The sequence below is a fragment of the Psychrobacter sp. JCM 18900 genome (assembly GCF_904846625.1).
Lineage (GTDB): Bacteria > Pseudomonadota > Gammaproteobacteria > Pseudomonadales > Moraxellaceae > Psychrobacter.
In genome coordinates, this window is the sequence record NZ_CAJHBL010000006.1 from 1 (window position 1) to 57671 (window position 57671).

Below are 57671 nucleotides of genomic sequence, written 5' to 3' on the forward strand. Positions count from 1 at the left end.
GTTAACTGGGTTATTAATGTGTAATCTACACACTAGCTACTTCCAGCTCGTCTTGATGAGGTGCGTATTATAGACGGTTTAACTTTTGTGTCAACCCGTTTTATTAATGTTTTTAAAGTTATTTTAGTAGAATAATAAATCTGTATTTTTTTCAACGGGTTATGATTTAATTAATTTCAATAGGTTTAGAGACTGACTATAGATGTGCTTTTAACTATACTTTCTATCATCAAAAACGCTTAGCTTTGTTAGATAAATACCTTTTACTATCTTTGAGCTTTACCTTCGATTAGTGCAACCATTTCTCTATTTCCATTTTATAACTTACCCATCTTTTCAAAAAATGCTTTATACGCAGCGACTTTCTTATCCAACGATAGCGGATAAGCACGTGAAGTCGACGGTAACCTATATAGGGTTAGATTACTCACATCAGCTTTCTGGTTATCTGTACTCTGCCATTGATAAGGGTAGTCCATACTCTGATTGGTTTTTGGATGCTTTGATTTGGCAATTGGCTCGCTTAATAAATTGAGCAGTACTTCGGTCGCCTTGCCTCCTGTTGTGAACAAAGTCTCTACCTTTGGCACTTGCGGCAAGATAACATCTAGATCAACAGGTGTGACTACCGTTAAATTTTTATCTGAAGCATTACCCGTCTCACGGATGGCTTGCTTTACTGTCGGGCAAGAAGCGATGCCACGTTCAAACATAAAATCTCGAATGCGTTCAGGGTCAAAGCGTTTTTCATCGCCTACTCTAAAGTAGTCAGCATCATCAAAAAATACTCGACCATATATCCGCCACATATCATTATAAAAATTGGGATAATGAAAGCTCATGGCCCATTTATCAGCAGTCGGTGGAAAAGTACCCATCATCATGACCGTGGCATTGGGCGGTAAGACAGGCTCAAAAGGATGAGTTTCAAGCTCTGTGGCTTTGTCATTAGACAATTTCGATTCAGTATCAGTGGTTTTTTGAGTGGTTGGTGTTTTTATAGTCATGATATTCTTCATCAGAAAAGCGGTTTTTTTGGTATCATAGCAAGTCTAAACACTACCTCACTTATAATCACGCTATATAGTCAAACTTAGTTGATTCAATCAGTTGACTTAAATAGCGCGATATCATTTTACTTAGCCTGAATTGCTTAGGCTTTGATGGCAGCTGTGAACGCAAATATTGTCATTGCGTTAAATGAGCACTGTCGTAAAGTAGTTAATTAGCTTGATTGTAAAGGATTTAACTTTACTATTTATAAGCTAAGGATATGGTTAAAGTGCGGTAAGTGTTTGTATCTTTTATACTAATAGCAACCGCAGTAACTGCGCAAGCATCAGACAAGAAACCAAGAGAGTACTTATGAGTGACTTAAACAGCGATTTAAAAATTACGGTAATCGATCATCCACTAGTCCGTCATAAACTCAGCCTTATGCGCGAAAAAGACTGTAGTACTTATAAATTTCGTACATTGACCAAAGAGCTTGCGCGCTTGATGGCTTATGAAGCAAGCCGTGACTTTGAAATTGAAACTTTCCCAATGGAAGGCTGGTGTGGCGAAATCACTGGTGAGCAAATCATCGGTAAGACGGCGACGATCGTACCGATTTTACGCGCAGGTATTGGCATGCTTGATGGGGTGCTCGACTTGATCCCTACTGCTAAGATTTCTGTGGTCGGTCTACAACGTGACGAAGAAACGTTGCAGCCAGTCCCTTTCTTTGAAAAATTCGTGAGCCACATGGACAAACGTCCTGCGCTGATCATTGATCCAATGTTAGCCACAGGCGGCTCAATGGTTGCGACCATCGAGATGCTAAAGAAAAATGGCTGTACTAACATTAAAGCCTTGGTATTGGTGGCTGCACCTGAAGGCGTACGCTTAGTAAATGAAGCGCATCCTGACGTGACTATCTATACTGCTGCATTAGACAGCCATTTGGATGAGCACGGTTACATCATCCCAGGTCTAGGCGATGCTGGTGATAAGATTTTTGGTAAGCAGTTATCTAATAGATAAGTTGTATTAAAGTAAATAAAGCCGTCATCAAAACTATGGAAACAGCGGACAGCATCAACAATAAGGACAGATCATGAACGTATTGATTACAGGAGCGAGCGCGGGTTTTGGTAAAGCGTTGGCAGAGCGTTTGGTTGCTAACGGCCATCGTGTGATTGGTTGCGCCAGACGCCTTGATAAACTGAATGCTTTGGCAGAGACTTTAGGTGAGGCTTTTTTGCCCGTGGTTATGGATGTGAGTGATACGGCTTCTATTCCGCAAATTATTGCTGACTTGCCTGATGATTTTAAACAAATCGATGTCTTGGTCAATAATGCAGGATTGGCATTGGGTACAGAGCCTGCTCACAAGGCCAGTCTAGATGACTGGATGCGTATGACTGATACCAATATTAAAGGCTTGATGGCGTTGACCCATGCGGTCTTGCCAGCGATGGTTAAGCGTGACAGTGGCTATGTCATCAATGTCGGTTCGATTGCTGGTAGCTGGCCTTACTTCGGTGGCAATGTTTACGGCGCAACTAAAGCGTTTGTAAAACAGTTCAGCTTAAACTTGCGAGCAGATCTGATTGGTACCCAAGTGCGTGTGACCAATCTTGAACCTGGCAACGTTGCTGGCACTGAGTTTTCAAACGTGCGCTATCATGGTGACGATGACAAAGCTGCCAAGGTGTATGATGGCTTTAAAACCATGACAGGTGAAGATATCGGCGATATTTTGTTATGGCTAATCGAATCACCTGCTCATATTAATGTCAACCGTCTAGAAGTAATGCCAGTCGCCCAGACCTATAATGGGCTAACGATTGCCAAGCAAGATTAATATTAACTGCTCGGCTAGTTTTAGTATCAATGTTGATTATCAATATATCACTTATCAATACCGAACCTGTTAGCGTATCTCATACGATCGAAGCAATATAGAGTCACCTATATTGCTTTTTTTTATGTCTTCAATAGCTTGCTCATTGACCAAACGCAAATTCTGAAAGTCCAAAATCAGCACTTCGTTACGCAGACGTTCGCTAGTACGTTTATTGTGACGTATCGCAAATCCTAGTACCTGCTTACCAGTGATGGTTATCTGATTAATAATTAACCTTGAATTATTTATGTTCAGCTTCTGAACATTTATGATTGCCGTTGCAGGATTCACCGTCGTGGTTAACGTCTTCGTCTGTCGTACACTTTTGGGCATATCTCCTGCAAAAAACAATATCTGACCTAATGGTAAATATTGCGTATGCCGTACTAATTCTTGTCGGAACAATGCAGGCATATCTGTGTTAAAACTGTCTTCTGTCTGCTGATAAAACGCGGTGAAGTTACGATGTAAATAACGCCCGAACACCGTAGTATTAATCCATTCCTGATAAACATCGTCTGCTAATAACTGCTTGGTAAAAGCACTGGCATCAATTGTGATATCCCTACTCAAAGTAGCAAACAACATTGACAGTAAAAGCGCTTGCGGACTGGTAAATGTCTGCTGCTGCCATACTTGTGGATATAGGCTACTATCGAGTAATGGCAATGTTGATCTACTCATGCACTTGTATCCTCAACAATCATTTTCAGCCCCTATATAGCACTGGTATAGTATCACTGTTGACTTTTACCCTTAGCCAAATTCTATGCTATGGTCAGGCGACAGCTTTAATATAGCAGTCTTTTATTCGCGGTATAACTATTTTGTAGTGGTATATTCTACCGCTATACTTTCTTAACTAAATTGACCGAGACAGCTTGAAGAATCAAAGATATATCACTCTATGAAAAAAGACCTCATACCGTTTCCTACTCCCTACCAGCTAAAGACCATTACTGTCCAAACAGCTGATGGAACACTGCTGCCCGTCTCTGTCATTGGCAAAGGTAAACCTGTCCTATTAATGCACGCTTTCGGTATGGATGCGAGGCAATTTTTGCCATTTATTTTACCGCTCATTCAGCACTACTGCTTTTACTTGCCTCATTTTAGAGGGTTTGGGTTGGCCAGTAACCTAACGTTGCCAACGTTTGATTTTATTGAGCAATATGCACAAGACACCCAAGATGTATTTGAATACGTAAGCAAAGAAACTGGCATTGAGGCTTTCCATGTTGCCGCGATATCGATGGGGGCATTGGTCATGTGGGCGTATTTTCAGCGCTTTGGCACTCAGCACGTGAGTCACTATCTGAATATTGACCAAGCACCGATTATTCATAATCAGCCAGACTGGCAAGGTGGCGGTGTATTTGGTACACGACAAACCGAATTGTTTGCGCAATTTACACAGTTAATTACCGACACTGCCCCTTATCTACAAGCCGAGCAAATGGTTGACTTCCGTCACCTGCCCTATCGATTAAAAGTAAATTTATTAGACATGGAACGCTCTTTTTCTCTGCTCTCTGTCAGTAAAAAACCTTCGCAATTATTGGTAAAAGCACTCAGTTATCGGGCACCACACAAAATCTCATTAATGGAACACGCGACTTGGCAACATAAACTGCGTTGCCTATCTGCTTATGTTGCACTGCCCTACGATTACCGCGATGTTTTGCCCACTGTTAATATTCCGACTACCTTACTGATTGGTGCGCGCTCGCAGTTATATAATGCAGAATGGCAACAGCGTTTGACTACTCTGCTGCCCAATGCACACAGTATTATTTTGCCAACATCAGGGCATGCTGTACCGATGGATGCACCTGTGGCATTTTATAAAGTATTGAAAGAGTTTCTGAACGCTTAATGATGGGTTTTTAATAATGCACAAAAAAAACGACCTCAACGGGTCGTTTTTTATACGCTAAATTCAATCTAAATCAGTGGCTAAGTATTAATCATTTAAGCGCTGAATCAATTCAAATCGTGGAATTTCTTTACCATCAACCGTAACTGTTTCAGCGAACATCGCAAGCGGACGAACCCACACGCCATACTCACCATATAAGCAGCGATATACCACTAGCGACTCTTCGGTTTCTGAATGCTGCGCTGTATGCAATACTTGATACAAACTGCCTTTATAGTGGCGGTAAATGCCTTGGGGGATGGTTTTAGTCATAGCAAACTCCTACTATTAAAAATGGCTACTAATCATCGCTTCATAAAAAAGGTCGACAATGACTGCCGACCTCGCTCTTAATCATTTTTATAGATTATCTAACCAACAGTCACTTTTGCATAGGCCTTTTTACCTGCTTGAATCACGACCGTTTGACCTGAGGTTAGACTAAAGCCACCATCAACGACTTCGCCATCTACTTTGACCGCGCCACGTTTTACCATGTCTTTGGCAGCTGAGTTGTTTTTAGCGAGCTTAGCTTGGTTTAGGATCTGAGTGATAAATAACGCATCTTGCCCTTCTAGATCCAACATAATTTCTGGCAAATCGATTGGCAGCTCGCCATCGGCCAATACGTTACCGGCTGACTTATGCGCATTAGCAGCCGCATCGGCATCATGGAAACGCTCGATCAATTCTTCGGCTAAGATACGTTTGATTTCTTGTGGATTACGGCCACCTTCCATGTCTGCCATCAAGCTTTCGACTTCTTCCATTGGCTTAAAGCTTAAGAACTCAAAGTAACGATGGATCAGCGTGTCCGGCATCGACAGGATTTTTTGATACATGGTGCCTGGTGCGTCGTAGATAGCGACATAGTTGCCCAGTGATTTGGACATTTTATTGACACCATCTAGCCCTTCTAAGATTGGCACAGTGATACAAACTTGTGGTTCTTGGCCGTAGCGTCCTTGCAATGTGCGACCCATTAGCAAGTTAAAGGTCTGATCTGTACCGCCAAGCTCAACATCGGCTTTAAGTGCAATAGAATCGTAGCCTTGTACTAAAGGATAAAGAAACTCATGGATTGAAATGGGCGTTTGTGATGCATAGCGTTTAGAGAAGTCATCACGCTCAAGCATACGCGAGACGGTTTGCTGACTGGCAAGCTGAATCATGTCAGCAGCGCTCATGTCATTGAACCACTCAGAGTTAAAGACTACGCGAGTCTTTTCTTTGTCCAAGATTTTAAATACTTGCTCAGCATAAGTGGTTGCGTTGGCTTTGATTTGCTCATCGGTCAATGGTGGACGCGTGCTGTTTTTGCCAGAAGGGTCACCAATCTTGGCGGTATAATCACCGATTAGAAAATAAATCTCATGACCCAAATCTTGAAAATGCTTAAGCTTATTAATCAATACTGTGTGACCCAAATGCAGATCTGGTGCGGTAGGATCAAAGCCAGCCTTGATACGTAGTGGACGATTGAGCTTTAGCTTAGCCACTAAGTCATCTTCAGATAATATCTCTTGCGTACCGCGCTGAATAAGGGCCAGTTGTTCTTCTAGGGTGTAAGTTTGATTGGTCATGATGCTCTCTATATATCACTTTAATTGGGATTTTTATGAATGACGGTTACTGGCTCAACACCTTAGGAAGTTTAGAACCTCAAAAGGTTGGAAAAAATGCTAGAATTTGACGGATATACTAGCGTTTTTTAAGGTAAATTGCCATGACCAACCCCGCATCGATTGCTGATACTGACCATAATGCCCTCGCAGACTTGCTTATGAATAATGGTTTGGATAACCCTTCAGACGATATTGATGATTTGACCTCTGATAATTCGAACTATGCCACCCTAACTGATGCCCTTGAGCAAACGGTGTTTGAAAGCTTTGATGATGGCTTATATATCGGCATGATGTCTGGCACCAGTTTGGATGGTATGGATGCTGTCCTTTGTCAGTTTAATCCTGAGATGAACAACGAAGATGGCACCCAACCACCGATGCGACTGCTTGCGACCTATAGCCAAGACTTTCCGCCACGTCTGCGTGAAGTGCTACTGGCATTGTGTCAGCCGAATGGTGTGAATCAACTTGTACCAGAGGCTGATGAACCAAACAGTGAATTGGATTGGTTCGGCTGGGCAAGTCGCGAATATGCGGAATTTGCGAGCGAGGTGGTCAATACTTTATTGCAGCAATCAAATACCGATCCTGAGTCAGTGCTAGCGATTGGCTGTCATGGCCAGACCGTACGTCATCGCCCACAAATGGGATTCACGTTGCAATTAGTCGATGCCAATATCATCGCTGAGCGCACAAGCATCAGCGTGGTCAATGATTTCCGACGTCGTGATATGGCTGTTGGTGGTCAAGGCGCGCCTTTAGTACCTGCATTTCATCAGGCATTATTTGCCAATTCCGATAGCACCCGTGTGCTATTAAACTTAGGTGGTATTGCGAACATAACGGTCTTGCCAGCCAATGAAAAAGATCAAGTTGTTGGCTACGATACGGGTCCTGCCAACTTATTATTGGATGCGTGGATATCTTTGCATACTGACAATGCTTATGATGCAGGTGGCGCTTGGGCACAGTCTGGAACTCTCATTGAACCATTATTACAGCAACTTTTGGCACATCCATTTTTTGCTCAATCTCATCCAAAAAGCACAGGCCGTGAGGACTTTAATTTAACTTGGTTGCAAGATGAGCTACAGGCTTTTGAGCAAGCCAATGCTAACATCAGTTATTCAGCAGCCGATGTGCAAGCAACCTTGACTGAGCTAACGGCTACCAGTGCCAGTACGCAAATCAATACGTTTATCAGTCATGCAAAAAACAGCTCGGTTTATGTTTGCGGTGGCGGCGCATTGAATGGCTATTTAATGACGCGCCTGCAAGCTCATCTACCTCATTGCACAGTAAAAACCACTGAACATTTAGGGCTTGCGCCAACGTGGGTCGAGGCCGTTGCTTTTGCATGGTTGGCCAGACAAACATTGATGGGTGAAACTGGTAATTTACCAGCGGTAACCGGTGCAAATAAAGGCGTGGTATTGGGTCAAGTATGTTTTGCCTGACCAGTTAAATTTTAGTTTACATACGTGCACCTATGTGTTTTATAATGACTTTTGAAACGCCATCCTCTTAGGACCTGTAAGTATAGGATATATCGCATGAGCCAGAATAGTAGTTCACCTATCGACCAAGCCACCACTGATGACACAAATAATATGACTGCAGCACCTGTACATAAATCACGTCAAAAACCACCTCACTACGAGCGTTCTGATGATACGCGTGTGGTAGTCACAGGTATGGGCGCCATTACGCCGCTCGGTCTAGACGTCGATAGCTCATGGACCAAGTTGCTCAATGGCGAGAGTGGTATCTCACCGATTACGCATTTCGATGCCACAGGCTACCGTGCGCAAATCGCAGGCGTGATCAAAGATTTTGATGCCAAGCAATATATGAATGCTAAAGATGCGCGTCGCTATGATGAGTTCATGCATTATGGGGTTGCCGCTTCTGCCATGGCCCTAAAACACGCTGGTTTTATCGATGAAGTCAGTGCTGCTGATGCGCCTGTGCAAGGCGTCGACCAAGATCGCTTTGGTATTATTTTAGGTTCAGGTATTGGCGGTATTCAAACGATTGAAAACAGCCGTGATACCTTACACGAAAAAGGCGCAGGCAAAGTCTCACCTTTTATTATCCCAGGCTCTATCGTCAATATGGCCGCTGGACTAGTAGCGATTAAGCATAAGTTAAAAGGCCCAAACCTTGCGACATCGACGGCTTGTACCACGGCGACTCATGCTATGGGTCTTGCTGCTCGTTTGATTGCTTATGGTGATGCTGATGTCATGTTGGCCGGCGGTAGTGAAAAAGGTTCTAGCCCACTTGGTATAGCTGGCTTTAGTGCTATGCATGCACTCTCTACCCGCAATGACGAGCCAACCAAAGCTTCACGTCCATTTGATAAAGGTCGTGACGGGTTTGTCCTTGGTGATGGTGCTGGTGTGGTGGTATTAGAAAGCCTTGCCCATGCCAAAGCGCGCGGTGCAACGATATTGGCAGAGTTAGTCGGTTTCGGTATGAGTGATGATGCCAGTCATATTACTGCCCCACCAGAAGACGGTAGCGGTGCGGCAAGAGCGATGCAAAATGCACTAAACGATGCTGGTATCGAGTCATCAAGCGTCGGTTATGTCAACGCTCATGGTACCAGTACCCCTGCTGGTGATGTGGCTGAGTCTATTGCTATCGAAACTGTATTCTCTCCTGTAAAAGACAGCATCTTAGTTAGCTCAACCAAATCGATGACCGGTCACTTACTTGGTGCCGCTGGCGGAGTTGAAGCCATCTTTACAGTACTAGCGCTACAGCATCAGCATGTGCCACCTACGATCAATCTAGACGATGTCGAGGACGACTGTAATCTTGATTATGTGGCTAATCAATCACGCAAAGTTGATAACCTGCAGTATGCAGTATCCAACAGCTTTGGCTTTGGTGGTACCAATGGCTCATTGGTATTTGCTCGCTGGCCTGTCAATCAATAATAGCTACCCATCTACATCGCAGCGCATGGTAATGAGTGCGTTGTAACGTTGGTGTCAGATTTGCTACGTTTGTCCACTTGCAGCCCCTTATCGTACTTGCGTATGATAAGGGGTAATTTTTGGAACATTTATGGAAGATACTATGTCAAGCTACTCATTTTCCCATCAGTTTTATCAACGCTGGACGTGTGCACCTGAGCCAGTACGCGCAGCGATTACCCAAGAACTAAAAGACATCACTACCCTGCTGCAATCTGACACCTCATTTGAAGACTTCACTTTTAATACTCATGATTTAGATGCGCATGTAGACGAGCTATACGACAACTACAATGCAGAGCAAGCCATTGCGAAAGCGATCACAGACAAACAAGAGCAAGAAGACGCGGCCGCTGCAAAACAAAAGCTAGAAGAAGATCAGAAGAAAAAAGAAGCAGAAGAAGCCACGCGCAAGGCAGAATCGACTCAAAAAGAACAAGAGAAAAATGAGCAGTCAGCGTTAGAGGCAGACAATGACAAAGAACTGGCTGCTACCGACGTAGCTAAAGTAAACACAGATAAAGTCGTGACAGATAGCGCCGTTACTGACGATTTTGTTACTGATACTTCTAGTGCAAAGACTGAAAAAGCGGCATTAGAAGTCGTAAATACTGAAGGCAATACTAGCGATAGTAAAAATGCTGATCACAAAACCATTAGCGAACAGGCACATACGCTTAGCGATAACCACATTAAAGATATTAGTAATAAAGCCAGTGCAGCGATTAATTTGGCCTTAAAAGACGCGAAGCTTGATGCAACACATCAACAGCTAATCCGCGAGCTAGAAACACAGGTCGATGACTATCTCAGTGAGCAAATGATGCTGATGTCTGAAAATCTAAAGTCTTGGCTACGTGCTGAGGTCACTCAACACTTTAGCGAACAAAGTGACTTAACTACTAATAATGAAGCTGCTAAGAAAAGCATCCACTAACAGTGATTATTTCTCAGTGTTAAATTTACAGTTAGAACAGCCGCTCAGTAGCAAGTACTAAATCACGAACACTAAAAAGCCCCGTAAATTATTTACGGGGCTTTTTAGTGCTTTTAGTTAATGTTTTGAGCTTAGTATTAAATGGCTTTGGTACGTTCAGTCAACCACTCAAGCGCTGCACCTTCGACACGATCTTTTAGCTCTGCGAAGACTTGGCTATGATAGTCATTTAACCAATCAATCTCGGTTTGGTCCAACAACGATGGCTCAATCAGACGCGTATCGATTGGGCAGTAAGTGATGGTCTCAAAGTTCAAGAAACCACCAAAATCTGTCTCAGTAGGCTTAGCAACTGGCGTATTTACTACCAAGTTCTCGATACGAATACCCCATTTACCTTCGCGGTATAGACCTGGCTCATTACTAGAAATCATACCTTCTTTCATCGCGCGCTCTTTTGGTGTGCTTGCGCTATAGGCGATGACTTGTGGGCCTTCGTGTACATTCAAGAAATACCCAACACCGTGACCCGTACCATGACCATAGTCCATCTGTGCTTGCCACAATGGCGCACGGCAAATAGCATCGATCAACGGTGAGGCGATACCATCAGGGAAATGGGCACGAGCCAGCGCAATGTGGGCTTTTAGCACAATCGTAAAGTCGCGTTTATGCTCAGCAGTGACTTGTCCAATACCAACTACGCGGGTGATATCAGTCGTACCGTTTTGATATTGTGCGCCTGAGTCAATCAGTAGCAATCCGCCTTCGCCCTCGGTCACATCAAGGTAGCTGAATTTTTCTGGTGTCGCACGGTAATGTGGCAATGCGCCATTTTCATTAAAGCCTGCAATTGTTGGGAAGCTTGGCGAGACATAATGCGGCTGACGACTGCGCACGTCTATCAGCATGCTATCAACATCTAGTTCGCTTAGACGCTCGCCGTTTGCTAGACGCTGCTCAAATGTCGCAAAAAACTCAGCCAAAGCAGCGCCATCTTGACGCATCGCTTCACGCACATGATCGATATCTGCATCTGACTTTACAGATTTGAGTAATGTGCTAGGCGCCATTTGCTCAATAAAGCCAACATCATCTGCCATTTTTGAGAGTGTACCTACTGCGACTTTGCTCGGATCTAACAGTAGTAAATCGTCTGGTGTTAATGCATTCAATGCATCTTGCACAGCAGAATAGTCAGCCAATGTGATACCACTGTCTTTTAGACTCTGTGCAATATCTTTGCTTACTTTATCAGTATCAACAAACAGCGTTGCTTTGTCTGCGTCAATCAACATATGTGACAAGAATACCGGATTATAATCAACATCAGCACCGCGCAAGTTCGTCAACCAAGCGATATCGTCTAGACTTGAGAGTAAATGATGTGTCGCACCTGCTTCTACCATACCTGCACGCACATCAGCAAGTTTTGAGGTGGCAGACTGAGCAAGGAACTGCTCATCATGCGCATATAGTTTGGCCGCTGGTAGTGCTGGGCGATCTGTCCAAATCTCTGTCAACACATCACGCTCAGTAATCAAAGTAATGTCATTGGCATCAAAAGCATTTAACAAGCGATCTTGCTCGGCGATAGATAGTACGTTGCCGTCTACTGCTACGCTATCCCCTTCATGCAAATGCTCGGCTAGCCAATCGATATGATTTGGCTGACCTGGCGCAAGCTTTTCTAAAGTAATACCTGTGCCTTCTAACTGGTCGGCAGCATGTACCCAATAACGGCTATCCGTCCATAGACCTGCAAAATCAGCAGTCACGACCAGCGTACCGACAGAACCGGTAAATCCTGACAGCCATAAGCGTGCTTGCCAGTACTCTGGTAGATATTCAGATAAATGGGGATCAGCAGAGGGTACGATGATTGCGGTGAGATCTTGCGCGGCTAAGGTGCTACGTAAGTTAGCAATACGTTCGTGAATGGCTTGTTTATTCATTGAATGTGTCCTTATAGAAGTTATAAAAATATGATGATGGCGCGATTATTTACAATCGTCTTGTTCTAATAGTCGTCTTGTTTTAGTTCTTGATACCGCTTTAGTTTTAATAAGATATTTATCATTGATAGCAATTATTCAAGCAAGCAAACTGTCTACTTATTTAGCTATCTAATTATGTTTGTTTGGGTAATTACTTCTGCTTATTAATAATAAAAAATTGAGATTAATATTGCCTCACGGATATTTACGGTGAGCTATCATTAGATGTTTGGGCAGATAATAAGCTTTCAATGGCTTATGCCAAATATCTCACTAACTAAAACAGTAAAACGTGCTACCAGTAATGGTAACACGTCTCATCATATGTCACTTGTGCTGTTGTTAATCACAAATGTACATCAGACTATCTTATTGCTTGGCCAGTTGTTTTTCACGCTCGCTTTCTTTAAGCATTTTATTGATAGGTTTTGCTAGTATCAATAATAGTACAGCGGTAACTACCAAGAAAATGGTCATGGTTGTGAACAGACCTGGTAAGCCTTCGATTTTGTCAGCTGATACATGCCCACCAAAGAAAGCGGCAACCAAGTTACCCATAGCGATAGAAGCGAAGAACAGCCCCATCATTTGGCCTTGCATACCCTTTGGCGCCAACTTTGTCATTGCAGACAAACCAACGGGACTTAGTGCTAACTCACCCAACGTTAATAGCAAGAGACTGCCTACCAACCATAGTGGCGATGCCAAGCCAGCACCAGGCACTAAGATGCTTTTTGAAGCAAAAATCATCAATGCAAAACCTGCCGCTGCGAGTAGCATACCCAGTGCAAACTTAGCCATACTGCTCGGCTCAAGTCCTCGGTTACCAAGCTTGACCCAGATGATGCTAATGATAGGTGCCAATATTAAAATAAATAGTGGGTTCAATGACTGGAACCAAATACTTGGTATCTCAAACCCTAGAACATTCAGATCAGTATAACGATCGGCAAATAAGTTAAAAGACGTTGGCTGCTGCTCAAAACTTGACCAAAATAGCGTCGAGCCAATGATTAAGACAAAGCAAATTAACAAGCGTAATTTGTCCGTCTTATCCAATCGCGGTGAGATAAACATAATAGCGAAATACAAGATAACCACCGCAGCAATGATATACGTCATATACTCTGCAACCATCTCAGGATTGAACGATATCATGCCGGTAGACACTAATAGCACTGCGGCTACTAGCAAGGCGACAAAACCACCAACCCAGCGACCGATGTTTTTGTAATGGTCGTTAGATTTTTCCCACTCAGCAGAAATACCTTTGGCACGTGCATAACGCGTTAATTTTTTTTGCGCGAAAAAACGATAGATTAGTAATGAGACCAGCATACCCAATCCGCCAACGCCAAAGCCGACATGCCACATGCCTTTTTCTTTGAATACGCCGACGATAAGTGCCGCTAGTAACGCACCGATGTTTATACCCATATAAAACAAGGTAAAACCGCCATCACGGCGAGAGTCGCCTTTGGGGTACAAAGCACCAACCATTACTGAGATACAGGTCTTAAATAACCCTGAGCCCAAGACAATACAGATTAAACCAACGAAGAACAGCGTCATACCAAACATCGCTGAAAGCGCGATACACAAGTGACCAAGGGCAATAATAATACTGCCCCACCATAACGCACGCTCTTGACCTAACCAGTTATCTGCTAACCAACCACCTGGTACTGCTGCTAAGTATAACGAACCCGCAAAAATACCATAAATAGCAGAAGCGGTGACTTCATCGAAGCCAAAACCGCCACTGCTCACTGTTGCCACCATAAATAGAACTAATAGTGGACGGATACTATAATAGGAGAATCGCTCCCACATTTCGGTAAAAAACAATGAGCGTAAGGGCGCAGGATGTCCCATAAAGCCATTGTCTAGTGCTTCTAGCTCTGCTGCACTAGCCCCCGATTTTGTTTCTGTGCCCATAACTTTATTCCTTTAAAGATCATATTTGTAATGACCAAACCCCTGATTATCCAGATGGACGGTCATATAGGCGGAACATTGTTTCACTTGGCTATAATCAAGTAAAGAAAAAATTGGTCAAAAATTACACAAATACCCATAAAAAAAGCCCGCTCTCAATGGTTGAGAACGGACTCTTTTTATAGGTATCTAAGACAGTAATATTATGCTTATAGCACTGTTGATACAGACTTCATAATGCAGCTCATTTAACAATCGAGTGGCACTATTTTAAATCATTTATATAATCATACTACAGCTTACTGTGCTGCGGCCTCATCAGTAGCGTCGCTAGCATTCCCAGCATCTAAGTCACCATCCGCTTGCTCAGCTGTCAAATCAGCATCGGCTACAGCGGCTTGGCTTACAGTACCAGAGGCCGTTGCTGTACCAGCTTCTGCGGTGACAACTGCACTATCTGCATCTGCCGCTGGTGTTACGGTTGCATCTGCTGCAGTATCAGACGCTGTAGCATCTGACGCTTCTTCTGTTGTTGCAGCTTCTGCATCGGCTGGAGCCGCTTCTTCTTCAGTAGCAGTAGCTTCTGCTTCATCTGCCGCAGCTGATGCTTCGGTTGTCTCAGCAGTGATATGCTCGCCTGCTGGACGCAAAAATGCAGAAACACCAATAAGTAAGACAATACCTAAGAACATGGCAATGCCACCTAAAGCGAATAACAGCTCTTTTTTTGGATTGTTATTAACGATACCTTCTGACATACCTTATCCACCTTGCACAAAATATTTGAAATATTGACCTATTATATCGCAATTTATACTGATTTGTGAAAACCCTTAAGTATTTAAAGGGTTTATTATTCACAATTTAAATATCCATTTTTGGCACTTATGTCAGCCAACTACTTAATCAGTTATCTATTATTCGATATCAACGCATCTTACTTAATAATACTACTTAACCAAACGTACTGGAGTCTTCGGACGTTTACCCAAATAGCTGAGTATCAGCAGCAGTGCCATGATAAACAAAATAGGATATTGACCAAAGCGCATAAATGGCGTATTACCAACTCGCGCCTGAATATCACCACGCAATACAGTACGTTCAAACTGCGGTGCACGCTCTACGATACGACCTTTGTGGTCAATGATAGCTGTCACACCTGTATTGGTCGCACGCATAAACCAGCGACCGTTTTCTAACGCGCGCATTTGTACCATCTGTAGATGCTGTAGTGGGCCTGCTGACGTACCAAACCAAGCATCGTTTGAGATGGTTAATAAGAAATCCGTGCCAATGGCATTTTTGCGCGTGGTATCTGGATAAGCCACTTCGTAACAGATGGCTGCGCCTAAATTATGCCCTCGCACACGTAGCGGTGACTGCTGATCACTGCCGCGACTATAGCTCATAATGTCTTGACTACCTGCCAGATTAGGCAAAATATCGAGCACGCCTTGGAATGGAATATACTCCCCAAATGGCACCAGACGTTGCTTTTTATACAGCCCCTCTGCCTGTGCCCCTAGCGCTACCACGCTATTATAAAATGGCGGATATTTATCTGTACTGGCATCAAACGCTGCTTCATCCTTATAAGGAATACCAGTCACCCATGTCGTGTCAGTCTCTTTGGCCATCGCGACCATTTCACTGATAAAACCAACAGCTTCTGTCTGAAACATAGGAATCGACGATTCAGGCCACAGCACGATGTCACGTCCCCACTCGTCACGGGTCAACGTTGCATAGATTTTTAGCGTCTCAATCTGATATTCGGTGAGCCATTTTAGGTCTTGCGGGATATTACCCTGAATCAAAGATACTGATAAATCAGGAGTGCCTTTTGGTTTGGTCCATTGCGGATTGATCAACCATAGCGCGCTACTAATGATTAACAATGCTATCGATGGAACCATATAGCCACCGCGGCGACGCAATAGCTCAACGATACTGGCAGCCAATAATACCGCTACAAAAGAAACCGCAAAGACGCCAGCCACAGGCGCGAGCGACGACAGCCAATACTGCTCAGTAAACGCGTAACCGACAAATAGCCAAGGAAAACCAGTAAACAACCACGTTTTCATCCACTCTTGAAGTATCCATAAGGCAGCAAAAGATAACGGCTGCTTGCCAACCACACGATTAAAGATTAGCGCCAAAAAGCCATGGAACAATCCCATGCCCAGACCCATGAGCGCAATCATAATCAGCGCAAGCCATGCGGGCGTATCACCATAAACGTGTATCGAGGTATATAGCCAAAACGCGCCAACACACCACAGCCCTGTACCGTAGGCCTGACCAATTAGAAAGGCGCGGCGACCTGTCATCGCTGGCACCAATAACGCGTACAAAATAGCAGGCGATACCAAGGCAACTGGCCAAATGCCATAAGGCGCGAGCGCGAGTATAAAAGCTGCCCCTGCCAGCCAAGCTATTAGTACCGTCAATCCCATATGTAAACCTTTTGGCTTATCGGGGTTCAGACGTTTTTGCAAATCAACAGTAGACAGACGCATAGCAGTTATCCAAAACCATATTTACTAAAATTTCTCAGCTAAGCTATGAGATAATACTCATGCAAAACCTGACTGCATAATGCTTTATGCAGGGCCACAAATAAAACCCACCCATGATACCAGTCAAAACCTACAAGTGGGTAAATTTGCGTAGCTAAAACCTGATTCTAAAGACCAAAAGGCAGAAAGCAAAAAACACGATTTTTCATCGTGTTTTTTATTGAATTTGCTAGAAATAAGCTTGCCAGAAAGTGTACTAATTAGGCATTTGGTATAGCCGTACAGAAAAGCTAATGGCTGCCTATCAATATCTGTTGCTCGGCATTGGTTTTGGTCAGCTCTAGATTTTGGATAAATCGCCCTTCTACATCGGTAATGGTAATTTTCCAATCATCTATCACGACGCTCTCGCCTTCTAAATCACCAACGAAGCCAAGTGCTTGCATGACCAGACCGCCCATCGTATCGACATCGGTATCGTCAAAACGACTACCCAGCTCATCATTACAGTCTTCAATTACTGTAGACGCTTGGACACGCCATGTGTTTGGTTTTTCTGGATCAGGGACGATATTGTTGATATCGCTATCTTCATCAAAGTCATCATGCTCATCGACGATGTCGCCAACGATTTCTTCCAACAAGTCTTCCATGGTGACCACACCACCAAAGTTACCAAACTCATCAACGACAATCGCCATATGTACTTGGGTACGCTGCAATGAGCGTAGCAAGGTATCAGAACGAGCCGTCTCACTGATATATAACGGTTGGCGCACCAAGTCTCTAAGACGCTTACTGTCAATTTTGTCTTCTTGGTTGCGAACCATATGTACCAGAATCGGAATCAAGTCTTTTGCCAATAAGATACCGATGACGGCATCATCATCTTGACTGTCAAAAACAGGATAGCGCGAGTGAGTGGTTTCAAGAATGATGTCCATCACTTCGGCAAGGCTGGTGCTCTCATGCAGACCAATTACTTGCGGACGCGGTGTCATGATTTCGCGGACTTGTGTCGCAGGCAAATCTAGCACGCCTTCTAACATATCGACAGTATCAGGCTCTAAAAACTGGCGCGAGTCTTGTACCAGACGAATCAATTCATCACGGGTTTCGGGGGCGGTCGATAGCCAGCGTTTTAAGCCGCGCATCGACCAACTACTCGGGCTGGGAGTGTCGTCAGACATGGTGGTGTGATTTAACCTCTTTAGTTAATAAAAATTAGAATAGTATTCAATAGAAAAACGAACAATACTCAATAAAAAAACAAGTAGAGCCTAGATGGGGATAAAAGTAGCAAATAAAACAGCTGGTTTGTTATTAATTAATGGATGAATAACAAATTTTCTAGTACAAATTAGCTTCACTTTATCGCAAGGCTCACCGACATTCAACGACAAATTCACTCAAATTGTATTGTCAGCGTGTTATAAACTTTGCTATGGTCAAAGCCTTTATTTATCAAAGCAAACCCTATGTCGCTACGTTCCGTTTTTTCTCGCTTACTCTTGTCGCGTTCACGCAGTCGACGGTCAGACAGTCGTGGCTTAGAGAGCCGTGGTTTAGAGAGCCTTGACTTAAAACGAGAAACATCAAAAAATAGCCCATCAGATAGCAATCAGCCAAAGCCTACATGGCGCCAGCGTCTTGTGACTTTTTTAATTGCCGTTACGTTATTGTTATCAGCGATATGGTTGTTACTCGCGATTTGGTATCAATACGGCGTCAGCTCAGTATTGACTTGGCTTTCGACAATAGCGATTGTAAGTATATTAGCTGCGCTGCTAAGTACGCGTTATTGGGATGCCGTCACAAAAGTATTGCACAGTGACTCACTATCTAATAAAAAGTCAGTTAGCAAAAGCACAGCAACCAAACTACTTATCGGCATATATAGCGCTGTTTGGCTTGTAGGTCTAGGTTGGTTTTTTTCTATTGAGCCCAAGCAGGATCGTGACTGGATGGCTGAGGTCGACCAACGGGTCTCTTATGAACGCGATGCGACCAACCCTGATTTAATTACTTTAACCAATGTTCGTAACTTTGATTGGCAGACTGAAGAAGACGCTACCGAGCATTGGGATACCCGTACGATTGATTTATCTAAACTCTCTGGCGTTGATGTGACCAACTCTTATTGGATGGGACCACTAATCGCTCATACCTTAGTTAGCTTTCGATTTGAAGGTGATAGACCACTTGCCTTCTCATTTGAGATTCGTAAAGAAGACGGCGAGTCTTTTTCAGCGCTGGCTGGGTTTTTTCGACGTTATGAGCTGAGCCTGATCGCCGCAGAAGAGCGCGATATTATTTACACTCGCAGCAATGCGCGCGGCGAGCAGGTTTATCTGTTTCCTATCAGTAATTTGCAGCAGCATGAAGTGAGGTCGCTATTTGAATCTTATCTAACGGCGGCTGATGATTTGAACGCTAAACCTGCTTGGTACAATACATTGCTCAGCAACTGTACCAATATTATCTTTTATATGGCGCGTATCGTCAGTGGCGATCGTTTGCCATGGGATTATCGGATTTGGGTCTCTGGTTGGTTACCGAACTATCTATATGATGTAGGCATGTTGGATGCGGCACCAGAAAAGAACAACCAGCCTTGGTCAATGAACACGTGGTATGAGCGCACTCATATCAACCCAAAAGCAAAGGGTTTCGATAATCAAGTCAACTCACATTCTGATATCGATAGAGATAAAAACAGCCGTAAATTCTCACAGCAGATTCGTCAAGATATTCCGATACCAGCATTGGCTAACTCGCAAGCCAGTGCGGAAGCAAAGGCCAAATCTACTGCTCAAGCATCTAACTAACGGTAGACTAAGGATTAACCCAGTTAACCACCCGCGTTTCCATCTCTTCATCAGACATACCGATTTCCGTGACACAGCGACCGGCGACGCCCACGTTGGCCGCTCGCATTTGTTGTTGTGTTACCACAGCATCCCCAGTCAATAATAAATGCCAACTTGGTAAGCCCTGCCCTTTATACAAACGCTTATAAGCGCAGTGCGATGGTAGCCACATCATCTTGGGTAAGTTGTCCATAGTCAGCTGAATACAGTCTGGTACGTGCTCCTGGCGCGTTGCATAGTGACTGCAATATCCTGTCGCGCAGTCCATCAACTGGCAGGTGACATCGGTATATTCGACTAGCTCCTCATCCACATTGCCGCTTTCATCTTCATCGATGTACTTAATCAAGCAGCAACTGCCGCAACCATCGCACAACGCTTCCCACTCGCTATGGTTTAGTTCTGTTAACGCAAATCGCGACCAGAACTGCGGACGTAGTGGCTCAGACTCATACTTAGAATCAACATCAGCATCAGCATTAGAGTCGGCATTGACACTATCAGGGAACAAACTTACCGGTTGCGCAGGCTTGGCTGCTGCGTCGAGACCTGAGTTCAAGTCTGATTGGTCATTATTTTTGTTTAACAAATTTATAGTCATAAAGTCGCTGTAGCATTTTGATAAAGAGCGTTACAGTATTATAGCTGTTTTTGCTAGACATGGGCGTTAAGGTAGTACGAGTTAGAAAAACGAACCAGCACAATGACGAATAATTAAAACTCACAACATAAAAAAGGACAATAATATGTCAATTAAGACTTTTGAATTAATCAGTACTACCGAAAACGGTGTAGAGCTTATCAGTTATGTAGCACTACCAGAAAATGCTTCAGATGAAAATCCAGCAGCAGGTATCTTGGTTGCACCAGAATGGTGGGGTGTGGTCGATCATCCAAAATCAGTGGTTGAGCGCTTGGCAGAAGCAGGTTATGCAGCAGTCGCTATGGACGTTTATGGTGAAGGCAAATTAACTACTGATGCAGCGCAGGCAAACATGTGGATGGAGCAAGTACTGGCCGATCAAGACATGCTAATGGCACGCTGCCGCTTGATTTTGAATGACTTCAGCGATCAGTTATCTGTCGATGGTGACAACCTAGGTGCAATCGGTTACTGTTTCGGCGGTAAAGTCGTCCTAGATATGGCTCGCGAAGGCATGCCACTAAAAGCCGTTGCTACTTTCCATGGTAACCCAACGCCAAAACAGCCAGCTGACAAAAACTTTGCAGCAAAAGTGTTGGTCGCTCATGGCCGTGATGACTCAATGGTATCAATGGATGCTATCGAAGGTCTAAAATCAGAGCTAGACGCAGCCGATGTTGATTACACTATTGACGTTTATGACAACGCTAAACATGGCTTTACCAATCCGCATGCCGATGAGCGCGCAGCCAAAAATGAAGTAGATCTTGGCTACAATGAAGCCGCTGCTAAACAAAGCTGGGAAAACATGCTTGAGTTTATGAAAGCCAATTTGGCATAAAAAAGATCTGGTATAAAACTCATCAAGAAGGGTAGCTTAATTATTAAGCTACCCTTTTATTTTGAGCAGCGTTTTAGCACCTGTCTTTTAGCCCAGTAATCAGAGTAGTCTTGTGCTTCTTATCAAATCACGTCATTATCACTTTACTATAAACTGGATTGAGTGACGAAGATGTTGTATCTAATGGTGACCCAGTTGGGCTGGCTGGCTTTTACGATTTTATTGATCGTAGTGGTCGCGTTATATACTAGGATAGCTCGAAAAATCGAGCATCTACGCCGCGATGTAACGACGCTGCAAGCTGAGCTGGAGCAGCAAAGACAGCGTAATATGACGCCTCCGTCTGCACCTTTCGTCGATAAAAGCAATTATGCGCGCAACACTGCTACTGACGATCATGATCTTAAAAACAATGTTCCTAAAGACAGTGACGCTAAAGACAGTGACGCTAAAGACCACGATGATAAAGAAACAACTTTCAACTCACAACACTCTTCTCCAGATAATCGGCTGCCTGTATCACCACCACCGCTTCCTACCGTTGCTTCAAACTCAACCATACATGCAGCATCAAACGTCTATGACGATAAATCTATAGACGATAACGCCTCGATAAATACGAAAAACACAGCACCTACCGCACCGATTGAGCCTGATGAACGCTCATTGCCTATTGTGACCTCGCTGATTCATTCAATCAAAAACTGGTTTTTCGGTGGCAACTTGGTCGTGCGAGTCGGCGTATTGGTATTGCTAGTAGGTGTGGTGCTCCTGCTTCGCTTATTAAGCGAATATATCGAGATTTCGATTGCCACGAAGCTGATAGCAGTTGGCGTTACAGGATTAGCATTAGCAGCACTTGGGTTAAAGCTGACGGCAAAACGCTTCTCATATGGGATTACGCTACAAGGCGCAGGCTTAGCAATTGCGTATCTAAGTACTTTTTTTGCTTACAGCGTTTATGAAATTATTACTAGTATCCCAAGCTTTATCGGGCTTGGTTTATTGTCTGCCATTACCATTGCTCTCGCCGTACGTCAAAACGCTTTTCCATTAGCATTACTAGCATTATCGGGTGGATTTTTTGCACCGATTTTGACCAGTGAAGATACTGGTAGCTTGGTCACCTTATTTAGCTATTATCTACTGCTAAACGTCACCATTGCCGTCATTGCTCACTATCGACCGTGGAAAATACTGAATCTATTCGGTGTGACTGTGACATTTGGCTTGGCATACTATTGGGGTATCAGCGAAAACCTGAGCACTGTCATTGAAACGCAGCGCTGGGCATTGGTAGCGTTAGTAACCTTACACTGGTTGCTTTACTTATTTGTCGTCATTCGTTATGCACAGCAAATCATCACTTATAATGCGCTAAACGAAAAAGACCTCAGTCATGCTGATAATGTAGATGACACAAAACACTTGGACAGAGCCCATGTAGGCAGCTCCTATGTATTTCCCATTGATACGGGCTTACTATTTTCAGTACCGCTACTGGCTTTTGGTTTGTTTTCTGCCTTATTAAACGACATCTCTAACGCCCTCACGATTACCAGTGCCATTTTGGCTATGGTTTATCTTGGGATGGGCTGGTTGTTCATCCAGCGCAGTAGACGCTATGCTTTAATCACCGAAGGGATGCTGGCATTAGGATTAGGATTTTTTGCGCTCGTTATTCCGCTGGCGCTAGATGCTGAATGGATTGCTTTTGGTTGGTCCGTACAAGGGTTGGCGCTAGTATGGTTTGGACGACGCTCGCTGCGATCATGGTCGGTATTATTCGGCTTGCTATTACAGCTCGTCAGCATTGGTATGCTAGTGACAACAGCAATATTCTCTATCACAGACTATCCCGTTTTAGCCTTTAGTATTTCAGCGCTCAGTTATCTAGCGACCGTCTTTATATTACGCGCTAGCAATTCACCTGCCGCGCTGATTAATAGCTTAGATAGTAGTAATAACCTTAGTAGCCTTAAAAATAAAGGCACTACAACATCCTCGGTCATACAATTACAAACCTCAGTAATACAATCACAAACATTGGACGGTGCATCAGATACATTAACTAGCTATGCGAGTGCGCTGGGTGTCAGTACGCAAGCGGCGCAGCAATGGCTGACCTCTATCGATAGTCAAAGCCGCGTATTCAAATTCGTTTGGCACAGCCCTAGATTCATCAAATTTTTGACACTGACCGCGATGGCTTGGATGCTACAAGTACTAATGCTTGATTTGCATCATTGGTTTGATATCTGGCAATCAAGCACGACGGTAATTGCACTGGCAGCACTCATCAGCTTGATCGCTTATTGGGTTATCAATCGCTATCGTCCGTGGGCGGAAATCAGACAGCTTAGTCATGGATTATTGGCCCTGTTCTACTTCATGCTAATACTGCAACTGCCACAAAAATTTGAGCGCAATCTAACATGGGCAACAGCGGAATGGTTGGTGTTCGTAAGCTTAATAATCGGTTGGCTGGTTATGGGGCAGCTATGGCTAAAAACATGGTCTGATACATTGTCTGATAATGACAATGTATCACGTTATACTGCTGCAAGCTGGCTAGGTACAGGGCTGTTGCTGATTGCTGCCGCGGCGCATTATGGCCTACCAGACTCTGATGGTGTGATGGCTTTCTTGTTTTCAGCGGTACTTATATTATTTGGACTATGGTTCAATCGTCGTTATCTCAGTCAAAATGCAGAAAACACATCAACTAATAAAGTTTCAGAACAAGGTCTGCTGTATTGGTTTGATTGGCAACAGGCACTATTAGGATGCGCTGCCATTTTTGCTCCCATTGCTTTACTGTGGGTTGTTCTTACCAATTGGTCTTATGACGGTATGATTTGGGAACTGTCTTATTTTCCATTGTTCAACCTATATGACATCACATCGTGGCTGACGCTATCGGTTGGTTTTAGTCTGTATTACATCAGCCAGCACAGTCACAATGAAATCGTTATCGAGTCGAGTGCAGATGCCAAATCCAAGCGCGTATTTACCGCTGAAAATTTGCTAATTGTATTGGGTCTGATCAGCTTCTGGTTAATCTCCAGCATGTTGGTCAGAACGCTACATGCCTTTATTGGCACACCGCTTTGGAATGACTATCAAGGCGGCGCATGGCAGAGCGAGCAGGTACAAACTGGACTGACGATTTTATGGACGCTTTTAGCCTTGGTCGCCACCATCATGGCGAGTCGATATTGGCAGCGCGCGCTTTGGTTTATGGGTATTGGATTATTAGGTATTGTCGTACTTAAGCTAGTCTTGGTAGATTTATCACAGACTGAGGCAATTTGGCGAGTGATATCCTTCCTTGGCGCAGGTAGTTTGATTCTGCTCATTGGGTATCTCGCCCCATTACCACCAGCACACGAGGAAACAGAAAACCAAAATCAAGCGTCATGACAAAGCTGGTTGGGTGAAATTGTGCCGTGAGCAAGGTGGTTCTGTAGTAAACTGGACACCATTAGAAAGTAAACGTTGATTGTTTTACTTTTAGCATTTTTTATAAAAGGTTATGAAAGCAGATGGATAAGAGAGCAAGTATTCAGTGGTTCCCTGGGCATATGAACAAAGCCCGTAACGAAATCAAAGAAGTCATGCCGCAGATGGATTTGGTCATCGAGGTCATCGATGCGCGGATTCCATATAGTAGTGAAAACCCAATGGTCGCAGCACTGCGCGGCGAAAAACCTGTTATCAAAATTCTGAACAAAGCTGACCTTGCCGATCCTGAGTTGACTCAAGCATGGATGGATTATCTCGAGCAGCAAGATGGGGTCAAAGCCATCGCTTGCGATACTGAAAAAGCCAATGATGTAAAACGTATCATCGCCATCTGTAAGCATCTAGTACCCAATAAAGTCGGGACTGGTCGTCAAATCAAAGCAATGATTATGGGTATTCCAAACGTTGGTAAATCAACGCTGATCAATACGCTAGCAGGACGCGCTGTGGCAAAGACAGGCGACGAGCCAGCCGTGACCAAGTCACAACAACTGATTAAGCTCGACGATGACATCATGCTCTATGACACACCTGGTATGCTATGGCCAAAAGTCGAAAACGAAAACTCAGGCTATCGTTTAGCAGCGACAGGCGGTATTCGTGATACGGCTTTTGACTTCGCTGATGTGGCAAGCTATACCGCTGAGTACCTAATGCAAGCCTATCCTGAGCTGCTAAAAACCCGCTATAAAATTGAAGAGCTGCCAAAGACTGATTGGGAGTTTTTTGAAGTGGCTGGACGTAATCGCGGCTGTGTACGCGCGGGCAACCAAGTCGATACGTACCGTATGTCTGAGATTCTCATTAACGAATTGCGTAGTGCGAAAATTGGTCGCATCACGCTAGAAACACCAGCGATGACTGAAGCGGAAGAAATCGTCGTCGCTGAACAACGACTCGCTGCTGAAGAGAAGAAAAAAGCGAAAGAGGAAGAAAAACGCTTACGTCGTCTAAAAACGCGGAAGAATCGTAAGTAGATTCTCCAATAATATAAGTTACTATGAATCCATTAATACCATCGGCTAAAACCATTCAAATTTATCTGCCAAAAGGTAACCCTCGTGGGTTGCGTTTGGCAGAGATGACTACGCGCACAGTAAGATTGATTGAAATTCCCCGTATCCACATTGACGATTTTTTTGCGATGGCCGATGCCAATCAAGTTGGTTTGTATTTTTTGATTGGTGATACCGATAGTGTAGAGAAGCCGTTACTCTATGTTGGACAAACTGGTGATCTTAAAAGACGTCTTAACCAACACGATGACAAAGAGTTCTGGACACGGGCTTTTGTCATGCTCTCAACTAATAACTCCATGACGCAAACCCATGCGCTATATATGGAACATAAGGCTATCGCAACTGCTATAGAGGTGGGACGTTACGAACTAAAAAATGGAAATAATGGTAATAAACCGCATACACCTGACCCATTAAAGGCTGATTGCGAGGAATTATTCCACACTCTTGATGTTTTACTATCCACTTTAGGACAGCCTATTTTCGAGTCCTTGGCTATTCATGATAGCCTTCATACCAACAAGACTTATGAAAACAAAACGACTGATTCCACCATTGCTAAAGTTGCTCAAATAATCGATGAAGCTCCAACGAAACCTATTCCAGCTCTGTTTTACTACAAGATAAAAGGTGGTGATGCTAAAGGATACTATGACGACGATGGCTTTGTAATATTAGCAGGTTCTCTAATACGGCAAACACAAACGTCATCAGCTCCGCCATTCGTGACTAAATTAAAAGAGAGTCTGCTCAGTAGCGGCAAACTCGTAGCCGTAAACGATAAAAGCTATAAACTCACTGAAAACCATTTATTTAAAACACCCAGTGGAGCCAGTGCTCTAGTATCAGGACGTTCGACCAACGGATGGATTGAGTGGAAAAATAAATCGGGTGAGACTTTAGACAGTGTTTATCGATAAACTCGTACTTCTCTATAGTGATACTATCTATCCCCTTTATTTATAAACAATTAAGCCTCATATATTGGTAAATAATTTTATCTATTTACCTTCTCGCTTGCCAACTATAAATCCAAATCCTATATATCCCTGTTCAACTTACAAGGAATACTCTTGCCTACTCAATCTTCTCAGTCATCTACTGCTCTAAACTCCTTTGCCCCGCGCCTACTCGACTGGTTTGCCGAAAACGGTCGCCATGACTTACCTTGGCAACAGCACCAGACCGATACGCCCAATCCTTATATCGTTTGGTTATCAGAAGTCATGCTTCAGCAAACGCAGGTGATCACTGTATTACCTTACTTTGCGCGTTTTATGGCGTCGTTTCCGACCGTGCAGGATTTAGCCGCAGCAGAATGGGATACCGTAGCGGAGCATTGGGCAGGACTTGGCTATTATGCACGCGCACGTAATTTGCATAAAGGTGCTAAACAGTTGGTTGAGGTAATCGATGAAACGGGCGAGTTTCCGCAGACGCTAGCAGGATGGGAAGCGATTTCGGGCGTTGGGCCATCAACTGCTGGCGCGATTATGGCGATGGGATTGCATCATTATGGCGTCATCTGCGATGGTAATGTCAAACGAGTGCTGACACGTTGGGCGGCAATTGACGGCGATATCACCAAATCTGCTACCACCAAAGAGCTATGGGCATTAGCAGAGCGACTGACACCGACAGAGAACTCAGGATTGTTTGCGCAAGCCATGATGGATATGGGTGCGACGTTATGTACGCGTAGCAAACCTGCTTGTCTATTATGTCCATTAAAAGAAGACTGCCTAGCCCATGCGCAAGGGCGCGAGACTGATTATCCCGTCAAAGCAAAAAAACAGCCCAAACCTAGTAAATTCAGTGATGCACTGCTAATCGAAAGTGTAGATGGTGACATACTATGGCTACAACGCCCTGACAACGGCATCTGGGGTGGATTATGGAGTTTGCCATTACAGTTTGTGGAAAAAGTTGACGGTAAAACGAGTGGTAGCACTGCGAAGAAAGTAGAAGCTAACGATGACAAACCATCGAATGTGCCAAATGATGTCCGCAGTAATGAAAAAGTATATGAGGCAGAATTTACCACTGCTGAGCAGATTATCAATGAGTGGCTGATAAAAAATGAACTGGTGGCAAAATCAGTTAGCAATACCTTGCTCGATGACGCCCCTATCAAGCATTCGCTGACGCATTTTCACTGGTATTTGACCCCGCGTAAATTGACGATCGACGCGACGCAGGTAACTGAGTTAAATCAGAAATTAGCAGCGGCTGAAATTGACTTTAAGTGGTTGACCGAACAAAAAGCGCAAGACAGCCTAGGGCTACCTCGCGCGATGGTTAAGATCTTAGAGTAAGAAATTGGAATAAAAAAAAGCGACTCATTATTAATATTGGGTCGCTTTTTTATAATGACAATATAAAGATAACTGGGTCTAAAGCACCCTAAGACTTTGGCACACGCAAACGCATCAGGCCTTCTTGTTGCACGGTGGCGACCAGCTTGCCATCTTGCCAAAACTGACCATGATTCAAGCCTTTCGCATTAGACGTGGTATCGCTCCACATGTCATAAAGCATCCATTTATTCAAATCAAAATCACGATGGAAATGCATCGAGTGATCGATACTGGCAGCTTGTAGACCACTGGTCATAAAGCTAACACCATGTGACATTAGCCCTGTGCCAACCAAATAAAAGTCAGACGAAAATGCCAATAGTGCTTGCTGAATAGCCACTGGCTGATTGCCCAATTCGCGAATGCGTAGCCAGTTTGCTTGCTTAGGTTTCATTGGTTCTGGGCTAATCGGATTACGCGGCTTTACTGGCTTAATCTCGACATGACGGCGGCGCATAAATCTTGCCTTTAGTGCTTCTGGCACTTTTCCGACATTCTCTTCTTTTAGATCTTGCTCTGTTAGCAAGTCTTCTGGCGGTGGATAGACAGGCATGTCTTCTTGATACTCAAGCCCATCTTCCATCGGTGAAAACGAGGCAATCATTGAAAATATTACTTGTTCAACAGGCGGCTTACCACGTACTTCTTTGTACTGAATAGCCGTGACTTCACGTGCAGACAAGCTACGACCATCACGCAATCGACGGACTTGGTATATCACTGGTTGGTTGATATCGCCACCACGCAAAAAATATCCATGCAGTGAGTGACAAGGTTTGTCTTTATCTAATGTATGAGCCGCTGCCATAATTGCTTGAGCGAGCACTTGCCCACCAAATATACGACTGCCCACATAGTCATGGCTTTTACCCTCAAACACATCAGGGGTAACTTCAATAAGCGCGATAGTAGCCAGCAGCTCATCAATCAGTTGTAGATTATCGGACATGACGATATGTTTCCTTATTTTTATCAAAAACGCTCAGCATCTGATGATATTGATGCCATATAGCCATCATATTTGAATGTAAAATAATGCGAGATCACTTGTTAAGATCTGTCGAAGGAGACCTTAAAATAAACATACAGACATCGTTAGCGATGTTATCACCGAATATTTATTTTCTATAGAAAAGGTAAACATCTTACCCAATATTGGTGGCTTTGACTAGTTACTGTCGGCTTACTCATAAGTATTACTTAGCTGTTTTTGCCAGACACATCGCAACTAAAGAGCAAAGCAAGCAATCTCAACCATAAAAAAACGAGATGTATAATAACACCTCGTTTTTGACAAATACGCCGATGTTTATGGCTTAACTGCTACGAGTACGCGAATAGAGTCCGGTACTAATGACAAGTTACCAAGTGCTTGCTCACCTTGAGCTTTGAGCTGCTCTAAACGCTCAATCTCTTCAGGACGTACGTTTGGATTGATCGTTTGTAGATGTTTTAGACGCTTAATTTCGCGTGACCACTGCTGGCTAAAGCGGCTACTTGCTTGCTCACCAATCTCAGCGATCTGCTGACGAGCAATGTCTTCAGCTTCGTAATAACGCTGTTCAATCACATCGCCGCGTACTTTAATGACTTGGCGGGCACGGTTTTTATCCAATCGCTCAACATGCGGCATAATCATCTCAGCACTGATACGAGCCGATAAATCACTGCCCTGCTCACTGATAAAGACACGGATATTTTGTGTGGACAAAGTCGCTGGCAGATTGAGTACTTTTGGCGCAATCGCTTCAACACGGAAATTCACCTCTAGCAGCACCATACCTTGCGGAACAGCGGCACTTTTTAGCATAGCAACTGTCGTATTACCAAAGGTGCTAGTGCTGGCTAGCTCATAAATCGCACGCATCAATGGATGCTCGTGAGTGATGAATTCGATATCTTCACGCTGAAGTGCTTGCTCACGCTCGAAGGTCAACGTCATACCGTCTTCATCACCAAGCGGCAAGCCATCGATATAGTCACTGATCTCGGTGCTATCGATAGGTGCAATCACCCACGAGCCATCACGTTGAATGTTGTGATCGATATTAGCAGACGCAAAGAAACGCTCAATGAAATGCGGCAGCAAATTGTTACCATCAAAGTCACGCATAGCATCGGCGATACGCCCTGCGACACGTGGACGGCATGAGTTATATTCTAGCAGACGGTCACGACCAGCTTGTAGCTGTGCTTCTAGTCCTAAACGTGTCTGTAGCGCCTCGTCAATGATGTCTTGCAAGATGACATTATTTTCAGCGGTATCAGCACCCTCAAGCATTGGCTTAAGCTCTTGGATATATTGCTCTTGTACACTTTGGGCAGTTGGCGATATCTGATTGAACATATTCAGCGCATCGTTATACCATTGATACAGACGCTCTTGCGCTGTACCCTGTACATAAGGCACATGTAGCATGATTTGCTGCGTCTGACCAATACGATCTAGACGGCCGATACGCTGCTCTAAGGTATCTGGGTTAGCAGGTAGATCCCATAGTATCAACTGGCTTGCAAACTGGAAGTTACGACCTTCTGAACCAATCTCTGAACACAATAGTATCTGCGCACCTTCACTATCTGCAAAGAATGCGGCCGCTTGGTCACGCTCAAGCAAAGTCATCTGTTCAGTAAAGATAGCTGTTTTGATGCCCGCATGCAGACGCAATACTGCTTCTAAACTCTCTACCGTCGCACCACTACGAGCGATTAATAGCACTTTTTGATGCTTAAGCTCACCGCGTAAAATATCAATCAACCAAGAAACACGTGGATCATCTTCTAGCCAGCCACCATCTGGTTGGTTTTCTTCGCCCCATAGCTGCTCACGCAACTTACCATTGGTTTGATAGCTGTCTTTCCATGCTTCAGGTAATGGCAATGGATATGGTTGGCTACTACGCCCATAGAATCCTTTGACACTCTCACGCGTATTACGGAACAAAATACGACCTGTACCATGACGATCTAGTAGCTCGTTTAGCGCATGCGTTCGTAGTTTTTCATCTTCATTGATTGAAGATAGCTCTTCAATACTAATATCTAGCAAGCTACTTAAAGCAGCAATTTGGCCTTCATTCAGTGGCTTTTCTTCTATTAAGACGCCAGCAACTGCTGCTGTCTCTGCAAAAGCTTCTTGACCATCGATAAACTCATCCAAATCATCAAAACGATCTGGATCAAGCAGACGCAGACGAGCAAAGTGGCTCTGAGCACCGAGCTGCTCTGGCGTTGCTGTCAATAGCATCACGCCTGGCGTTTCTTCGGCGAAATCTGCAATCAGGTCATACTTATCATTGCCGCCCTGTGCTTCATCCCAATGCAGATGATGCGCCTCATCAACGACTAATAAATCAAACCCTGCATCCATCGCTTGGTCATATAAGTCTGGGTGATCGAGTAACAGATCCATACCACCAATGATGCATTGCTCAGTGGCAAAGACGTTTTGTTCAGGGTCGTGCTCTTTAATAGCCGCAGTACGCACTAGATCAAACAAGGCAAAGTTTAGGTTAAAACGACGACGCAGCTCAATCATCCATTGATACTGCAAACTATCTGGCACTAAAATCAACACACGCTCAGCTTTGCCTGTTAGCAACTGCTGATGAATAATCATGCCCGCTTCGATGGTTTTACCAAGGCCAACCTCATCAGCCAGTAGTACACGCGGTGCGATACGCTTGCCGACTTCATGTGCGATATATAGCTGATGCTCGATGATATCGACACGTGCACCCATTAGGCCTTTTAGTGGATGACCTGCCAGCGCTGACTGCATGCGCAAGATATCTTGGCGCAGCTCATACCAGTCACCACGTTCAATACGGCCAGCAAGCAAACGCTCAAGCGGCTTGGCCAACGTGATATTGGCAGCAAGGCGGGTTTCCATGATGCCGCGCTCGTGCTCATCGACGCCATATTTCAGTACGCCCATTACTTCATCAACGGCATTGACCGTATAGCTTTTGCCATCTTGATCGTAGATGCTATCGCCCACCTTAAACACCACGCGCGATAATGGCGCAGAGTTTTTGGCGTAGACGCGTGTCTCTTCACTTTGCGGAAATAGAATATGCACACATCGGTCGTCAACATCGATGACCACACCTAAGCCAAGCTCAGACTCCGTATCAGATAAATAACGTTGACCAACGGCGAATTCAGTACTGTGCAATGAAGCAATAGAGATAGTCATAAGGCGATGTCTTTTGTACTCAGGTAGTAAGAAATTAAATAGATAGCTTAGAAAAACAGCAATGGCGGCTAACTATAGCTAAATAAGGTTGTTCACACCATAAAATGTCAAAAAGACATAGAAGAAGTGCCACAACACCAATCAAGCCAATCGTTAAGCCCAACCATTATATAACGTTAGCAGGTAGATGAGTGCGTTAAGTTGACTTTTCAAGAGGCAGCTTGCGATAGCTATGATTTTATAAGCTATTTAATCGATACTATGTCAGACAAATACACGATTGTTAAATAATACAGATTATCCTATTTCATCAGCAGCTTATATCTATTCGATCGATATTTGGCCAATTCGTTTTTGACTAAAAATACCAACGTGCTACATTAAGCCGATAAGAAATCATGCGATAGTAATTTATTCGCTAACTATCTATAAGACAACAATAAGTAAGGACTAGCCATGCAAGCTGTTTTTTTAGATAAAGGTACGTTTTCTGAAGGTATTGACCTGCCAGCGCCAATAGGTGTGAGCGATTACATCGCTTATAACGACACGCCAAAAGACACGGCTGTCATCATTGAGCGCTGCAAAGATGCTGACATTATTATCACCAATAAAGTGCAAATCGGTGCTGAAGTGATAGAACAACTACCGAAACTTAAGCTGATCCAACTGACCGCCACTGGCATGAACAACGTCGATCAAGAGGCTTGCGATAAGCACGGTGTTGCGCTGTTCAATGTCGCTGGTTATGCGGTCAAAAGCGTGCCCGAGCATACATTTATGCTCATGTTAAATGCAATGCGCGCAGGCATCCACTACCATCAAAAAGTTAATGATGGTACATGGCAAGCAAAAGGAGATTTTTGTCTACTGGATATTCCGCTGATAGATTTGGAAGATAAGACGTTGGGTATCATTGGTATTGGCACCATTGGCAAGCGGGTGACCGAGATCGCTCGTGCCTTTGGCATGACCGTACTGTGGGCAGAGCACCAAGGACGCGAACCGCGCAGCGACGACTATACCGCGTTTGATGAAGTATTAGCGCGTGCGGATGTGATCAGTCTGCACTGTCCATTGAATGAACAAACTGAGCATCTTATTAACAAAGATACTCTGGCGAAAATGGTTAAACATCCGCTAATCGTCAACGTCGCCCGTGGCGGCATCGTTGATAGCCAAGCATTAACTGACGCGGTTAATAATGAGCAAATTATCGGCTATGCTAGTGATGTGTTTGAACAAGAACCGATCGCTGAAGATGAGCCGCTCCTCAGTATGAGCGACCATCCGCGTGTTATCTTTAGTCCGCACAATGCATGGGGCAGCAAAAGCGCCCAAGAGACCTTGTGGCAGATGTTAAGCAAGCAAGTCGCTGACTTCATCGACAACCATCATCAGTAATTACCAAAACGCTAACGACTAAATCGTAACCAGTCGTCTTTTATCTTGCGATACTTAAGCATGATTCGATCGCTTAGATAGTTGTTGGTCACGAACCAAGGATAGCGATCGCCTTGCTTAGGTAGCTCGTCTTTGCCGCGTCTGACATAACCAGACGATAGCGAACCCATCACGGTATCTGCTTGAGCACAGGCTGTCATATCGTCAGTCTGTGCTTGTGGCATGGCGACTTGATAACGGTTTTCATGCATATACCCCAACAGCCTCACTACATACTGACAGGCCAAATCGATTTTTAGTGTCCACGAGGCATTGGTATAGCCAAACAGTGCCGCCAGATTAGGTATGCCTTCTATCATGACCGCTTTGTAGGTCATACGCGTGCCAATATCGACAGCTTGACCATCGATATATACCGCAGCCCCGCCTAGCATCTGTAGTTTTAAACCAGTCGCGGTAACGATGATATCAGCGTCGAGGTGCTGACCAGATTGCAGCATAATTCCCGTTGCCGTAAAGTGACTGATTTGATCGGTCACTACTGTTGCACGTTTGTCCTGCAGGGCTTTGAATAAATCACCGTCAGGTACCGCGCATACTCGTTGATCCCACGGATTATAGTCAGGCATAAAATGGTTGCTATCAACGCCGCTACCTTTCAGCTCTTTTTTCACCCCACTTCTTAAGATTGCCTTCATCACCTTGGGTGCATGAGTCGCAACTTTGTACAGGCCTTGTTGTCTCAACACATTGCGCGCACGCAGTAGCGTATAAGCTTGCTCTTTTGATAAAGGAGAAAACTTGCCAGATAGCCAGTCAATAGCATAGTCATCGCCCGGCACGCTCGCCACATAGGTCGGCGTACGCTGTAGCATCGTGACATGACGCGCACACTGATTACTGTCCTTATCTACTAGCGCAGGTAACAACGTCATCGCCGTGGCACCACTACCAATAACGACGACTTTTTTATCATCATAGTCTAGATTATTCCAGTGCTGTGGATGGACGATTTGACCGTGAAAACCCTCCTCTCCGTCAAAATGAGGACGATAGCCTTGCTCATAATCATAATAACCAGTGGCACCTACGATAAACTTAGCAGTCTTAACAAACCTCTCACCGCTTGCATGGTTTTTAATAGTTGCTGACCACTGTTGATCATCACTAGACCATGATATCTGCTGAACTTCATGCTGATAGTGGATATGTTCGGTCACCCCAAACTCGTTTGCCGTATCAGCGATATAGCGTTTGATATCATCGCCTGCTGCAAGCATTCTATAATCAAGCCACGGCCTAAAGTTATAGCCAAAGGTCAAGGCGTCAGAGTCAGAGCGAATCCCGGGATAGGTAAATAAATCCCATGTACCACCCAAATCAGCACGCTTTTCTAAGATAGCAAAGCGCTGTGGAAGTTTTTGCTTATTAGTCGGTTTTACCTGCTTTTGCTTTTTTGGGGCTTTATGACCGAATAGGCCTTTATGCTGCTGTTGCTGTAAACGGCAAGCCATGCCAATACCTGCAATACCCGCACCGATGATCAATACTTCATAGTCGGCTACTTTATCCGTCTTTGACTTTTTACCTTTAAGGCGGTTTTTAATGGCCTGTTTGATCGTGGTGATATCAAGCATACTTCCATCCTTGTATTTGCATGACTGGCATTTTATAGCTGGCTTTAGAGCCGTTTATCGCATCTATTGACAGCAAGCGGTAAAATCTAACTCTTAAAATGGGCAGGGACTTTCCCAGTCCATCCAAGCACCCAGTACTGGATGCTTTAAACGCAATTGCTGTGCATGTAAGTTGAGCCTTGGTGCTATCTCTAGTGCGGCACCTTCAGCATAAATCGGATCGCCAATCATCACATGATCGACATGCACCATATGTACGCGTAGCTGATGGCTGCGACCAGTGACTGGCTTTAGCATGACCCGAGTGACTGCCTCGCCATTACAGGTTTCGTGAGCCACAACTTCATATAAGGTTAGCGCATGCTTTGACCAGTCATGATCGACGATATGGCGCGGTTTGGTACTTGGCTCATAACGCACTGGCACGGATATCTCACCAGTTGCTCCGACCTGCTCCCACTCACCAAAGACACGCGCTTGGTATTTCTTTTGCGGTAAACGCTCGATGAATTGCTTACTGATATTGGTTTGCGCTGCTGCATTTTTTGCAAAAATAAGCAGTCCCGACGTGTCCATATCTAAGCGGTGAATCAACTTGACGGCTGGATTGGCACGCTCAAGACGAGCAAGCAGACTGACTTTGAGTGTTTTACCATCGACGCTTAATAGGCCTGCAGGTTTATCAACTACCCAAATATCATCGTCTTCGTAAACCGTAATCTCTTGTGCAAAATTTTTAAAAAACTCAAGCGGATAAGCGCTCTCTTGGGCATTGAGGGCATTAACTTCTTCATCGGTAAAAGGCATAAATTTAACTACTTATATAAATTGGTTTTAAGATAAGGATTTTTGGTGGCTAATCTTTTGGACACGATAGCTATATTTGGCACGATAGCCATTTTATGAACAATGATTATTTGGACAAAAGGTCAAAACTTCGACTGATTTTTAACGTTATTAATATCGCTAGCTGCTAATCACTAGCTACTAATCAATAACTACTATATAAACGAGATATAAAATACGACTTATATCGCACTGAGATACATACTTTGATAAGGACAATCGTATTAAATAACAGATTAGACACTCTTGTACTGCACCGTTTCGATTTATTGTGCTAATACTAGTTGTTAAACAATTTAACCAGCCTGTATCTGTCAAATTAGAGCAAACATGTTAATATAATGGCACATTTTCACCCCTTCTAAACAATTCTTTGACCACCAACTGATTTATTATTAAACCAATATATAGGTTGATGAGTGGTGATAGAAGTAATAAAACAAGAGAGATAAAATTATGTCAGACCTTATTGTACATACTACCGACACAGACTTTGATCAAGACGTTCTACAATCAGACGTACCTGTATTAGTAGACTTCTGGGCACCATGGTGTGGTCCTTGTAAAGCCATCGCTCCTATTTTAGAAGATCTAGCGACTGAGTACCAAGGTAAAGTTAAAATCGTCAAAGTAGACGTAGACAACAACCCACAAGCGGCTAGCCGTTTCGGTATTCGTAACATCCCAACACTATTTGTATTCAAAGATGGCGAAAAAGTTGACTCAGTAATGGGCCTACAGCCAAAAGCTGAATTGGCTAAAGTACTAGACAAGCATTTATAAGTTAAATTTGCCAGTTCTAGACTATCTTGAGCCGGTAAAATAGAATAACCAAGAAAGCCATTATCTAACCAAGATAGTGGCTTTTTTGCTTGTTTTTTGTGCAAAAAACTCGATAATATGACTTTTTTGGCAAAATTTATTGACAACGCTATTGTGAAGACCGTATAGTCTGCTGACAAGAGAAAACCAACTGTTTTCCTAAGTATCTTGTCGCTATTCTCCTCGTGTTTATCAACAAAAACACAATCGTCATTATAAACACCATTGCTGAACAAAATGACTAAACGCAATTACTGATATTGAGTTTTTGACGCAGACTCTTATGTAGCCTTTTTTATCCTTATTTCTTATTACCTTGCCTCCAATGATGGCAATGCGTACATAAGCAGACATATAAAACCAAAACTACATAAACTACAGCGCTGTGCACACACCCATATCATCATATTACCGTTATTTTAATCACTGTCGTGACTTGTGCTGCTAATGGCATCTCTCATCTGATCAATTGCTAATGACCTATCTATGAATCTTACTGAATTAAAGAAAAAATCAATCGCTGAGCTATTGGCTATCGCCAAAGAAATGGGTCTTGATAATATGGCGCGTAGCCGTAAACAGGACATTATCTTTGCTATTCTAAAAACCCATGCGCGTAACGGTGAAGCCATTTATGGTGACGGCGTACTTGAGGTTCTTCCTGATGGTTTTGGATTTTTGCGCTCATCAGAAGGCTCATATTTAGCCGGTCCTGATGATATTTATGTCAGCCCAAGCCAGATTCGCCGTTTCAGTCTAAAAACTGGTGACAGTATCGCTGGTACGATTCGTCCACCAAAAGATTCTGAGCGTTATTTTGCATTATTAAAAGTTGGCGAGATCAACTTTGATACGCCAGATCGCTCACGTCATAAGCTTATCTTTGAGAACCTGACACCCCTATTCCCAACTGAGCATTTAAAGCTTGAGCTTGGTAACGGAACCACTGAAGATTTGACTGGTCGTATCATCGATCTAATCGCTCCGATTGGTAAAGGTCAGCGCTCTATCATCGTCGCACCGCCAAAAGCGGGTAAAACGATGTTGCTACAAACCATTGCACAATCAATCACTCGTAATAACCCTGAATGCTATTTGATCGTACTATTGATTGATGAGCGTCCAGAAGAAGTCACCGAGATGGTACGTACGGTACGCGGTGAAGTGGTCGCCTCTACTTTTGACGAGCCGCCACAGCGTCACGTACAAGTCGCTGAAATGGTCATCGAAAAAGCCAAGCGTTTGGTCGAGCATAAGCAAGACGTGGTAATTTTACTTGATTCAATTACGCGTCTAGCACGTGCTTATAATACGGTCATCCCATCGTCAGGTAAAGTATTGACCGGTGGACTGGATGCCAATGCCCTAGAACGTCCAAAACGCTTCTTTGGTGCGGCGCGTAACGTTGAAGAAGGTGGTAGTTTGACCATTATTGCCAGTGCATTGATTGATACTGGTAGTAAGATGGATAGCGTTATTTTTGAAGAGTTTAAGGGAACGGGTAACCAAGAAATTACGCTTGAGCGTGACTTGGCTGAAAAACGTGTATTCCCTGCGATTAATATCAAAAAATCTGGTACACGCCGCGAAGAGCGTCTATTGGACGAAGACAAACTGCGTAAAGTATGGATTTTACGTAAACTACTTCAACCGATGGATGGCGTACAAGCCACTGAGTTCTTGTTGGATCGCCTAAAAGAAGCGAAAACCAATGATGAATTCTTCGAGCAAATGAAGCGTAAATCACAAAATTAATTTCTAGTTAACTTGCTAGACATATTCAGCTTCGATTTGATATTAAGACTACCTATAGGTAGTCTTTTTTATGACAGCATCAAAATATTAATAGTTAAACCAATTAAACTATGCTGCTCTGTCATTCACAAGCACTACTGATGATACAGTACGGCAACATCGCTTACATCTCGTTTGCAAAGTTTAGCGTTTTTACTACGACTATATTATTAGTAACCGACTATTATGACAGACAGTAGGAATATACTTGAAAATATCATGGATACAGTATTTTGAAGGTATTGTATTTTAAACTTGATGACTTAATAGGTGATAATATGAAATTTGCTAAAACGATCGCAATGACTGCAATTACTAGCTCAGCACTAATTATGACTGGTTGTAACTCTTATAGCGGTATGAGCAACACAGCTAAAGGTGCTACTGCTGGCGCAGCAGCTGGTGCTCTTATTAAAAGTAAAGGCGACAGCAAAGATATCGCTCGTGGCGCATTGGCTGGTGCAGCGATTGGCGGTGCTGGTGGTTATGTTCTTGATAACAACTAAATCTCTCTACGCTGATGTTATTTGACAATTGGTTAAGTGATATCAGATAAAAGATGATAAAAAAGCCTGCAATTCGTTGCAGGCTTTTTTATGTCTTAATTTTTACTATAAGTCCATGCGCTAGATTTATAATAAAAAATATCAGTATTAGAAATATATCATTAGTAAAATACATGACTACTAATATGTATGGCCATTAAAGTGCACCGCTGAACGTATCGCAAGATTGTACGTTACCGCTTTCTAGACCACGGGTGAACCATTCGACACGTTGTTGACTGGTACCATGAGTAAAGTTATCGGGTACTACTGCACCACCACTCGCTTTCGCTAGACGATCATCTCCAATTTGACTAGCCGCATTCACCGCTTCATCAATATCACCAGCTTCTAAAAACTGTACGCGCTCTTGATTGCGCTGAGCCCATACACCAGCAAAACAATCCGCTTGCAACTCTTGCAATACTGATAGCTTATTGGACTGTGCTTGGGTCACTTGCTGACGAGCTTCATTGACCTGTTGGCTAATGCCCAATAGCGTCTGTACATGATGACCTACCTCATGTGCTATCACGTAGGCCTGTGCAAAATCGCCAGCCTTGCCTTGGTTCTCTTCACCACCAGAGCCTTGCTGATCGCCTGAAATACCAAGATTCTGACGCATCTCTACAAAGAATGACGTATCCAAATAGACAGTCTGATCCCCTGGACAATAAAATGGACCTGTTGCAGAGCTAGCACTACCACATGCTGAGCTGACCTGACCATTAAACAAAATCAATGACGGCTCTTGATAAGTGCTACCAGCCTCATTAAAGATTTGATGCCAGACTTCTTCTGTATCTGCCAGTACAACTTTTACGAATTGCGTGTCTCGGTCTGTGCTGGTTGCCAGCTCAGTAGATGACTCACTACCACCACCTGTGACCGCCTGTCCTGTCTGTAATGCGGTCATTGGGTTTACCCCAAATACCAACCATAAAATACCAGCGATAATAATACCCCCAATACCGCCACCAATCATCTTACCGCCACCTGTGCTAGAGCGCACATTTGAGCTACCTCGTCTACCTTGCCATTTCATAATTCTATTCCTCAAATATAGATTGATTCATTATTTCTATTAGTCACTACTTCTGTTAATAATTGCTTATGTTATATATTATTTAGCCAGTCAATTTGCGCTATGGCCTAGTCTACTATCCTAAAAGCAAGTAGAAACCTATAAAATTGCTAACTTAACTATAATTTATGTAATATAAGACGATAATCGGACTACTTAATTCAATTCTTACCCATACAAACGAGGCTAATATCGACAATTTTAGACAAGAAACAGGAACCAGAAAAGCTCTCCATCCTTCTCATGTCTTTGATTATACGTCGATTAATCTAGCTTCTTGTATTAAAAAGTATATCGGATAGAGAAAGTAAAATATTATTTTAAATTTTATTGTTACTTAATTGTACAGGCTATTTCTATTTACTTAGAAAACCTATAGAATGCGTGGAAGCTGAGTAGCTGTGACTAAGACTAGTTGAATTCTGAGAAATCTCGGATTTCGACCTTTGTTGCTGCTACTGCTCATTTCATTTTTCCGGAGAAAACCATATGAAACTTAAATTACTTGCTCTAGCTGGTATCATGACTGCAACTATGGGCCTTACTGCCTGTGATAGCAGCAAAGAAAACGCTGCTGAAGATTTATCTGACGCGCAAGAAGAAGTGCAAGACGCTTCTGAAGAGCTAAACGAAGCTGCTGCTGAAGGCGAAATGACTGCTGATGCTGACGCTGCTGTTGCTGGCGCTGAAGCTGACATCGCTGATGCTCAAGAAGCAACTGCTACTGACGAAATGGACGCTGAAGTTCCTGTAGACGGCGACACCACTAGCGTAGACGTAGCTAGCGAAACTGATACTGCTGCTGTTGAAGCTTCTGACGAAGTAGTAGTTGAAGAAGCTCAGTAATTTATTGTTCATACAATAGATAAACTGTAGTAAAAAAAAGAGAGCCTATGCTCTCTTTTTTTATGTCTATCATTTACGATCTTATTAGGACTCTACTTTATAGATAACTCTAATATACGATGCATGCTGCAATATCGAAATATATAGATGTACGCAAAAATAACTAAGTGCAAATACGCACTAGCATTCTTATAATTTCACGATAAAACAGACACACTATCGTTCAGCGCAGTGCCAAACTAGGTATTAGCTATCAAACAAACGCTCGTCAACCTTCTGACGAAATTTCTGCCCTGTTTTAAAAGTAACCACACGGCGCGCGGATACTGCAACAGGCTCCCCTGTTTTCGGGTTACGGCCTGGACGGCTGTTTTTATCTTTAAGCTCAAAGTTGCCAAAGCCTGAAAGCTTGACCTCTTTGCCATCAATCAAACTCTCTGACAGCTCATCAAAAAAGTTCTCCACCAGACAACGACCTTCTTGGCGTGTTAGGTTTAGGTGACTCATCAAATGCTCAATCATGTCAGATTTGGTTAAGGTGCTCACAGTACGACTCCTATGCTATGTCGTGATGTCGAATATCATGGTTTAGCGGTATGAGGGTTAAGGCTAGCTATTATAAAGGTTTTTTGACCGTTTTTTAACAAAGTCTTCATTAAAATCCTTTATTAATAACCACTTAACTTATTCTATGAATAGCAATGCTCCGTAGCCTCATGGTAAAAAGACTACAGAGCATTGGGTATAATACTTACTAAATGTTAGCTGTCGCGCAGCTGTACAGAATGCTGGTCAGTTAGCGCTTGTACCACTTTATCTGTGGCAGTCTTGACGGCTTCATCAGACAGCGTTTGCGTACTGTCTTGCCATATCAGTGCAAACGCTAGTGAGCGCTGGCCTGCTGGTACTTTGTCACCTTGATAAACATCAAACAACCAAAGATCAGTCAGCATATTACCTGCCGCAGTTCGCACCGTTGTCTCTAGTGTCTGCAAACTGATGTCACTGTCTACCAAGATAGCAATATCGCGGCGTACTTGTGGGAACTTGCTTGGTGTCCTGATAGTATGCTGCTCACGTGCAATCGTCAATAGTGGTGCCAGTGACAATTGAGCGACCCATGTAGTCGGCAGATCTAACTGCTTAGCAGTATTTGGGTGCAACTGACCCAACCAACCAACGTATATATCATCGATGTATAACTCAGCGCTTTGTCCTGGATGCAGGAAACTAAGCGTACTACGCTCATAGCGGATACGTGCGCTATCGATTTGCGCTGGTAATAGCTGCTCAATATCATTCTTTAGGTCATAAAAATCTAAGGCGCGGTTTTGATAAGCTTGCTCGCTCCATATATCACCAACTGCGACTAAAGCAATACTTGGCGTTTGTACTAAGTCACTAATGCTTTGTCCAACAAAGCTAAGACCTGTCTCAAAGAAACGTACGCGCGGCTGCTGACGATTTAAATTATATTGCACGCAAGGCAGTAGGCTCGATAGCAAAGTACGACGCATAACGGCCAAATCACTGGAGATAGGATTTGCCAGTGCCAATACCTCCCCTAGCGCTTCGTCATCAAGCAATGCTTCTAGTTTTGCATCACTAAAGCTAAAGCTAATCGCTTCCATATAGCCGTTGTCGACTAATGATAGCTTCATCTCATGCGTCAAATCTGCAGTATCATCATAATCCATACTTACTTGCAAATGTGGCAGGACGCTTGGAATATTGTCATAGCCATAGATACGAGCAATCTCTTCGATTAAATCCTCGCGGATACTCATATCAAAACGATAAGATGGCGGCTTGCAAACTAATGCATCGCTCTGCTGCTTTACGTCAAAACCCAATTGGGTCAAGATACGTACCATCTCAGTTGGTTCAATATCAACCCCAATGACATCACGAACTTTCGCGATTGGCAATGTAATCGGTGCGCATGCTGGCAAATGCTCAAGGTTTTCGGCCGTGACTATTTGACCTGCTTCCCCGCCAGTAATATTGGTGATTAAATCACAAGCTCGTGCCAACGCCAATGCTGGCAATTCAAAGTCGACGCCACGCTCAAAACGCTGTGATGCGTCCGTATGTAACCCAAAACGGCGTGCGCGCGCAGCGATAGCGAGTTGATTAAAGAAAGCGCTTTCTACAACGATATTGGTAGTGCTATCAGTGACACTGCTACGCTGACCACCCATGATACCAGCCAGTGCCAAGGCACCTTTGTCATCAGCAATCACAAGCTCATCACCCGTCAAGGTAACGGTTTGCTCATTCAGCAAAGTAATGGTTTCATCAGGCTTTGCCAAACGTACAACGATATCACCTTCGATCATGTCTGCGTCAAACGCATGTAACGGTTGACCCAACTCCATCAATACATAGTTGGTCACATCGACCAAGAAATTGTGTGAACGTAGGCCCGACTGTACTAGCGCATCTTGCATCCATTTCGGAGTATCGATGCTACGGTCAATATTACTAATCGACTGCAGCAGATAGCGAGGGCACGCTTCCTTTGCATCGACTGTCACGGCTGGCGTTGCAGCAGTGCCAAAGGTATTGGCCGAGATTTCTGGCATTTGTACAGGTAAGTCGTTGATGACAGATATTTCACGAGCAATACCACGTACGCTAAAGCAATCACCACGGTTTGGGGTAATAGAGATATCCAATATTTGATTATCTAAACCTAAATATTCACGGATATCTGTACCAACTGGTGCATCTTCAGGCAACTCAAGCAAGCCATCTATATCATCGACTAAATCAATTTCAGAAGCGCCGCATAGCATGCCGTTTGAGGCAACACCGCGTAGCTTACTCTTTTTGATTTTAAACCCTTTCTTATCATCGCTTGGCAATACCGCACCAACGGTAGCAACCGGTGCTTTCATGCCGACGGTCACGTTAGGAGCACCGCAGACAATTTGTAATGGCTCAGCGTCACCGATATTTACCTGAGTAACACGTAATTTATCTGCATCAGGATGCTGCTCAACGCTGATGACTTCACCGACAACCACACCGCTAAAAGCACGGGCAACCGCATAGCGATCATCAATCTCAAGGCCTGCCATAGTCAACTGTTCGGCTAACTGTTCGCTAGTATTTGTAGGGTTTACCCACTGACGTAGCCACTGTTCGCTAATTTTCATAAATATCTCGGATCAGAATTTTATAATAAAGATGTTGGAGTAAAGCTTGGCGAATTCGCTTGCTATAGTCAATCCTATATAAATTAGATACAGCGTCAGGCTCGCTCAGTCTACGATTTGTAGCACTTTCACTCGCCTTCCTTGCATCTAAAATAACTTAAACTGACTATATAGATATAAGGAAAACTCTAGCCAAATTGCTTTAAGAAGCGCACGTCATTTTGGAAAAATAAGCGCAAGTCATCAATACCGTAATACAGCATCGCAAAGCGCTCGATACCCATACCAAAAGCAAAGCCAGTGTATTTATCGCTATCGATACCGCAATTGGTTAATACTTGTGGATGCACCATGCCGCAGCCCATTACTTCAAGCCACTTGCCATTGTCATCTAAGATATCCACTTCTGCAGACGGCTCAGTGAATGGGAAAAACGACGGACGGAAACGTACGGTCAGCTCTTTGGCAAAAAACGCTTCTAGAAACTCACTGATTAAGCCCTTTAGCTCAGCAAAAGTGCTCGACTCGGTGACCATAAGGCCTTCTAGCTGATGAAACATCGGCGAATGAGTTTGGTCTGAGTCATTACGATAAACACGACCTGGGCAAATGATGCGAATCGGCGGCTCATTTTTTTCCATGGTACGAATCTGGACAGGACTGGTATGCGTACGCAATAGATAATGCGCATCAAAATAGAATGTATCATGCATCGCGCGCGCAGGATGGTGCGACGGGATATTCAACGCTTCAAAATTATAGTAGTCGCTCTCGACTTCAGGACCGGTTGCGACATTGAAACCCGCTTGAATAAAGTACTGCTGCATACGCTGAGTAATCATAGTTACTGGATGCAGATGACCTTTTTGACCACCGCGAGCAGGCAAAGTGATATCAATGCTTTCGCTTTCTAGCTTGGCATTAAGTGCTGCGACTTCTAGTTGTTGCTGTTGGTCTGTCAGTGCTTGCTGAATGCGGCTACGTACTTGATGCAACCAACCGCCATAAGTTTTTTTATCATCAGCATCGAGCTTGCCCATCTGCTTTGACCAGCCCGTTAACGGACTCTTTTTACCAGTCAATTGCACACGCAAATCTTGCAGTGTACGCGCATCAGTTACTTGTAGGATTAGAGCTTCAGCAGCATTTGCAAATTTGGTAAGCTGAGCTTCGTTAAGCTCATTGAGCTCTGAAGACAAGGTCGGTAGCGCCGACAAGTCGTTGGTGGCAGCAGGGTTAGTCATAAGACGCATTATTCCTGATTTGAACGGACTATTAATTGTAGGGATTTGACCAAATATTGCAAACCATTTATCCAGTTATGTTTATATAAAAGATTGATATAAAGGCTGGTTATAAGAATGGCTTGAATATTTAGACGATAATAAGCGTATTTTTGCTCGAAAAAGTTCAATATAGAGCACGCTTAAAATAATTTAATATAAAAAAAGCCACCGACCAGCGGTAGCTTTTATTAATATCATACTATTAATCAATATTAGTCCTATCCATTTAGACAATTGCTTATAAATAATTATTTAAAAGCATCATACCTAAAGGACGGTTAATATTTAGGCCAATTCCGCTTTTGCTTTTTCGACCAATGCTGTGAAAGTCGCTGCATCATGCATAGCGATGTCTGCTAGAACGCGACGATCGATTGCGATGTTTGCTTTTTTCATACCATTGATGAAGCGGCTATAGCTTAAGCCGTTTAAGCGTGCACCAGCATTGATACGTGCGATCCAAAGACGACGGAAAGTACGTTTCTTGTTGCGACGGTCACGATAAGCATATTGACCAGCTTTGGTCACTGCCTGTACCGCTACGCGGTAAACACGTGAACGGGCACCGTAGTAGCCTTTTGCGCGCTTTAAGATTTTTTTGTGACGGCGATTTGCCTGTACACCACGTTTTACACGGGCCATAATTTACTCCAAGATTTTTTAATCACTGTTAAGCGAGTGATGATGCCGTTAAATAACAAACATCATTGTCAGATTGCAAAGTCAAATATTTTCAATCAAAGATAGATGACGGTAGGCTATTAAATGTATGGGCACATACGACGAACTGCTGCTTCGTCAGACTTGTGCACCAACTTAAGACCACGCAATTGGCGAATACGCTTAGCTGATTTCTTGGTCAAAATATGGCTTTTGAATGCTTGCTTACGCTTGAAGCCATTCGCTGTTTTTTTGAAGCGTTTAGCTGCACCGCTTCTGGTTTTCATCTTAACTTTCATGATGATTTGCCTCTTTTTCTGTTTTAGAACCTGGTCGTCAAATAGTTATACTGAATAATCGTTATATAAATAACCACTAAACCTCTATTTGCCTCGAGGTGGGAGGCGCTATTTTAGCAGATAGTGCCTTGTTTTGCCAAGTAAAGTTTTGGCGAGGTTTTAGTAGACAATATAGACAAGTAATCAGCATCAAATAAGCGATAGCAGCTCTCTTAAAAGCCTTAATAAAACGGCTGATTTTTATCCAAATAGATTGAATGTCAGCCTAAGCTGTGCTTAAGTAGAGACTGAGCTATATCTTCATATAAACACTATTAAAACCCGCTTTTTCACCATGAATACTTAGACTGTAATGTATAGCTATAACGATAACAATGCTGCCAACATATAGCGCGACAAATAAAACAATCTTTGGCCATCACTCTAGGAGACAGTGTGTCAAAACAAGAGTTAGTATTCGACGACGACTTGTTTGTTTTTGAGACAGTGATGCGTGTACGTCATACGGAAGCCGACGCAGGACAGCATATGACAGTCGAATCTCTGACAGCGGTATTGTCCGAAGCACGGCTAAGGTTTCTATACGCTAAAGGTGTCAAAGAAATCAACGCAGACCATCAAGGCTTAATTATTGATAAATTGCAGCTAGATATTGTGAGCCGTATCCGCGTACGAGAAGAATTGTTATTTGAAGTTGGTGTCGAGCCAATATATGATAATGGCGGTAATATAATCCTAAAGGTCGCTCGGATGCACACGGGCGAGATAGTAGCAAAAGCGCGCCAGCATTTTAGAGGTTACGACTTTAACCTCAATAAAGTGACCAAGCTTGATAACACGATCAAAGAAGCGCTGTATCCGCATTTATTTAGACTGTAGAATCGCTTGTCATAAATAGTATGCTGTCATTTAGCATACTTGCACTCTATAGCGCATTTAGTTGACATCATATTGCAGAGCATTTCAGATAATCTCCCCGCTTTAATCATAAGTAGTATAATTGCTTATCACTCTTTTTCACTTTCTACCTATAAGACGACAAATACATTATGACTTTACCTGCTTGGCTGACTGCCGTAACTTTTAATGATGATGGTTTGATTCCTGCAATTGCTCAAGATCATCAGACAGGTCGTATTTTGATGATGGCGTGGATGAATGCAGAAGCATTACAGCTCACTGCACAAACACAAACAGCGGTTTATTTTTCACGCTCGCGTGCCAAGCTGTGGCATAAAGGTGAGTCATCAGGTCATACGCAAACTGTGCATGATATTCGTCTAGACTGTGATGCAGATGTGATTGTGCTTAGCGTCACTCAGGCTGGCGGTATTGCTTGCCATACGGGACGTGAGTCTTGCTTTTATCAGCGGTTGGATTTATCAGGCCAAACGCCTGAATGGCAAACCGTCGATAAAGTACTAAAAGACCCTGCGGATATTTATCATTCTCATGACTCTACTAGCGACACTCATGAAACTGAAAACACTGGTGCGAATACTGACTCTGATACCATCCAAGCACAATCTGATACAGCTCAAGCGCAAGTCGATAAAACCTCTGTATTGCAGCAGCTTGATAGCGTATTAGCAGAGCGCAAACAAGCCGATGCCGACAGCTCTTATGTGGCCAGTCTGTATGCCAAAGGATTAAATAAGATATTAGAAAAAGTCGGTGAAGAGAGCACAGAGAGCATCATCGCTGCCAAAGATTTTGCTAACTGCGATGAGAGTACAGACAAAGCAAGCTACGATGAAGCGCGTCATGAGCTGATCTATGAAGTCGCCGATGTCTGGTTCCATACCTTGGTTGGGCTGGCATGGTTTGATATAGAGTCGGATGCTGTGTTAAATGAGCTAGGCAGACGTTTTGGGTTATCCGGTATCGATGAAAAAGCCGCTAGATAAGCCTAAATAAAAAATAAACGTCTATTTTATTGGATTATTGTTGCTTTCACCTATTTGTAATAAGTGCAGGTTATAATATAGCTCTGTTTTATCTCGCATTATATGTCGATGCTTTTTGTTTGCTAGTTGGACCTTTTTGCAAACTAAAAGCAGGCATATAAAGACTGAAAACCAAGACACAAAACTAGGTCACAAGGATACCATTATGGGTAGTTTTTCTATTACACATTGGCTGATACTATTGGTCGTTGTCGTTGTCGTGTTTGGCACCTCAAAACTCAGAAATGCTGGTAAAGATTTGGGCGGTGCTGTGAAAGGCTTCAAAGAAGCTGTTAAAGATGAAAATACAGAGCATGCCAAAAAACACGCGGTTCTTGACCACGATGCAACGGCACACACTGAAGAGCGCTCAACCACCAAGGTTGATGATAAACATAACGTATAGCATCTAAACAGTGACATCGGACCATTATGTTTGATATCGGGTTTTCTGAACTACTTCTCTTTGGCGTTATCGCCCTAATCGTACTGGGCCCAGAAAAACTGCCACAGGCAGCGCGCACGGCTGGGCAATGGTACGCCAAAATTCGCCGCACAGTCTCAACATTGCAGTCTGAAATAGAGGCTGAGCTTGACTTGGCTGAGACACGCCAGCAAATGCAAAAAGAACTCGCCAAAATTCGCCAGACTGAAGCTGAAATGAGGCGTGAGATGGCTGAAATGCGCGGCAATATGAAAGCTTTTGAAAGCTCACATAGCCCTGCTTCGATAGCTTCTGAAGCATCTGAAGCATCTGCGAATGCTGAAAACAGCAAGGGTGACGAAGCTCATGAAAATAACCGCACACAGAAGCAGCAACCAGCCACGCCAAAAGCATTCGACTATGCTTATGCCACTGACAAGCAGCCAGATACATTAGAAAATGGTCAATTATCGAAGCGCGGTCACAGCGGTGGCAATATAAATGATCCAAATGTAGATGATCCAAATGTAGATGATCCAAATGTGAGTGACAACGCCAAGGCAGCGCCAGTTGTTCAGACCATCACTACCCGTCCATGGGAAAACATGTGGTTTCGACTGGGTGCTTATGACAAAGCACGTCGGCTCCCAATACCGCCATATGTGCCAAACTATAAAGCGGACGCCCTACTCAACAGTCCTGCCAACATGCAGACTTCTGACCATAAGCAGGAGACTGATTGATGCCATTATTCAAGCGCAAAAAAAGTCGTCAAGAGAAAATCGCTGTTTCAGATACTCCTGCTTTAGATGGCATTGATCAAGACAATAAAGCAACAACTGATAGCACTCAAAACGAATCATCAGACGATGTTTTAAGCCCTTTGGCTGATATGCCTATTACCGAGCATTTGATTGAGCTGCGTCGGCATTTGATCAAAATATGTGTGGCAGTACTGATAATATTTTTAGGTTTGGTCGGCTATTCGCGCGAGCTATATAACTTGTTGTCTGATCCACTGGTTGCGCAGTTACCCGCCAACTCAACCATGATTGCCACCGATATCACGTCAAACTTTATGGCACCGATACGTCTGACCGTATTTGTAGCTGCATTTTTGGCGATGCCCTACATTCTTTATCAAATTTGGTCATTTGTAGCGCCCGGTCTGTATAAGAAAGAAAAGAAAATCGCTATTCCAGTACTGCTATCTTCTATATTTCTGTTTTATGCTGGCGTGGCTTTTTCTTACTTTATTGTGCTCAAAGGGGTCTTAAAGTTCTTTATCATGTTTGCCCCGCAAAACGTACTACCCATGACGGATATCGACAGCTATCTCAGTTTTGCCTTAAAATTATTTATGGTATTTGGTCTAACGTTTGAGATTCCAGTTGTCACTTTGCTATTGATATTGGCAGGTATTGTCTCCATTCAGAGCTTAGAAGAAAAACGTCGTTATATCATTGTAGGCTGTTTTGCTGTGGCTGCCGTTGTCACGCCGCCAGATGGCGTATCGATGCTCATGCTAGCGATTCCGATGTGGTTGTTGTTTGAGCTTGGTTTGTTTTTGGCGAAGATTTTAATCAAAGAAGAGCCCAGTCCTACTCTCGTGTCGACAGACAAAGAATAAAACACTTATCAGTCTAATCCAGACTAAAATAAAGTTATTGATTACATATAGCTATGCGTTAAACTACCATTACACCGTTTTATTCTTGCCTCATTAGTAAGCTGATTGCTTATTATCACGTTTTAGCATCACCATCATCTATAAGCCATTGTTTACCCAGTGGCTTTTTTTGCCCCTTTTATTTTTAATCAATTTTTGTATTTAGGTAGCTTTATTATGTCCGCATCTATGCCAGCTTATATGAGCGATCCCACTGACGAGCAGCTGAGCGCGCTGAATATGGCGATGGATCACAAGTCGTTTAAAGTGGTTGCTTATGCCGGCGCCGGTAAGACAACGACGCTCAAGCTAATCGGTGAGCGCTTACGTGGCCGCGGACTATATCTGGCTTTTAACAAAGCTATTGCCAATGATGCTCGTTCAAAGTTTCCGCCGCATGTAGAGTGCCGTACTTTTCATTCATTAGCTTATCGTCATGTTGCTCGTGATATTACCGCCAAGCTATCTTTGCCGCGCTTTTCACCCAAGCGTCTCGGTGATGATTTGGGACTACAGCCTGTGCAAGTGCGTCGGCAGATGGATGGGGTTAATAAATACATTACGCTGACGCCAGCACGACTATCGCGTTTCGTCAGCGACGCGGTCAGTAACTTCTGTAGCACGCATGCTAGCTACCCTGCGCCAAGGCACATACTATTCCCAAGCTGGCTCGATGACTCAGATGCAGAACAGTTACGCGAGATGCTCTACCCTGCTGTCGAGCAGCGTTGGTTACAGTCGATTGATGCGCGTCATCCTGCTGGTATTGGCCATGATATTTATCTTAAGCTTTGGGCACTATCTAAGCCTAGTATCCCAGCAGACTTTATCTTATTTGATGAAGCACAGGATGCCGATCCCTTGATGATGGGTATCTTGACCCAGCAGTCGAGACAAGTCATCTATGTGGGCGACGCGCATCAGCAGATTTATGAATGGCGCGGCGCGGTCAATGCGATGAAAAAACTGCCATTGCCGCAGACGTTATTGACACAGTCTTTTCGCTTTGGTGAGCCGATTGCAGAAGTGGCCAATACCTTATTAAAAGCACTACAGGAGGAGGTACCGCTAAAAGGCAATCCGAATAAACAGTCCTCTACCGATAAGGGCATGGTACATAGCAAAAAAGATGCTATTTTGTGCCGTACCAATGCTGCTGCCATGTCGCAACTATTGACAGGATTAAAGCACGGGCATCGCGTGGCGTTGCAAGCAGATACCGATCGTATGCTCAAATTCTGTCAGGCAGCCGAAAACTTAAAAAATGGTAAATCGGCTTACGGTGTACCTGAGCTGGCGTATTTTTATAACTGGGGTGATGTGCAAGAATATGCCGAAACCAATGAGGGTAGCGATCTCAAAACACTGGTTAAACTGGTCGATGACCATGGGACCAACGTCTTGAGCCAAGCGGTCAATAGTCTGACTAGCATTGAAAATGCTGATTATGTCATCTCTACCGCTCATAAAGCCAAAGGGCTCGAATGGGGAAAAGTGCAGTTAGATGATGATTTTTACTATGATGTGACCACCAATGCGGTCAAGATCAGTCCAGAAGAGCTGCGTTTGCTTTATGTTGCTTGCACGCGTGCGCAAAGCAATTTGGATATTCACAATATTAAAGACTTGATATCAGGATTACAGACGGGCAAAAAAGTGATTTTTGGTAATACTTAATTACCCTACACCTCTGTCAGCCTCAAGTTTTATTCAATCTCTCTTATAACGACCCTTTAGCAGTGAATCACCAGCATGAATAATAGCCAACAACTTCAAACGCGTCAAAATACCATTAATCAGTTATTTGCGGCTCCAGTGCGTTTGCTCGCCCCAATGGAGGGCTTGACCGATCCATTAATGCGTCAAATCTTAACTCAAATTGCGTCTGACTTGGGTCGTCCTTATGATTGGTCGGTTAGTGAGTTTATTCGTATCACTCAGCACGTCTTGCCTGCGCATGTATTTTATAAATATGTGCCTGAGCTACATCATGATGCCAAAACGGCCTCTGGTACGCCCATTCATGTACAGATTTTGGGTAGCGAAGCACAGCTTATGGCCGAAAACGCCGCGTACGCTTGTGAGCTTGGTGCGCCTGCTATCGATATCAACTTTGGATGTCCTGCAAAAACGGTCAACAGCCATCGCGGTGGTTCAGTACTGCTGGATGAACCTGAAACCATGTATCAGATTATCAGTGCCGTACGCCAAGCCGTTCCCGCCCATATACCAGTATCAGCTAAGATTCGTCTGGGCTATACCGATACCAGTCGCATGGATGATATTCGCGGCGCGATTGCTTCTAGCGGTGCTGATTGGCTAACCATTCATGCACGCACTAAGACCCAAGGCTATAAGCCGCCCGCCTATTGGGACAAAATCCAGAGCTTTAATACGCTCGATATTCCAGTCATTGCCAATGGAGAAATTTGGAACTTTGAGCATGCGCAAAATTGTATGACGCAAGCAGGTACACCGCATTTAATGTTAGGTCGCGGCGCAGTAACGCGTCCTGATTTAGTGGCACAGGTTGATAATGATACTGAAAAAAGTACTGACAGCGTAGAGAATACGGCTACATTGTCATGGCAAGATTTGATTGCCCATCAGATTAAGTTTTTGGAAGGTGAGGCAAAGAACGACGTGGTATTGGTCGGACGCTATAAGCAATGGTTAGGAATGCTTACCAAAGGCTATGTTGAGGCGCAAACAGTGTGGGAAGGTATCAAACGAGAAAAAAATAAAGTGGTTATTATTAGCGCCCTACAAGCAAGCGTACGAGATTAATCACCTGCTTGTATTTGAGCGTTTTGGCAGTTACGGATATTTTTACTAGGGTGTGTCCTCATTTCAAAAATGGAGATAAAAATGAGATAAATTGCCGTCAAACGAGAAAAATAGCGTAGATAATATCGAGATACTAGCAAGCGATTTGACGCTGTTTGGCAAAATTTAGCCATTTTTAATCCGTTTAGATAACTGTCGTTTGAATTGAGGACATGCCCTAGACGCTGACTCGTATCGCTAAATAAAATAGCATCAGACAGCATGCCATTGACAATACCCAGAGGATAGAGCGGAACATTGCCAAATTAGTAATATACGCCACACAAAAACCAATTCGTATCATCACATACAGCCAAGCCAATACGTTGATAATCGATTGCGGTACAAAGAAAAGCATAGCTACCAATACTGCTGCCAAGAATACTGGCAAGGTTTCATAGCTGTTTTGTTGTGCTGCATTAGCACGTGCTGCCATGCCTGTCGCATTTTGAAAAAATTCGCGAGGATGTGCATTATTTCTGATTCTAAAGCCACCAGATACTTTTGCAACGATTGACACCGCCCATGGCAATAGACTTGCTACCACCATGGCCAAAATGGCAGACGCCACTTTATCAGTTACCAACTCAAAGAATGCACTTATCATTATATAAGTCCCTAGCCTGCAACCACTTCGAAATCATGGGTGATATTGACCCCACCTGCTACTAACATACGGCTGGCAGAACAGTATTTTTCTGCTGATAACTGGATGGCTTTTTCGACTTGTTTTTCTTTGACCTCTTGACCAGTGACAATGAAATGCATATGAATATCGGTATAGACCGCTGGTACGGTTTCAGCGCGCTGGGCGGTTAGCTCACAACGTACATCCGTCACTGCTTGGCGTGATTTCTGTAAAATCTCTACGACATCATAACTGGCGCAACCACCTAGTCCTAGCAAAATCAGCTCCATCGGGCTTGAGCCTTTTTCTTTATCAGCATCGATTTGTACATTATGTCCTGATGGTGACACACCCATAAAGGCTTTATTCTCTTGCCATATGACGCTTGCTTTTGATTCTGACATTGTAGATGTTCCTTATTTTAAATGGCGTATTGCCTATTATTATTGTGTGAATGATATATTGCCCAGCTAGTGTAGCATAAGCCAAAGCAAGATTTTATAGGCTCATTGTTTTGCTGTTAGCTCGCCAGTGAAATCTATGCTTTTACCACTTTATACATATCAGAATATTGAAGTTCGATAGTTTACTGAATAATCGTATGTCCATACGCCTATTACTACTCTTCGATACTTGCCTAAAAATACTGTATAAAAACCTACAAAAGTTTGTTTATAAATATTTGATTTTAAAAGGTAAAACTCGTGAAACATTTTATAGCAAAATACTGTTACACATTTTGCTTGTTTCTTGGTTTAATAACGGCAATGAATCTTGTTTTGAGCGAATATCGATAACAATCACCTTATAATAATTACGATTGCTATCACGGTTTTAAGTCAAAACAAGCTATTTTTAAACAAATTAAAAGGTTTAGTCATGATAGATGCAGACGGCTTTCGCGCCAACGTCGGCATCATCTTGGCAAATACACAAGGGCAGGTTCTGTGGGCAAAACGTATTGGTCACAACGCTTGGCAATTTCCGCAGGGTGGTATCGACCGCGGGGAGACGCCGATGGATGCAATGTATCGCGAGCTCTGGGAAGAGGTCGGATTACATCCGCGTCATGTAGACTTATTGGCAGTCACGCAAGACTGGTTGCGCTATCGTTTGCCAAAACGTTATGTACGTCATGGTCAGCATCCCTTATGTATTGGGCAAAAACAAAAATGGTTTTTGCTACGCTTAGATGAGCCAAACACTCAACATATCCGCTTTGATGAAGGGAAACCTGAATTTGACCATTGGCAATGGGTCAGCTACTGGTATCCACTCGGACAAGTGATTCACTTTAAACGAGGCGTTTATCGTCGTGCCTTACAAGAGTTGGTACGCGAACTCCCCCTAAAGCAAGAGCTGATCATTCCTGAGCAAAATAATCACCTGCTTATGTAATGAGTCACTCAATAGTACAATGCAAAACACCCACGATAGTAGCTAGAATGTTAGCAATTACCGTGGGTGTTTTTTTATTATCTATTAACGGTCACTTTGAATGACTGTCAAAATCTCGGCTAATAATATTAGCAATACAATATGCATCGCTCTCTTTGCGCAACGTTAAGATGCTTTGAGTGCGGGTACCATAAGTAGGTTTGCTGGTTTTGGTATCGCCAAAAGCGACGGGTTCAATATAAACAGACGATAGCATTTGCTCCACTTCAAATGCCACGCCAGTAATAGGCAGTTTGTCTTCTGGTGCTTTGATACTATCTGACAAGACATTAAAAGCCGCCGCTTGCCAGTACGCAGGCGAACTATCCTCCGCAATCAATGGCAGCACTTCTTGACGTAGTCGCCCGCGCAACCGCTCTGTCTTAAACCAGCTGTCCTCTGGTTGTCCGTTAGAGATAACATGTAGACCTGCATATAATGGCGTGGGTGCATGACCACGATTATTGACGATCACAGCTTGCACAGCATCACCAATAATCAGATTAAAACCCGCATAATCTTGCAAATCAATCTGCCGTGCAAAATCCATTGGACTTAGAGTCCCTGTCACGAATTCAGTGACCAACGCACCACGTGAGCGCTCATCACTGCTTGCCTGTACACCGTCACGAAAGTTCAATACCGCAGCCCAACGACCATTTTGTTCATAATACTCTGAACTCTGCGCTGGTGACGCTTGCTGATGAATGCCTAACCACGTACCACCGCTTTGCTTATCACGTCCAGCATAAATAGGTTGGTCAGACCACTGGTGGAGCGGCTCAGTTGGGCGCTGCAAAAACTCATCACGATTAGACAGTAGTACCAGTGGTAACTCATCAAATAATTGCCAAGCAATAGCGACAATACACATAGCTTTCCTTTTATAATAATTTTCGTTATGCGAGTAATTTTTAATAAAGGCAAAAATATTATTTCAGACTTTACCTATTAATAAGGTAGCCTTTATAGATAGTACTTATTAATTGCCAGTTAGCAACTTATTGGCAGGATAACTAATTTGGGAGGTTGAACGTATTACTTGTGATTGTTTACTTGGTAAGTTAAATTCCCACGCCACCATACCTTGATTGTCATTCCAATCTCGCTCAGTCACAGGCGGCGTATGCGTCACCGCAACCTTTAAACTATCGTCACGACTGATAGGTTCACTGCCCAGTACTTGTAAGCGTACGCTACGATTGTGCTGATTGGTAAACTGATAGGCCTTGGTAGTCGTCAGTGTTTGCGTACGGTTTAGCACGCCTTTTTCACCTTGCTTATCTTCATTGGTCAGCTCTTTTACGAGCATATTTGAGTCACGACCAAACCCAATCCCCTGCTCTTTTAGCACTTGATAATTATAACGCGACTGACCCACATAATTGTCATCACGGTACAGCTGTAGCGAACCATCGACCCAATCTGGCGTCAAAAACGGCGCTGATGCATACCAGTAGGCAGCAGTCTCAACACTTGGCGTACTGCGAATCCAGAGCTTACTATTACCTGCCTGCTCCCCAATCACGGTTCGTACCCGTCTCCCGTCACTCGGAATACTGACCAACTGCGGTAAACGATACTCGATGATGCCATTTTTATTTTGACTACTGACCGTAAAATTAGGTAGCGGCGCCATAGTTGCCCCTGCTCCTTTGTTATAAGCAGGCTCTTCCATCATAACAGGAGAAGTATCCATCATAGGTAGCTCACGTCTTACTCGAGAATCTTCGCTCTCTTCATACAATGACAGACGCTGTACATACGGCAGTTGCCCTGTCGTACTTTGATTGGGGTTCACGGTGCTGAGTGTCAGTGGTACGTTTGTCCAGTTCTCGCCAGTTTGCTGAGCAATAATCGCAGATGCTGTGATACTCAATTGATCACTATTTGTGTTTAGGCGAGCTTGATACGCAGGTTCCCAACCTGCACCTTGCACTTGATAATGCAACTTAATACTACTTGGCGAGCGGCTTGCCGTACGTACACTCACCTGTGTCACCTTGTTAAAGGTCGATGTCGTGCTGCCTGCCATCAGTTGATTCAGTGCGTCTTGGGCACGCGCTTGTCGCTGTTGAATCTCTAGA

At 43.6% G+C, this 57671-nt stretch carries 49 protein-coding genes (1 of these 49 running past the window's edge); 25 read left to right on the forward strand and 24 right to left on the reverse strand.

The genetic code is table 11. From position 1 onward, the window contains the following. Positions 1 to 317: 317 nt before the first annotated feature. On the reverse strand, positions 318 to 884 hold the full coding sequence (locus tag JMX96_RS11310) for a DNA glycosylase (protein ID WP_413786745.1): 567 nt from the start codon (positions 882 to 884) through the stop codon (positions 318 to 320). A 481-nt stretch (positions 885 to 1365) separates the two neighbouring features. On the opposite strand from JMX96_RS11310, the gene upp reads away from it, so the two are divergent. Together upp and JMX96_RS11320 are read left to right on the forward strand one after the other, a co-directional pair. Further along, positions 1366 to 2025 carry a uracil phosphoribosyltransferase gene (gene upp / locus JMX96_RS11315; protein ID WP_057761878.1) on the forward strand — a complete coding sequence of 220 codons (660 nt, stop codon included), beginning with the start codon at positions 1366 to 1368 and terminating at the stop codon, positions 2023 to 2025. 73 nt (positions 2026 to 2098) lie between these two features. Then, a complete protein-coding gene (locus JMX96_RS11320) occupies positions 2099 to 2848 on the forward strand; it encodes an SDR family NAD(P)-dependent oxidoreductase (protein ID WP_201569129.1) in 750 nt (249 codons plus the stop codon). Positions 2849 to 2917: 69 nt separating this feature from the next. On the opposite strand, the gene JMX96_RS11325 is transcribed toward JMX96_RS11320, so the two are convergent. Beyond that, positions 2918 to 3574 carry a hypothetical protein gene (locus JMX96_RS11325; protein WP_201569131.1) on the reverse strand — a complete coding sequence of 219 codons (657 nt, stop codon included), beginning with the start codon at positions 3572 to 3574 and terminating at the stop codon, positions 2918 to 2920. Positions 3575 to 3797: 223 nt separating this feature from the next. Between JMX96_RS11325 and JMX96_RS11330 the strand changes: the two genes are divergently transcribed. Beyond that, positions 3798 to 4766: an alpha/beta fold hydrolase gene (locus JMX96_RS11330; RefSeq protein ID WP_201569133.1), complete on the forward strand. Its 969-nt coding sequence runs from the start codon at positions 3798 to 3800 to the stop codon at positions 4764 to 4766. A gap of 87 nt (positions 4767 to 4853) precedes the next feature. On the opposite strand, the gene JMX96_RS11335 is transcribed toward JMX96_RS11330, so the two are convergent. Together JMX96_RS11335 and tyrS are read right to left on the reverse strand one after the other, a co-directional pair. Next, positions 4854 to 5081 carry a DUF1653 domain-containing protein gene (locus JMX96_RS11335; RefSeq protein WP_201569135.1) on the reverse strand — a complete coding sequence of 76 codons (228 nt, stop codon included), beginning with the start codon at positions 5079 to 5081 and terminating at the stop codon, positions 4854 to 4856. 98 nt (positions 5082 to 5179) lie between these two features. Beyond that, the gene (gene tyrS / locus JMX96_RS11340; RefSeq protein ID WP_201569136.1) at positions 5180 to 6391 is read right to left on the reverse strand and encodes a tyrosine--tRNA ligase; all 1212 of its coding nucleotides are present in this window, start codon (positions 6389 to 6391) and stop codon (positions 5180 to 5182) included. 143 nt (positions 6392 to 6534) lie between these two features. On the opposite strand from tyrS, the gene JMX96_RS11345 reads away from it, so the two are divergent. The 3 genes from JMX96_RS11345 to JMX96_RS11355 all read left to right on the forward strand — a co-directional run bounded on the left by JMX96_RS11345 (position 6535) and on the right by JMX96_RS11355 (position 10357). Continuing rightward, positions 6535 to 7893, forward strand: coding sequence for an anhydro-N-acetylmuramic acid kinase (locus JMX96_RS11345; RefSeq protein WP_201569138.1), 1359 nt, complete (start codon positions 6535 to 6537; stop codon positions 7891 to 7893). Positions 7894 to 8046: 153 nt separating this feature from the next. Beyond that, entirely contained in the window at positions 8047 to 9381 is a 1335-nt protein-coding gene (gene fabF / locus JMX96_RS11350) for a beta-ketoacyl-ACP synthase II (protein ID WP_201569344.1), read from the forward strand. Between the two features lie 130 nt (positions 9382 to 9511). Further along, positions 9512 to 10357, forward strand: coding sequence for a hypothetical protein (locus JMX96_RS11355; RefSeq protein WP_201569140.1), 846 nt, complete (start codon positions 9512 to 9514; stop codon positions 10355 to 10357). A gap of 137 nt (positions 10358 to 10494) precedes the next feature. Here JMX96_RS11355 and JMX96_RS11360 read toward each other — a convergent pair whose 3' ends face one another. From JMX96_RS11360 to JMX96_RS11380, 5 genes are all read right to left on the reverse strand, one after another. Then, positions 10495 to 12312: an aminopeptidase P family protein gene (locus JMX96_RS11360; RefSeq protein WP_201569142.1), complete on the reverse strand. Its 1818-nt coding sequence runs from the start codon at positions 12310 to 12312 to the stop codon at positions 10495 to 10497. A gap of 411 nt (positions 12313 to 12723) precedes the next feature. Next, the gene (locus tag JMX96_RS11365) at positions 12724 to 14292 is read right to left on the reverse strand and encodes a peptide MFS transporter (RefSeq protein ID WP_201569144.1); all 1569 of its coding nucleotides are present in this window, start codon (positions 14290 to 14292) and stop codon (positions 12724 to 12726) included. A 299-nt stretch (positions 14293 to 14591) separates the two neighbouring features. Next, positions 14592 to 15050 carry a hypothetical protein gene (locus JMX96_RS11370; RefSeq protein WP_201569146.1) on the reverse strand — a complete coding sequence of 153 codons (459 nt, stop codon included), beginning with the start codon at positions 15048 to 15050 and terminating at the stop codon, positions 14592 to 14594. A 192-nt stretch (positions 15051 to 15242) separates the two neighbouring features. Beyond that, a complete protein-coding gene (gene lnt / locus JMX96_RS11375; RefSeq protein ID WP_201569148.1) occupies positions 15243 to 16817 on the reverse strand; it encodes an apolipoprotein N-acyltransferase in 1575 nt (524 codons plus the stop codon). 290 nt (positions 16818 to 17107) lie between these two features. Next, a complete protein-coding gene (locus tag JMX96_RS11380; RefSeq protein ID WP_057761902.1) occupies positions 17108 to 18007 on the reverse strand; it encodes a CBS domain-containing protein in 900 nt (299 codons plus the stop codon). 288 nt (positions 18008 to 18295) lie between these two features. On the opposite strand from JMX96_RS11380, the gene JMX96_RS11385 reads away from it, so the two are divergent. Beyond that, positions 18296 to 19645 carry a DUF4105 domain-containing protein gene (locus JMX96_RS11385; RefSeq protein WP_201569150.1) on the forward strand — a complete coding sequence of 450 codons (1350 nt, stop codon included), beginning with the start codon at positions 18296 to 18298 and terminating at the stop codon, positions 19643 to 19645. 7 nt (positions 19646 to 19652) lie between these two features. Here the strand turns inward: JMX96_RS11385 and JMX96_RS11390 are convergent, their stop codons facing one another. Beyond that, complete coding sequence (locus tag JMX96_RS11390; RefSeq protein ID WP_227677041.1) at positions 19653 to 20198, reverse strand: YcgN family cysteine cluster protein; 546 nt, start codon at positions 20196 to 20198, stop codon at positions 19653 to 19655. Positions 20199 to 20433: 235 nt separating this feature from the next. Here JMX96_RS11390 and JMX96_RS11395 point away from each other — a divergent pair, with 235 nt between their 5' ends. The 5 genes from JMX96_RS11395 (at position 20434) to mutY (ending at position 28030) form a co-directional block, all read left to right on the forward strand. Continuing rightward, positions 20434 to 21171, forward strand: coding sequence for a dienelactone hydrolase family protein (locus JMX96_RS11395; RefSeq protein ID WP_102078159.1), 738 nt, complete (start codon positions 20434 to 20436; stop codon positions 21169 to 21171). A 171-nt stretch (positions 21172 to 21342) separates the two neighbouring features. Beyond that, positions 21343 to 24594 (forward strand): DUF2339 domain-containing protein, encoded by a 3252-nt coding sequence (locus JMX96_RS11400; RefSeq protein WP_201569154.1) that lies wholly within the window; start codon positions 21343 to 21345, stop codon positions 24592 to 24594. 122 nt (positions 24595 to 24716) lie between these two features. After that, on the forward strand, positions 24717 to 25673 hold the full coding sequence (gene ylqF, locus JMX96_RS11405) for a ribosome biogenesis GTPase YlqF (RefSeq protein WP_057761911.1): 957 nt from the start codon (positions 24717 to 24719) through the stop codon (positions 25671 to 25673). A 23-nt stretch (positions 25674 to 25696) separates the two neighbouring features. Further along, on the forward strand, positions 25697 to 26635 hold the full coding sequence (locus tag JMX96_RS11410) for a GIY-YIG nuclease family protein (RefSeq protein WP_201569156.1): 939 nt from the start codon (positions 25697 to 25699) through the stop codon (positions 26633 to 26635). Positions 26636 to 26788: 153 nt separating this feature from the next. Further along, positions 26789 to 28030, forward strand: a complete 1242-nt coding sequence (gene mutY, locus JMX96_RS11415; protein WP_201569158.1) for an A/G-specific adenine glycosylase — start codon at positions 26789 to 26791, stop codon at positions 28028 to 28030. Between the two features lie 88 nt (positions 28031 to 28118). Here the strand turns inward: mutY and JMX96_RS11420 are convergent, their stop codons facing one another. Then, on the reverse strand, positions 28119 to 29021 hold the full coding sequence (locus JMX96_RS11420; protein WP_057761915.1) for an acyl-CoA thioesterase: 903 nt from the start codon (positions 29019 to 29021) through the stop codon (positions 28119 to 28121). A gap of 360 nt (positions 29022 to 29381) precedes the next feature. Then, entirely contained in the window at positions 29382 to 32270 is a 2889-nt protein-coding gene (gene rapA / locus JMX96_RS11425) for an RNA polymerase-associated protein RapA (protein ID WP_185156624.1), read from the reverse strand. Between the two features lie 456 nt (positions 32271 to 32726). Here rapA and JMX96_RS11430 point away from each other — a divergent pair, with 456 nt between their 5' ends. Further along, positions 32727 to 33674: a D-2-hydroxyacid dehydrogenase gene (locus tag JMX96_RS11430; RefSeq protein ID WP_201569160.1), complete on the forward strand. Its 948-nt coding sequence runs from the start codon at positions 32727 to 32729 to the stop codon at positions 33672 to 33674. Positions 33675 to 33685: 11 nt separating this feature from the next. Here JMX96_RS11430 and JMX96_RS11435 read toward each other — a convergent pair whose 3' ends face one another. Next, positions 33686 to 35311: a flavin-containing monooxygenase gene (locus JMX96_RS11435; protein ID WP_201569162.1), complete on the reverse strand. Its 1626-nt coding sequence runs from the start codon at positions 35309 to 35311 to the stop codon at positions 33686 to 33688. A gap of 93 nt (positions 35312 to 35404) precedes the next feature. After that, complete coding sequence (locus JMX96_RS11440; protein WP_057761926.1) at positions 35405 to 36118, reverse strand: RluA family pseudouridine synthase; 714 nt, start codon at positions 36116 to 36118, stop codon at positions 35405 to 35407. 495 nt (positions 36119 to 36613) lie between these two features. Here JMX96_RS11440 and trxA point away from each other — a divergent pair, with 495 nt between their 5' ends. The 3 genes from trxA to JMX96_RS11455 all read left to right on the forward strand — a co-directional run bounded on the left by trxA (position 36614) and on the right by JMX96_RS11455 (position 39279). Next, complete coding sequence (gene trxA, locus JMX96_RS11445; RefSeq protein WP_057761928.1) at positions 36614 to 36940, forward strand: thioredoxin; 327 nt, start codon at positions 36614 to 36616, stop codon at positions 36938 to 36940. 525 nt (positions 36941 to 37465) lie between these two features. Further along, positions 37466 to 38734, forward strand: coding sequence for a transcription termination factor Rho (gene rho / locus JMX96_RS11450; RefSeq protein WP_055125334.1), 1269 nt, complete (start codon positions 37466 to 37468; stop codon positions 38732 to 38734). A gap of 317 nt (positions 38735 to 39051) precedes the next feature. After that, complete coding sequence (locus tag JMX96_RS11455; RefSeq protein WP_057761930.1) at positions 39052 to 39279, forward strand: hypothetical protein; 228 nt, start codon at positions 39052 to 39054, stop codon at positions 39277 to 39279. Between the two features lie 196 nt (positions 39280 to 39475). Here JMX96_RS11455 and JMX96_RS11460 read toward each other — a convergent pair whose 3' ends face one another. Beyond that, positions 39476 to 40363 carry a neutral zinc metallopeptidase gene (locus JMX96_RS11460; RefSeq protein ID WP_179799130.1) on the reverse strand — a complete coding sequence of 296 codons (888 nt, stop codon included), beginning with the start codon at positions 40361 to 40363 and terminating at the stop codon, positions 39476 to 39478. Positions 40364 to 40891: 528 nt separating this feature from the next. Between JMX96_RS11460 and JMX96_RS11465 the strand changes: the two genes are divergently transcribed. Continuing rightward, entirely contained in the window at positions 40892 to 41248 is a 357-nt protein-coding gene (locus JMX96_RS11465) for a hypothetical protein (protein WP_165598186.1), read from the forward strand. Positions 41249 to 41494: 246 nt separating this feature from the next. On the opposite strand, the gene JMX96_RS11470 is transcribed toward JMX96_RS11465, so the two are convergent. The 5 genes from JMX96_RS11470 to rpmI form a co-directional block, all read right to left on the reverse strand. Next, complete coding sequence (locus JMX96_RS11470; protein WP_057761935.1) at positions 41495 to 41794, reverse strand: integration host factor subunit alpha; 300 nt, start codon at positions 41792 to 41794, stop codon at positions 41495 to 41497. 215 nt (positions 41795 to 42009) lie between these two features. After that, a complete protein-coding gene (pheT, locus tag JMX96_RS11475) occupies positions 42010 to 44409 on the reverse strand; it encodes a phenylalanine--tRNA ligase subunit beta (protein WP_201569164.1) in 2400 nt (799 codons plus the stop codon). A 188-nt stretch (positions 44410 to 44597) separates the two neighbouring features. After that, on the reverse strand, positions 44598 to 45653 hold the full coding sequence (gene pheS / locus JMX96_RS11480) for a phenylalanine--tRNA ligase subunit alpha (protein WP_201569166.1): 1056 nt from the start codon (positions 45651 to 45653) through the stop codon (positions 44598 to 44600). Between the two features lie 327 nt (positions 45654 to 45980). Then, complete coding sequence (gene rplT, locus JMX96_RS11485; RefSeq protein ID WP_011281252.1) at positions 45981 to 46337, reverse strand: 50S ribosomal protein L20; 357 nt, start codon at positions 46335 to 46337, stop codon at positions 45981 to 45983. A gap of 119 nt (positions 46338 to 46456) precedes the next feature. Further along, positions 46457 to 46654: a 50S ribosomal protein L35 gene (rpmI, locus tag JMX96_RS11490; RefSeq protein ID WP_057761939.1), complete on the reverse strand. Its 198-nt coding sequence runs from the start codon at positions 46652 to 46654 to the stop codon at positions 46457 to 46459. Positions 46655 to 47089: 435 nt separating this feature from the next. Between rpmI and JMX96_RS11495 the strand changes: the two genes are divergently transcribed. The 7 genes from JMX96_RS11495 to JMX96_RS11525 all read left to right on the forward strand — a co-directional run bounded on the left by JMX96_RS11495 (position 47090) and on the right by JMX96_RS11525 (position 53480). After that, positions 47090 to 47533, forward strand: a complete 444-nt coding sequence (locus JMX96_RS11495) for a thioesterase family protein (protein ID WP_201569168.1) — start codon at positions 47090 to 47092, stop codon at positions 47531 to 47533. 170 nt (positions 47534 to 47703) lie between these two features. Then, positions 47704 to 48561 carry a phosphoribosyl-AMP cyclohydrolase gene (gene hisI, locus JMX96_RS11500; RefSeq protein ID WP_201569170.1) on the forward strand — a complete coding sequence of 286 codons (858 nt, stop codon included), beginning with the start codon at positions 47704 to 47706 and terminating at the stop codon, positions 48559 to 48561. 205 nt (positions 48562 to 48766) lie between these two features. Beyond that, the gene (tatA, locus tag JMX96_RS11505; RefSeq protein ID WP_057761945.1) at positions 48767 to 49006 is read left to right on the forward strand and encodes a Sec-independent protein translocase subunit TatA; all 240 of its coding nucleotides are present in this window, start codon (positions 48767 to 48769) and stop codon (positions 49004 to 49006) included. A 26-nt stretch (positions 49007 to 49032) separates the two neighbouring features. Further along, complete coding sequence (tatB, locus tag JMX96_RS11510) at positions 49033 to 49767, forward strand: Sec-independent protein translocase protein TatB (RefSeq protein WP_201569172.1); 735 nt, start codon at positions 49033 to 49035, stop codon at positions 49765 to 49767. Then, positions 49767 to 50654 (forward strand): twin-arginine translocase subunit TatC, encoded by an 888-nt coding sequence (gene tatC / locus JMX96_RS11515; protein ID WP_201569174.1) that lies wholly within the window; start codon positions 49767 to 49769, stop codon positions 50652 to 50654. The genes tatB and tatC overlap by 1 nt, the downstream gene beginning before the upstream one ends. Positions 50655 to 50870: 216 nt before the next feature. Beyond that, positions 50871 to 52370 (forward strand): UvrD-helicase domain-containing protein, encoded by a 1500-nt coding sequence (locus tag JMX96_RS11520; protein WP_201569176.1) that lies wholly within the window; start codon positions 50871 to 50873, stop codon positions 52368 to 52370. Positions 52371 to 52445: 75 nt separating this feature from the next. Then, positions 52446 to 53480, forward strand: coding sequence for a tRNA dihydrouridine synthase (locus tag JMX96_RS11525; protein ID WP_201569178.1), 1035 nt, complete (start codon positions 52446 to 52448; stop codon positions 53478 to 53480). 217 nt (positions 53481 to 53697) lie between these two features. Here the strand turns inward: JMX96_RS11525 and JMX96_RS11530 are convergent, their stop codons facing one another. Beyond that, positions 53698 to 54126 carry an MAPEG family protein gene (locus tag JMX96_RS11530; protein ID WP_406947838.1) on the reverse strand — a complete coding sequence of 143 codons (429 nt, stop codon included), beginning with the start codon at positions 54124 to 54126 and terminating at the stop codon, positions 53698 to 53700. An 11-nt stretch (positions 54127 to 54137) separates the two neighbouring features. Beyond that, positions 54138 to 54551 carry an OsmC family protein gene (locus tag JMX96_RS11535; protein WP_201549050.1) on the reverse strand — a complete coding sequence of 138 codons (414 nt, stop codon included), beginning with the start codon at positions 54549 to 54551 and terminating at the stop codon, positions 54138 to 54140. Positions 54552 to 55026: 475 nt separating this feature from the next. Here JMX96_RS11535 and JMX96_RS11540 point away from each other — a divergent pair, with 475 nt between their 5' ends. Continuing rightward, the gene (locus JMX96_RS11540) at positions 55027 to 55545 is read left to right on the forward strand and encodes an RNA pyrophosphohydrolase (RefSeq protein WP_057761956.1); all 519 of its coding nucleotides are present in this window, start codon (positions 55027 to 55029) and stop codon (positions 55543 to 55545) included. Between the two features lie 91 nt (positions 55546 to 55636). Here JMX96_RS11540 and JMX96_RS11545 read toward each other — a convergent pair whose 3' ends face one another. After that, positions 55637 to 56458, reverse strand: coding sequence for an NRDE family protein (locus JMX96_RS11545; RefSeq protein WP_201569180.1), 822 nt, complete (start codon positions 56456 to 56458; stop codon positions 55637 to 55639). A 108-nt stretch (positions 56459 to 56566) separates the two neighbouring features. Next, on the reverse strand, positions 56567 to 57671 hold the 3' portion of the coding sequence (locus JMX96_RS11550; RefSeq protein ID WP_201569182.1) for a DUF4139 domain-containing protein. It continues 548 nt past the right edge of the window; the window shows 1105 of its 1653 coding nt (coding positions 549–1653); its start codon lies off the right edge, out of view; it ends in the stop codon at positions 56567 to 56569.

Coding starts and splice junctions, on each gene's coding strand:
- JMX96_RS11310 (WP_413786745.1), bottom strand. CDS start 884: ATGATGATGGGTACTTTTCCACCGACTGCTGATAAATGGGCCATGAGC.
- upp (WP_057761878.1), top strand. CDS start 1,366: ATGAGTGACTTAAACAGCGATTTAAAAATTACGGTAATCGATCATCCA.
- JMX96_RS11320 (WP_201569129.1), top strand. CDS start 2,099: ATGAACGTATTGATTACAGGAGCGAGCGCGGGTTTTGGTAAAGCGTTG.
- JMX96_RS11325 (WP_201569131.1), bottom strand. CDS start 3,574: ATGAGTAGATCAACATTGCCATTACTCGATAGTAGCCTATATCCACAA.
- JMX96_RS11330 (WP_201569133.1), top strand. CDS start 3,798: ATGAAAAAAGACCTCATACCGTTTCCTACTCCCTACCAGCTAAAGACC.
- JMX96_RS11335 (WP_201569135.1), bottom strand. CDS start 5,081: ATGACTAAAACCATCCCCCAAGGCATTTACCGCCACTATAAAGGCAGT.
- tyrS (WP_201569136.1), bottom strand. CDS start 6,391: ATGACCAATCAAACTTACACCCTAGAAGAACAACTGGCCCTTATTCAG.
- JMX96_RS11345 (WP_201569138.1), top strand. CDS start 6,535: ATGACCAACCCCGCATCGATTGCTGATACTGACCATAATGCCCTCGCA.
- fabF (WP_201569344.1), top strand. CDS start 8,047: ATGACTGCAGCACCTGTACATAAATCACGTCAAAAACCACCTCACTAC.
- JMX96_RS11355 (WP_201569140.1), top strand. CDS start 9,512: ATGGAAGATACTATGTCAAGCTACTCATTTTCCCATCAGTTTTATCAA.
- JMX96_RS11360 (WP_201569142.1), bottom strand. CDS start 12,312: ATGAATAAACAAGCCATTCACGAACGTATTGCTAACTTACGTAGCACC.
- JMX96_RS11365 (WP_201569144.1), bottom strand. CDS start 14,292: ATGGGCACAGAAACAAAATCGGGGGCTAGTGCAGCAGAGCTAGAAGCA.
- JMX96_RS11370 (WP_201569146.1), bottom strand. CDS start 15,050: ATGTCAGAAGGTATCGTTAATAACAATCCAAAAAAAGAGCTGTTATTC.
- lnt (WP_201569148.1), bottom strand. CDS start 16,817: ATGCGTCTGTCTACTGTTGATTTGCAAAAACGTCTGAACCCCGATAAG.
- JMX96_RS11380 (WP_057761902.1), bottom strand. CDS start 18,007: ATGTCTGACGACACTCCCAGCCCGAGTAGTTGGTCGATGCGCGGCTTA.
- JMX96_RS11385 (WP_201569150.1), top strand. CDS start 18,296: ATGTCGCTACGTTCCGTTTTTTCTCGCTTACTCTTGTCGCGTTCACGC.
- JMX96_RS11395 (WP_102078159.1), top strand. CDS start 20,434: ATGTCAATTAAGACTTTTGAATTAATCAGTACTACCGAAAACGGTGTA.
- JMX96_RS11400 (WP_201569154.1), top strand. CDS start 21,343: ATGTTGTATCTAATGGTGACCCAGTTGGGCTGGCTGGCTTTTACGATT.
- ylqF (WP_057761911.1), top strand. CDS start 24,717: ATGGATAAGAGAGCAAGTATTCAGTGGTTCCCTGGGCATATGAACAAA.
- JMX96_RS11410 (WP_201569156.1), top strand. CDS start 25,697: ATGAATCCATTAATACCATCGGCTAAAACCATTCAAATTTATCTGCCA.
- JMX96_RS11420 (WP_057761915.1), bottom strand. CDS start 29,021: ATGTCCGATAATCTACAACTGATTGATGAGCTGCTGGCTACTATCGCG.
- rapA (WP_185156624.1), bottom strand. CDS start 32,270: ATGACTATCTCTATTGCTTCATTGCACAGTACTGAATTCGCCGTTGGT.
- JMX96_RS11430 (WP_201569160.1), top strand. CDS start 32,727: ATGCAAGCTGTTTTTTTAGATAAAGGTACGTTTTCTGAAGGTATTGAC.
- JMX96_RS11435 (WP_201569162.1), bottom strand. CDS start 35,311: ATGCTTGATATCACCACGATCAAACAGGCCATTAAAAACCGCCTTAAA.
- JMX96_RS11440 (WP_057761926.1), bottom strand. CDS start 36,118: ATGCCTTTTACCGATGAAGAAGTTAATGCCCTCAATGCCCAAGAGAGC.
- trxA (WP_057761928.1), top strand. CDS start 36,614: ATGTCAGACCTTATTGTACATACTACCGACACAGACTTTGATCAAGAC.
- rho (WP_055125334.1), top strand. CDS start 37,466: ATGAATCTTACTGAATTAAAGAAAAAATCAATCGCTGAGCTATTGGCT.
- JMX96_RS11455 (WP_057761930.1), top strand. CDS start 39,052: ATGAAATTTGCTAAAACGATCGCAATGACTGCAATTACTAGCTCAGCA.
- JMX96_RS11460 (WP_179799130.1), bottom strand. CDS start 40,363: ATGAAATGGCAAGGTAGACGAGGTAGCTCAAATGTGCGCTCTAGCACA.
- JMX96_RS11465 (WP_165598186.1), top strand. CDS start 40,892: ATGAAACTTAAATTACTTGCTCTAGCTGGTATCATGACTGCAACTATG.
- pheT (WP_201569164.1), bottom strand. CDS start 44,409: ATGAAAATTAGCGAACAGTGGCTACGTCAGTGGGTAAACCCTACAAAT.
- pheS (WP_201569166.1), bottom strand. CDS start 45,653: ATGACTAACCCTGCTGCCACCAACGACTTGTCGGCGCTACCGACCTTG.
- rplT (WP_011281252.1), bottom strand. CDS start 46,337: ATGGCCCGTGTAAAACGTGGTGTACAGGCAAATCGCCGTCACAAAAAA.
- rpmI (WP_057761939.1), bottom strand. CDS start 46,654: ATGAAAGTTAAGATGAAAACCAGAAGCGGTGCAGCTAAACGCTTCAAA.
- hisI (WP_201569170.1), top strand. CDS start 47,704: ATGACTTTACCTGCTTGGCTGACTGCCGTAACTTTTAATGATGATGGT.
- tatA (WP_057761945.1), top strand. CDS start 48,767: ATGGGTAGTTTTTCTATTACACATTGGCTGATACTATTGGTCGTTGTC.
- tatB (WP_201569172.1), top strand. CDS start 49,033: ATGTTTGATATCGGGTTTTCTGAACTACTTCTCTTTGGCGTTATCGCC.
- tatC (WP_201569174.1), top strand. CDS start 49,767: ATGCCATTATTCAAGCGCAAAAAAAGTCGTCAAGAGAAAATCGCTGTT.
- JMX96_RS11520 (WP_201569176.1), top strand. CDS start 50,871: ATGTCCGCATCTATGCCAGCTTATATGAGCGATCCCACTGACGAGCAG.
- JMX96_RS11525 (WP_201569178.1), top strand. CDS start 52,446: ATGAATAATAGCCAACAACTTCAAACGCGTCAAAATACCATTAATCAG.
- JMX96_RS11530 (WP_406947838.1), bottom strand. CDS start 54,126: ATGATAAGTGCATTCTTTGAGTTGGTAACTGATAAAGTGGCGTCTGCC.
- JMX96_RS11535 (WP_201549050.1), bottom strand. CDS start 54,551: ATGTCAGAATCAAAAGCAAGCGTCATATGGCAAGAGAATAAAGCCTTT.
- JMX96_RS11540 (WP_057761956.1), top strand. CDS start 55,027: ATGATAGATGCAGACGGCTTTCGCGCCAACGTCGGCATCATCTTGGCA.
- JMX96_RS11545 (WP_201569180.1), bottom strand. CDS start 56,458: ATGTGTATTGTCGCTATTGCTTGGCAATTATTTGATGAGTTACCACTG.